The sequence below is a fragment of the Actinacidiphila sp. bgisy144 genome (assembly GCF_057708105.1).
Window position 1 is genome coordinate 57,433 of the sequence record NZ_JBYIRM010000023.1, and the last position, 57,089, is coordinate 114,521.

Consider the following 57,089-nt stretch of genomic DNA (forward strand, 5'->3'; position numbering starts at 1 on the left):
CGGCCCGGGGTGCTGCGGCGGCCGCCCTCGGGGGTTTCGTCGCCCCGGCCCGGCTGCCGGGCCGCGCGGACGGGCGGCGGCAGCCGGTCCGCGCCGTCGACCTGGCGGCGGACCGCGCCCGGGGGGCGCTCGTCGGCGCCGCCCGGGGCGGTGAAGCGGTCACGGGGCATGCGTCCCCTCCTCAGTGCGCGGGTACGGCCGGCCGCCGCCCCGAGCCGGGGCCGCGGGTCAGCGGCCGTGGCCGGCCGGGCCGGCCTCCTGCTGCCCGTCGGCGGCGGCGAGCGCCCGTACCGCCTCGGCGAACAGGTCACCACGCTGGTTGTAGTTGGTGAACATGTCCATCGACGCACAGGCCGGGGCGAGCAGGACCGTGTCGCCCGGCCGGGCGAGGTCGCGGGCCGTGCCGACGGCGGCGGACATCGCCCCAGTGTCGGTCCGTTCCAGCTCCACCACCGGGACCTGCGGGGCGTGTCGCGCCAGTGCTTCCCGGATCACCGCCCGGTCGGCGCCGAAGAGCACCACCGCGCGCAGCCGGTCCGCGGCGGCCGCGGCCAGTTCGTCGAACTCCGCGCCCTTCGCCAGCCCGCCGGCCAGCCAGACCACCGACGGGTAGGCCGCCAGGGAGGCGGCGGCCGCGTGCGTGTTGGTGGCCTTGGAGTCGTCGACGTAGGCGACACCGTCCAGGACGGCGACCTCGGCGATGCGGTGGGCGTCCGGCCGGAAGGCCCGCAGGCCCTCGCGCACGGCGGTGGGCGGGACGCCGAAGGCGCGGGCCAGCGCGGCGGCGGCCAGCGCGTTGGCGATGTTGTGCGGGGCCGGCGGCTGGACGTCCGCGACCTCGGCCAGCTCCTGTGCCCGGTGCTGCCGGTCCTCGACGAACGCGCGGTCCACGAGGATGCCGTCGACCACGCCGAACTGCGAGAGCCCGGGTGCGGCGAGGGTGAAGCCGATCGCCCGGCAGCCCTCCTCGACGTCGGCCTCGCGGACCAGCCGCTCGGTCTCGGGGTCCGCGGTGTTGTACACGCAGGCGACCTGGTTGCCGTGGAAGATCCGGCCCTTGTCCGCGGCGTACGCGGCCATCGAGCCGTGCCAGTCCAGGTGGTCGGGTGCGAGGTTGAGCACGGCCGCGGAGTGCGGCCGCAGGCTCGGCGCCCAGTGCAGCTGGTAGCTGGACAGCTCGACGGCCAGCACGTCGTAGGGCCCGTCCGCGGGCTCGCCGAGCACCACGTCGAAGAGCGAGACGCCGATGTTGCCGACGGCCGCGGTGCGCAGGCCCGCCGCGGTGAGGATCGCGGCGAGCATCCGGGTGGCGGTGGTCTTGCCGTTGGTGCCGGTGATCGCCAGCCAGGGCGCCGCGTCCGGTCCGCGCAGCCGCCAGGCGAGTTCGACGTCGCCCCACACCTGCACCCCGGCGGCCTCGGCGGCCGCGAAGAGCGGGCTGGACGGCTTCCACCCGGGGGTGGTGACGACCAGTTCGGTGCCGTCGGGGAGGGTCTCGGCGTCGCCGAGGCGTACGGCCGCGCCGAGCGCGGTCAGTTCGGCCGCCTCGGCGTGCTGCTTGTCGCCGGCCGGGCCGTTGACCACGGTGACGTGCGCGCCCAGGCGCAGCAGCGCCTTCGCGGCGGGCACCCCGGAGACGCCCAGCCCGGCGACGGTGACCGCGGCGCCCTTGAAGTCGGCCGGGTCGCCGAAGCGGGCCGGGCCGTTCCCCTCGGCCGGGTCGGCGCCGGGCTGGGGGCCCGTCATGACGCCGCCACCCAGGCCGCGTAGAACAGGCCGAGGCCGACGGCCATGCACATGCCCTGGATGATCCAGAAGCGGACCACGATCAGGACCTCGCTCCAGCCCTTGAGTTCGAAGTGGTGCTGGAGTGGCGCCATCCGGAAGACCCGCTTGCCGGTGAGCCGGAAGGAGCCGACCTGGATGACCACGGACATGGTGATCAGCACGAACAGGCCGCCGAGGATCGCCAGCAGCAGTTCGGTGCGCGAGCAGATCGCGAAGCCGGCCAGCGCGCCGCCCAGCGCGAGCGAGCCGGTGTCGCCCATGAAGATCTTCGCGGGCGAGGTGTTCCACCACAGGAAGCCGAAGCAGGCGCCCATCAGCGCGGCGGCCACCACGGCCAGGTCGAGCGGGTCGCGCACCTCGTAGCAGGCGCCGTTGGCGCTGACCGGGGCGCCGCACCACTGGCCGTACTGCCAGACGCCGATGACGGTGTAGGCGGCGAAGACCATCACGGACGCGCCGGTGGCCAGGCCGTCGAGGCCATCGGTGAGGTTCACGCCGTTGGACATCGCCAGGATCATGAACAGCGCCCAGATCACGAAGATCACCGGGCCGATCGACCAGCCGAAGTCCGTGGTGAAGGAGAGCTTCGTGGACGCCGGGGTCTGGCCGCGCGAGTCGTGGAAGTTCAGCGCCAGCACCGCGAAGGCGATGCCGACGATGAGCTGCCCGGCCATCTTCGCCTTGGCCCGCAGGCCCAGGCTGCGCTGCTTGACGATCTTGATGTAGTCGTCGAGGAAGCCGACCAGGCCCATGCCGACGGTCAGGAACAGCACCAGCACCCCGGACATGGTGGCCTTGTCACCGGTGGCGAGCTTGGTGATGACGTAGGCGAGCACCGTGGCGGAGATGAAGGCGATGCCGCCCATGGTGGGCGTACCGCGCTTGCTGTGGTGCGCCTTCGGGCCGTCGTCCCGGATCATCTGCCCGTAGCCCTTGCGGGCCAGCAGGCGGATCAGCAGCGGGGTGCCGAACAGCGACAGGAACAGTCCCAGAACACCGGAGACGAGGATCTGCTTCATCGGGTGGCACCCTCGCGGGCCGCGCCACCGGCGCCCTCGATCAGCGCGAGGGCGACGGACTCAAGCCCCACCGACCTCGATGCCTTCACCAGCACGACATCTCCCGGCCGCACCTGCGCGCGCACCAGGTCGACCGCCGCCTCCGCGTCGGACACGTGCACCGACTCCTCACCCCACGAACCCTCGTTGTAAGCGCCCATTTGCAGCCAACCGGCTTCGGTACCGCCGACGGCCACGAGCTTGCTGACGTTGAGTCGGACGGCCAGCCGCCCCACCGCGTCGTGCTCAGCGAGCGACTGCTCGCCGAGTTCGGCCATCGTCCCCAGCACCGCCCAGGTACGGCCCCCCCGGGCCCGTACGGAGCTGCCCATCGCCGCGAGTGTGCGCAGGGCTGCCCTCATGGATTCGGGGTTCGCGTTGTAGGCGTCGTTGATGACCGTCACGCCGTCGGGAAGCTCGGTGACCTCCATCCGCCAGTGCGAGAGCGAGCCGGCCGCGGAGAGCGCGGTGGCGATCTCCTCGACAGGCATGCCGAGTTCACGGGCGACGGCGGCCGCGGCGAGCGCGTTCGACACGTGATGCTCACCGTACAGGCGCAAGGTCACTTCGGCGCACCCGGAGGGTGTGCGCAGCGTGAAGTGGGGCTGTCCGCTGGCGTTGAGCGTCACGTTCTCGGCGCGTACGTCCGCTTCGGGGGCTTCGCCGAAGGTCACCACTTTCGCCGTGGTTCGGGTGCGCATGGCACTCACCAGCGGGTCGTCCGCGTTGAGCACGGCGACGCCGCCCTCGGCCGCGCTCGGCAGCGCCTCGACGAGTTCGCCCTTGGCCTGCGCGATCTGCTCGCGGCCGCCGAACTCGCCGATGTGCGCGCTGCCCACGTTGAGCACCAGCCCGATCCGGGGCGGGGTGAGCCCGGTCAGGTAGGCGATGTGGCCGATGCCGCGGGCGCCCATCTCCAGCACCAGGTGGCGGGTGCCCTCGTCGGCGCCGAGCGCGGTCAGCGGCAGCCCGATCTCGTTGTTGAACGAGCCGGGTGTCCACACGGTGGGCGCCAGGCGCTGGAGGAGCTGCGCGAGCAGGTCCTTGGTGCTGGTCTTGCCGGCCGAGCCGGTGAGCGCCACCACGGTCGCGCCCAGCCGCTCGATGACATGGCGGGCGAGGGCGCCCAGCGCGGCCTGGACGTCGTCGACCACGACGGCGGGCACGCCGACCGGGCGGGCCGCGAGGACCGCCACCGCGCCGTCGGCGACGGCCTTGGCGGCGAAGTCGTGCCCGTCGGAGCGCTCCCCGGCGAACGCGACGAACAGGGCGCCGGGGACCACCTCGCGGGAGTCCTTGACCACCGGGCCCGTGACGCGCACCGCACTGTCCGGTATGTCGTGCGTGCTCCCGCCGACCGCGCGTGCGACCTCGGCGAGGGTGAGAGGGATCACTGTTCTTGTCGGTCCTTATCGATCGCGGCGCGCAGCACCTCTCGGTCGTCGAAGGGGCGTACCTCTCCGGCGATGTCCTGGCCCTGCTCATGGCCCTTGCCGGCCACCAGCACGATGTCGCCGGGCCGCGCGAGCGCGACGGCGGCGGCCACCGCGGCGGCCCGGTCGGGTTCGACGATGACGTGTCCGCGCTGCGCGGCCGGCACCTGGGCAGCGCCGGCGAGCATCGCGGTGAGGATCTGGAGCGGGTCCTCCGAGCGCGGGTTGTCCGACGTGAGGACGGCGGTGTCGGCGAGCCGGGCGAGGGCCGCGCCCATCGGGCCGCGCTTGGTGGCGTCCCGGTCGCCGCCGCAGCCGAGCACGGCGTGGATACGGCCGTCGGTGGTGGTGCGCAGCGCGCGCAGCACCGACTCCACGGCGTCGGTCTTGTGGGCGTAGTCCACGACCGCCAGGTAGGGCTGCCCGGCGTCGACCCGCTCCAGCCGGCCCGGGACGCCGGGGACGGCGGCGATGCCGTCGGCGGCGGTCTGCGGGTCGACGCCGGCGGCGGCCAGCGCGGCCAGTGCGGCCAGGGTGTTGGCGACGTTGAACGGGCCGGGCAGCGGCGCCACGGCCCGCACCCGCTCGCCCTTGGGGCCGATCGCGGTGAAGCGGCTGTCCATCGGGCCGGCCTGTACGTCCTCGGCCCGCCAGTCGGCGTCGAGGCTGCCCTGCGCGGAGAACGTGACCAGCGGCACCGAGGCTTCGGCCACGAGCCGGCGGCCGTACTCGTCGTCGAGGTTGACCACGCCCAGCCGGCTGCGCTGCGGGGTGAACAGCCGCGCCTTGGCCTGGAAGTAGTCCTCCATGCCGGAGTGGAACTCCATGTGCTCCGGGCTGAGGTTGGTGAAGACCCCGACGTCGAAGACGGTGCCGTCGACCCGGCCGAGGACCAGGGCGTGGCTGGAGACCTCCATGACCGCCGCGTCCACGCCGCGTTCGCGCATCACCGCGAAGAGCGCCTGGAGGTCGGTGGCCTCGGGGGTGGTGCGCTCGCTCTTGATCCGCTCGTCGCCGATCCGGGTCTCGACGGTGCCGATCAGCCCGGTGCGGCCGGCGGCGTGGCCGGCCCGCAGCCCTCCTTCGACGAGGTAGGAGGTGGTGGTCTTGCCGGAGGTGCCGGTGATGCCGATCCGCAGCATGCCCTCGCCGGGCCGGCCGTAGACGACGGCGGCGAGCTCGCCCATCTGCGCGCGCGGGTCGGGCGCGGTGAGGACGGGCAGTCCGGTGGCGGCGGCGCGTTCGGCGCCGGCGGGGTCGGTCAGCACCGCCACCGCGCCGGCCCGGGCGGCCTGGTCGGCGAAGTCGGCGCCGTGCGCGCGGGCGCCGGGCAGGGCCGCGTACAGGTCGCCGGGGCGGACCGCGCGGGAGTCGTGCGTGATGCCGGTGACCTGCGGGCCGCCGTCGGCCGCGGGGCCGGCCGCCGGGTCCGCGGCTCCTGGCAGGCGGCGGGCGAGGTCGGCCAGCGGCGTGGGGCGCACGTGGGCCGGGCGCGGGGCGCCCGGCGGTCTGAGGGTGGGTTGATCAGCTGTGGGCACGGCCGCGAGATTACCGGGCGGGCCGGGGTCCGGGCCAAAACGGCGGCTGTCGCGGCCGGTGGCGGCGCCGGGCGCGGAGGGCGCGGGCGGGGTGGGTCGGCTGCCGATGGTGATCACCCGGCTTTCTTGTCGTGGGTGGCCGGCTCTGACGGGTTCCAGGTGACCGGCAGTTTCGGCGCGGGCGCGCCGGAGGGCGCCACGCCCAGGGACTTGAGCGCGAACTGCATGACCTGCTTGAAGACCGGGCCGCAGATGTCGCCGCCGAAGTAGCTGCCCTTCGTCGGGTTCTGGATCACGCAGGAGACCGTGACGCGCGGCTTGTCGGCCGGCGCGAAGCCGAAGAACGAGGAGGTGTAGCCCTTGTAGCGGCCGGTCGTCGGGTCCACCCGGTTGGCCGTACCGGTCTTGCCGGCCACCCGGTAGCCGTCGATACGGGCGTTGATGCCGGTGCCCTGTTCGCTGCCGACCACCGACTCCAGCATTTCGGAGACGGTCCTGGCGGTCTGCTGCGACACCACGCGGGTCTTCTTCGGGGCGGCGGCGGGCACGAACCGGCCGTCGGGTCCGGTGGTGCCGCGGATCAGGCTGGGCTCGACCCGGACCCCGCCGTTGGCGATGGTGGAGTAGACCGAGGTGGCCTGGAGGGCGTTGACCGACAAGCCCTGGCCGAAGGGGATCGTGTACTGCTGGGAGGCGTTCCAGTCCTGCGGCTTGGCGAGGATGCCGGGGGTCTCGCCGGGGAAGCCGGTGCCGGTGGGCTGCCCGATGCCGAACTTCCGCAGGTAAGAGTAGAGCACCTGGTTGGCCTGGGCCTGGGTCTTGCCGAGTTGGCCGGTGGCCTCGATGGTGCCGATGTTGCTGGACTTGGCGAGGACCCCGTTGAGGGTGAGGTACCAGGTGCCGTGGTCGACGTCGTCGTGGAAGAGCCGGTCGGCGCGCGGCAGGGTGCCGGGCACGGTGACGCGGGTGGTGGGGGTGGCGGTGCCGGTGTCGATGATCGCGGACATCGACATCAGCTTGCTGACGCTGCCGGGCTCGTAGGCGTCCTGCACGGCCGCGTTGCCGAGGGCGGCGGAGTCCGCGTGCGACAGGTCGTTGGGGTCGAAGCCGGGGGCGTCGGCCATCGCGAGCACCTGGCCGGTCTGCGGGTCCTGCACGATGACGTAGCCGCGGTCGGCCTTGGACTTCTGCACCTGCTGGGTGATGGCGCTCTGGGCGGCCCACTGGATGTCGCGGTCGAGGGTGAGCTGCACGTCGGTGCCGGGCACGGCGGGCTGCTCCTGGCTGCCGGCGGTGGGCACCTGGCGGCCGTCGGACTGGGCGTAGCGGATCTTGCCGTTCTTCCCGGCGAGTTCCTTGTCGAGCATCGACTCCAGGCCGCCGGCGCCCTGCCCCTGGCTGTTGACGAAGCCGACGACGCCCGCGGCCAGGTCGCCGGCCGGGTAGACCCGCTTGGAGTGCGGCACGTCGAAGATCCCGGCGAGCACGTCGGCGCCCTGTCCGGCGGCGGCCTTGGCGGCGAGGGTGGACTTCAGGTCCTGGATCTGGTTCCACGCCTGCGGCGACTGCTGCTGGGCGATGATCTGGTAGCGGGACTTGGGGGTGGCCAGCTGCTGGGCGATCTTCGTGGCGTCGCCGCCGACGATCGGCGCGAGCAGCTGCGCGGCCTGCTGCGGCGCGTCCTTCACCTTCGCCTGCGCGGGCGTGAACAGGTACGGGTCCGCGGTGATGTCGAAGGCGTCCACGGTGGTGGCCAGGTCCACGCCGGAGCGGTCGGTGATGGTGCCGCGGTCGGCGGTCACCTCGTGGGTGACCCAGCGGTTGACGGCGGCCTTGGCGGCGTAGGCGGACGCGTCGACGGCCTGCACCTGGAGCAGGCGCACCACGAACACGGACATCACCAGGGTGAGGACCACGCCGACCAGCCGCAGCCGGGGGCGGACCGCGCCCAGGCGCACCGCCCGGGGGCCGCCGGGCCGGTTGCGGCGCAGCGCGGCGGCCCGGCCGACGGGGCGTACGGGGTCGGCCCGCCAGGGGCCGGTGCGGCCCGCGCGGGCCGGGCGGGGGCCGCCGGTACCGCCGGAGCGGCCCGCGCCGCCGGTGCCGCCGGTGCCGCCCGGCCGGGGTACGCGGGGGGCGCGGGGGCGGCCGCCGTCCGCGGGGTCGGCGTCGGGCCGCGGCGCCGCAGGGCGGGCGGTGCGGCGCGGCTGCGGGCGGGCGCCGCGCGGGCGGTCTGCGTCGTCGCGGGGGGTCACGCGCTCACCTGCCGGGGGTCGGTGTCGTGGGGGTGCCCGCCGTACTCGTACCCGATGTACCCGAAGTACCCGAAGTACCGGTCGTACCGGTGGTGCCGGCCGTACTGGTGATGCCGGTGGTGCCCGCCGGGGTGGCGGTGCCGGACGGGGTGGCGGGCGGGGTCGTCGGCGGCGGGGTGGTGGTCGGCGGAGGCGCGGGCGGGGCGGTCGCCGGCGACGGCGTGCCCTGCACCTTGCCGTTCGGGTCGAGGAAGGCCGGGTCGCCGCCGGGCACCATGCCCAGCTCGCGGGCGCGCTTCTCCAGCGTCTCGGGCGCGGAGTAGCCGTCGACCTCCTGCTGGAGCTGCTGCTGCTGGTCGGTGTAGTGCGTCGTCTGATCCTGGAGCTTGTCCAGCTTGAACGAGTCCCGGTTCAGCGCCGCGTTGAGCATCAGCAGCGAGATGAGTCCCCCGGCGAGCAGTGTCACGACAAGAACGACGAACGGGGTACGCCGGGCGGTTGCGGACCTCCCGGCACCCAGCCGCGCGCCCAGCGCGCCGCCGCGCACCGCGCCGCGTACGGTGCCGCGGCCGCCGCGCCCCTCGCGTCCGGTGCCGTCGCTCATCGCACGTCCTCCCGGATGCGTTCGGCGCCGCGCAGCCGGGCGGGCGCGGCCCGCCGGTTCCCGGCGATCTCGTCCTCGCCGGGCAGTTCGGCGCCGCGGGTGAGCAGTTTCAGCCGCGGCTGGTACTGCTCGGGCACCACCGGCAGCCCGGGCGGCGCGGTCTGCGCGGCGCCGGCCGCGAGGACCTGCTTGACCAGCCGGTCCTCCAGCGACTGGTAGGACAGCACCGCGATCCGGCCGCCCACCGCGAGCGCGGCCACCGCCGCGGGCACCGCCCGCTCCAGCACCGCCAGCTCGCCGTTGACCTCGATCCGCAGCGCCTGGAAGGTGCGCTTGGCCGGATTGCCGCCGGTGCGCTTGGCGGCCTGCGGCAGCGCCTGCCGGATCAATTCGACCAGCCGCGCGCTGCCGGTGAACGGCTCCCGCTCCCGCTCGCGCACCACCGCGTCCACGATCTTGCGGGCGAACTTCTCCTCGCCGTAGGCGCGCAGGATGCGCACCAGCTCCCCGGGCGGATAGGTGTTCAGCACCTCGGCGGCGCTGATCCCGGTGGACTGGTCCATCCGCATGTCCAGCGGCGCGTCCTGGGCGTAGGCGAAGCCGCGGTCGGCCTCGTCGAGCTGCATCGAGGAGACCCCGAGGTCGAAGAGCACGCCCTGCACCCGCGGGACGCCCAGCCGCCGCAGCACCTCGGGCAGTTCGTCGTAGACCGCGTGCACCAAGGTGGCGCGCTCCCCGAACGGCTCCAGCCGCTCCCCGGCCAGCTTCAGGGCTACCGGGTCGCGGTCCACCGCGATCAGCCGGCACTCAGGGAAGGTGGTCAGCAGCGCCTCGCTGTGCCCGCCGAGTCCCAGCGTGGCGTCGACCACGACGGCACCGGGCCGGGCGAGCGCGGGGGCCAGCAGATCGAGGCAGCGCCGCAGCATCACCGGGATGTGCCGCGGGGACGGGTTGCTCATGTGGCCCTTATCGAACGGTAGGGACGGCGTAGCGCGGTGGGGTCGGGCACGGCGTCGGGCGGTCGTGGCGGTGGAACGGTCCCGCAGGTCGGGTCCGGGCATCCGACGATACGGGCGCCGGCTGCCAGACAAGCACGACGGACACGCTACGGCCGGCAACGGCTCGGTGGACGCGGAACCTGGTCCCCGCCCGCTCGGTGCGGCGGTCCCCTGGCACCGGGGAAGTGGTGCCAGCGGCAGCCGGGAGCGGGAGGAGGCCGGGCCGCGCGTCCGCACCGGGGTGGGACGAAGTGGTGCGCGCCGCGCCGGGGCGGGGACCGCGCTCACAGTAATCCGGGCGGAACCTCCTCGGACAGGGCCGAAAAGGTGTCTTCCTGGGCGGCCAGGTACCGCTCCCAGGCGTCCGCCGACCAGATCTCCACCCGGGTGTTCGCGCCGATCACGGCGCACTCGCGGACCAGGCCCGCGTAGTCCCGCAGCGGCTGCGGCACCGTCACCCGGCCCTGCTTGTCGGGCACTTCGTCATGGGCGCCGGCGAAGAGCACCCGCAGGTAGTCCCGGGTGGCCTTGGAGGTCAGCGGCGCCCCGGAGAACTGCTCGGTGGCGGCCCGGAAGCCCTCGACCGGCCACACGTACAGGCAGCGCTCCTGCCCGCGGGTCATCACCAGGCCGTCGGCGAGCTGCTCGCGGAACCGGGACGGCAGCACCAGCCGGTTCTTGTCGTCGAGCCGCGGGGTGTAGGTCCCGAGGAATCCCAGGAACACCGCACACCTCCCGACACCTCCGGCCAACGGCACCACTTCGCGCCACTTTACTCCACCATGCCCCACGGTCAACGGCGGCCGCGCCGGGGGCGCGCCCCCGTGTACGCCGGACGCGCCCGCCGTGCGCCCTCGTGTCCTGACCGGTGCGGAAGGTGCGCCCCCTGCGGTTCCGGCCGGCTCGGATACCGTCATAGACATGTCGACAGATGCCAGCGCCCCCGCGAATCCCCCCGCCCCCGGGACCGCCCCCGGCGCCGACTCCTCCGTCACCGACCGGCTGGTCGCCGCCAACCGGCGCTACGCCGCCGAGTTCACCGACCCGGGCATGGGTGCCGCCCCGGTCCTGAAGGTCGCGGTCGTCGCCTGCATGGACGCCCGGCTCGACCTGCACCAGGCGCTCGGCCTGGAGCTGGGCGACTGCCACACCATCCGCAACGCGGGCGGGGTCGTCACCGACGACACCATCCGCTCCCTCGCCGTCAGCCAGCGCGCCCTCGGCACCCGCTCCGTCGTCCTGATCCACCACACCAACTGCGGGATGCAGACCATCACCGAGGACTTCCGCACCGAGCTGGAGCACGAGGTCGGCCAGCGCCCCACCTGGGCGGTCGAGGCGTTCACCGACATCGACCAGGACGTGCGGCAGTCCATGGCCCGGGTCAGGACCTCCCCGTTCCTCGCCCGCACCGACGACGTGCGCGGCTTCGTCTTCGACGTCCACACCGGCCTGCTGCGGGAAATCACGAACAAGTAACGGCAGGCGAGTGACGCGGCCCTCCCCGTGAGGGAAGAATGCAGGATGCGGCACGTCCCGCCCGCGGCGGGCGTTGCGCAATCGGGGAGGGCCGCGGTCCAGGGACGACCGAGGCCCTGGGGCCCCAATGGAACAGGCCGAGGAGTACCGGGTGACGACCTTTGACGCTCGAGCGGAACTGAGCGATCTGACCACGACCGCGGAGCGGGTGCGCCGGAGCGTGGAGAACGTGATCGAGGGCAAGCCCGAGGTCGTACGCATCGCACTGACCGTCCTGCTGGCCGAGGGCCACCTGCTCATCGAGGACGTGCCGGGCGTCGGCAAGACCATGCTGTCCAAGGCACTGGCGCGGTCCATCGACTGCTCCGTGCGGCGCATCCAGTTCACGCCCGACCTGCTGCCCTCGGACATCACCGGGGTGAGCGTCTTCGACCAACAGCGGCGGGACTTCGAGTTCAAGCCCGGCGCGATCTTCGCGCAGATCGTGGTCGGCGACGAGATCAACCGCGCCTCGCCGAAGACCCAGTCGGCGCTGCTGGAGTCGATGGAGGAGCGCCAGGTCACCATCGACGGCACCACCTACGAACTGCCCAGCCCCTTCATGGTGATCGCCACCCAGAACCCGGTGGAGATGGAGGGCACCTACCCGCTGCCGGAGGCGCAGCGGGACCGCTTCACCGCCCGGGTCTCGATCGGCTACCCCAGTCCCGAGGCCGAGTTGAAGATGCTCGACGTGCACGGCGGGGTCTCCCCGCTGGACGACCTCCAGCCGGTCGCGGAGGCCCAGGACATCGTGAAGCTGATCGAGGCGGTGCGGCAGGTGCACGTCTCGGAACCGGTGCGCCGCTACGCGGTGGCGCTGGTGGGCGCCACCCGCAGCCACCCGGACCTGCGGCTGGGCGCCTCCCCGCGCGCCACCCTGCACCTGGTGCGGGCCGCCCGCGCCTCCGCGGCGCTGGACGGCCGCGAGTACGTCCTGCCCGACGATGTGCAGTCGCTGGCCGCCGCGGTCCTCGCGCACCGACTGCTGCCGACCGCGCAGGCGCAGCTGAACCGGCGCACGCCGGAGCAGGTGGTGGCGGAGATCGTGCAGCGCGTACCGGTGCCCGACCCGGCCGCGGGCGCGGGCGGGGGCGCCGGCTGGCCGCAGCGGCCGGCCGGGCGGCCCCAGGGCATGCCGGACGCGCGGGGCGTGTGATGGGCACACCCGCAGGGCCGCCCCCGCCGGGCGCCCGCCCGCCCGGCGGCCGTCCGCCCGCGCCGCCGCGCCCGCCGGGCGCGTACCCGGGCCCGTACCCGAGCCCGTACGGCGCCCCGCCCGCACCGCAGGCCCGGCAGCAGCCGCAGCCGGGGCCCCACGCCCAGCCGCCCGGGGCGGGGCCGTACGCCGGGCAGCCGGCGCCGCGGGCGCCGGGCGTTCCGCCGGTCGGCCCCACCTCCGCCGACGAGCGGCCCACCGGCGGCTTCCGCCGGGCGCTGGGCGGGCTGACCACCCGCGGCCGGTCGTTCGTGGCCGCCGGGGTGGCCGCGGCCGCCTGCTCGTACGTCCTGGGCCAGTCCGACCTGCTGCGGGTCGGGCTGCTGCTGGCCGTGCTGCCGCTGGTGTGCGTGGCGGTGCTCTACCGCACCCGCTACCGGGTCGCGGGCAGCCGCCGGCTGGCGCCGTCCCGGGTCCCGGCGATGTCCGAGGCCCGGGTGCACCTGCGGGTGGACAACGTCTCGCGGGTGCCCACCGGGCTGCTGATGCTCCAGGACCGGGTGCCCTACGTGCTCGGGCCGCGGCCGCGGTTCGTGCTGGACCGGGTGGAGCCGGGCGGCCACCGCGAGGTGTCCTACCGGGTCCGCTCCGACCTGCGCGGCCGCTACCCGCTGGGCCCGCTCCAGCTGCGGCTGACCGACCCGTTCGGCATGGTCGAGCTGACCCGGTCCTTCAGCGCCTTCGACACCCTGACCGTGGTGCCCCGGGTGGAGCCGCTGCCGCCGGTGCGGCTGGCCGGCGAGTCCTCCGGCTACGGCGAGAGCCGCACCCGGGCCCTGGCGCTGGCCGGCGACGACGACGTGATCCCGCGCGGCTACCGGCACGGCGACGACCTGCGCCGGGTGCACTGGCGGTCGACCGCGAAGTACGGCGAGCTGATGGTGCGCCGCGAGGAGCAGCCGAACCGGGCGCACTGCACGGTGCTGCTCGACACCCGCCGGGACGCCTACTTCGGCGCCGGACCCGACTCCGCCTTCGAGTGGGCGGTCTCCGGCGCCGCGTCGGTGGCCACCCACATGCTGGAGCGCGGCTTCGCGGTGCGGCTGCTCACCGACACCGGCAGCAGCGTGCCGGGCCCGGAGGGCACGTCCGGCTACGGCGCCGACTCCGGCGACATGGCCGGGCTGCTGCTGGACACCCTCGCGGTGGTCGACCACTCCGACGGCGACTCGCTGGCCGCGGCCTACGACGTGCTGCGGGCCGGCAGCGAGGGCCTGCTCGTGGGCTTCTTCGGCGACCTCTACCAGGAGCAGGCGGCCACCATCGCGCGGATGCGGCAACGGGCCGGCGGCGCGGTGGCGTTCGTGCTGGACAGCGACGACTGGCTGGCCCGCGAGCTGGGGACCCGGCCGGGCCCGGAGCTGTCCGCGGTGCAGCCGGGCGCCGGCGGCGAGCCGGACAGCACCGAGCGCGCGGTGCGGATGCTGCGCGAGGCGGGCTGGAGCGTGGTGGAGGTGCAGCCGGGCGCCTCGCTGCCGGAACTCTGGCAGCACGCGGACCGTTACCGGTCACGCGAGGAGACGACGCGGCAGGCGCGGGCCGGGCAGGCGCCGCGAGGAGCGGGGGCGGCGGGATGAGCGGACGCGCACGGCTCACGGTGTGCGCGGTGGTGGCCTCCATGCTGGCCGCAGCCGCGCTGCTGCCCCTGACCGACAACAGCACCTGGTACGGCAAGGCGCTGCTGCTGGTCCTGCTCCAGTCCGCGGTGGGCGCCGGGTGCCGCCGGGTGCCGCTGGCCCGACCCCTGACGGTGCTGGTGCAGGCCCTGGTGTCGCTGGTGGCGCTCACGGCGATGTTCGCCTCGCAGCAGGCCCTGGGCGGGCTGCTGCCGGGCCCGCAGGCGCTGCAACAGCTCGGCCAGGTGGTCCAGCAGGGCATCACCGACGTCTCGAACTACTCGATCCCCGCGCCGGTCAGCCCCGGTATCCGGCTGCTGCTGGTCGGCGGGGTGACGGTCGTGGCGCTGGTGGTCGACGCGATGGCGGTGACGTACACCAGCGCGGCCCCGGCCGGACTGCCGCTGCTGGCGCTGTACTCCGTCGCCGCCGGCCTGGACAGCGGCAGCGCCGCCTGGCTGTACTTCCTGCTGGCCGCGGCCGGCTACCTCCTGCTGCTGCTCGCCGAGGGCCGGGACCGGATGTCCCGCTGGGGCCGGGTGTTCAGCAGCGGGCCGCCCCCCGGCTCCTTCGGCGGCAGCAGCCCCTTCGCCCAGAGCGGGTCGACCCCGGTGCGCGGCGCCCGCCGGATCGGCGTGCTGGCGCTGGGCATCGCGCTGGTCGCGCCGGCCGCGCTGCCCTCGCTCGGCGGCGGACTGCTGGACACCTCGGGCCACGGCGGCGGCATCGGCCGCGGTGGCGGCTCGGTCAACCTGGTCGCCGCCCTCCAGGACAACCTGAACCAGCCGAGCAACAGCGAGGTGCTCACCTACTCCACCACCGCGAAGCCCGCCTCGGGCATGTACCTGCGGATCGCGGCGCTGGACAAGTTCGACGGCACGCAGTGGGTGCCGTCGAACCTGCCGACCGAGGCCCTGCCGGCCCAACTGCCGCGCCCGCAGGGCATGGCGGCCGACGTGAAGTACACCACCGCCACCACCCGGGTCCGGGTCGACGACAGCTATGTGCAGGACATGCTGCCGCTGCCGTTCCCCGCCACGAGCGTGCAGACCACCGGCGCGTGGAAGTACCAGCCCGAGGGCCGGATGCTCGTCGGCACGCACGGCCAGACCGCGGCCGGCCAGCACTACACCGTCACCAGCATGGAGGTCGACCCGACCGCGCAGCAGCTGGCCCAGGCCCCGAAGGCCACCGGCCGGATCGCCGAGCAGTACGAGCAGGTGCCCGACTCGCTGCCCGCGATCGTCAAGCAGACCGCGCTGCGCGAGACGAAGGGCGCCACCAACGACTACCAGCGGGCCGTCGACCTCCAGAACTACTTCACCTCCGGCCAGTTCGTGTACAACACGCAGGCCAAGGCGGGCACCGGGGTCGACGCGATCGCCCGGTTCCTCCAGACGAAGGAGGGCTTCTGCGTCCACTTCGCCTTCACCATGGCGGCGATGGCCCGCACCCTGCACATCCCGGCCCGGGTCGCGATCGGCTTCACCCCCGGCTCCCCCACCGCCGACGCCGACGGCCTGATGACGGTGGGCCTGAAGGACGCCCACGCCTGGCCGGAGCTGTACTTCGAGGGGATCGGCTGGACCCGGTTCGAGCCGACGCCCTACCGCGGCAGCGCGCCGGACTACACCCAGACCACCACGCCGTCGGGCACCTCCGGCGACCAGGACGTCGCGCCGCACACCTCGGCGCCCGCCACCACCGACACGCCCACCCCGACGCAGAGCTGCGAGCCGGGCACCGCGTCGGACAGCAGCACGTGCGCGCAGCAGGCGCTGCCGGCGAGCAGCGGCTCCGGGGGCGGCTTCGGCGGCGGCCGGGCGGCCCTGGTCGTGCTGGCCGCGCTGCTGGTGCTGCTGCTGCCCACCACGCCGCTGCTATGGCGCTCCCGGCTGCGCAGACGCCGGCTCGGCGGCGGCGGTGACCGGACCGAGGGGCTGGCGCTGGCCGCGTGGCGGGAAGTCGTCGACACCGGCTGGGACTACGGCATCCCGCCGGACGGCTCGGAGACACCCCGGCGGGCGATGGCCCGGCTGGTCCGGGACGGGCGCCTGACGGGTGAGCCGGCCGCGTCGGCCGCCCGGCTCGCCACGGCCGTGGAGCAGACCCTGTACGCCGCCGACCCCCGCCCGGCCACCGGGCTCGCCGGCGATGTCCACCGGGTCCACCAGGGCCTCAAGGCGGGCACGAACCGCCGCGGGCGGCTGCGGGCGGCGGTGCTGCCGCGGTCGGCGGCCCGGATCGGATGGGCGCTGGCCGCCCGCTGGACGGCGTCCACCGGGCGGGCCCGGGCGGCCGGGCAGCGGCTGGCGGCGCCGGTGCGGAACCTGGGCGGGCTGCTGCGCGGGAAGGCGGCGCGCGAGGCGCCGTGACGGCGGGTGGCGGGCCCCGCCGCGGTACGGGGCCCGCCACCGTACCGGGACCGTCGCGGTACGGGACCCGGACCGCGCGGAAGGGCGCGCCCCGGTCGGGGGCGCGCCCTTCGTACGACGAACGGTGTTACTGGCCCTGCTGGTCGCGGCGGCGCTGCCAGCGCTCCTCGATGCGGTCCATGACCTTGCCGCGGCGCTGCTGGCGACGGGCTCCGAAGCGGCGGCCGAAGTGTCCGGGGACCGCGGCGGGCCCGGCCTCAGGGGGCCGGTTGGCGCGGCGCCAGGCGGTGACCGCGAGGACGGCGCACGCCAGCATCACCAGGAACCCGACAACACCGAGCCAGGCCTGCTGCGCGACCATTCCGCCGATGAGCAGCGCGATCCCGCACACGAAGCCGAGCACGGCCAGGTAGACCCTGCGACGGGTGAACGCGCGCACTCCGTTTCCCTCGAGCGCCGACGCGAACTTGGGATCTTCGGCGTACAGCGCGCGCTCCATTTGCTCGAGCATGCGCTGCTCGTGCTCCGAGAGCGGCACGGAGACCTCCTACTCGTCGGTCGCGCGGGGCCGCGACCGGGTCCGACCCTTTCAGGATAGGCGGGAATCCGCTGCGTGAAACCCACCCCACTGCGCCAATCCGACGGGGCACTTCTTCCCCGTCGGACGCCACGTCATGCCAGCATACGGTCAGGAATGACGGCGCGGGCGGGGCTGTGACGGACTCGGCGGCCGGTCCGGCCGGGCCCGTGGCGGGCTCCGCCGCGGGCCCGCGGTGCGCCCGGGGCGAGCGCCGGGCGCACGGTGACCGCCCGGGGCGGGTCAGTCGCGCTCGGCGAGGACGTGGAGCTGGGTGGCGACCGAGTGGAACCCGGGGTCCTCGGCGGCGGCCAGCTCCAGCCGCAGCAGGGCCTCCAGGGCGCCCGGCTCGGTGTCGACCAGCACTCCGGGCACCAGGTCGGCGAAGACCCGCACACCGTGCACGGAGGCCGTGCGCAGGCCCGCCTCGCCGACCAGGCGGGTCAGGCCGTCGGCGGTGAAGCGGCGGGGCAGGGAGTCCGCGGCGCCGTATCGTCCGTCCGGGTCGAGCAGCGCCTGCTGGGCCTCGGCGAAGTGGCCGGCCAGCGCACGGGCGAGGACGGCGCCGCCGCGGCCGGCGGCGAGCAGGCTGAGCGAGCCGGCCGGGCGGAGGGCTGCCACCACGTTGCGCACGCCTTCCGCGGGGTCGTCGACGTACTCCAGCACGCCGTGGCACAGCACCATGTCGTACCCGCCGGGGCGGACCACGCCGAGCAGGCCGTGCACATCGCCCTGGACGGCGGTGACGCGGTCGGTCACCCCGGCCTCGGCGGCCCGGCGCTCCAGCGCGAACAGCGCGTCCGGGCTGGGGTCGACGACCGTGACCCGGTGGCCGAGGCGGGCGACGGGCACGGCGAAGTTGCCGGTGCCGCCGCCGATGTCCAGGACGTCGAGCACCGGGCGGTCCGCGGCCTTGGCCCGCCCCTCCAGGGCGCCCTGGAGCACCTCCCACACCACAGCGGTACGAAGGCTGGCACGGGGGCGGATCGGCTCCGGCCCTCCTGGACTGGACCCTGCACGGGACATGGCGGGCGGCTCTCCTCGCGGTGGTGCCGGCGATGCTGCCGGCGGTGGTGCTGGGGGGGTGGCGGCCACCATGGGCGCGGCCACGTCCCACTCTAGACCCGTACTTCGCGGGTCGTTGATGCGTACGGTGTGGCCGGCCTGGGGGTGTCCTGGGCCGGGCGCGGGCTCAGCGCGCGTAGGTGACGCCGCCGGAGGTGGCCTGTGCGGCGACTTCGAGGACGCCGCCGTCGGGCGTCACGTACAGGGCCCCGGCGGTGAAGTGCCGGCTGGAGTTCTCGGCGGGGAGGGCGGCGACGGGCGTGGCCCGGCCGGTGCGCGGCGCGACGCGGACCACCTGGGGGGCGGCGGGGGTGCCAGTGAGGGCGTAGACCGGGTCGTCCGCCTTCAACGGGGTGGCCAGCGCGATCGCCGGGAGGTGCCACAGCTTCGCGCCGGTGGCCACGTCGAAGCCGTCGATCTCGGGGCCCGCCGCCGTCTGGGCCGGGGTGACCAGCACCTTGCCGATGACGCGGGCGCTGTGGTCGGCGTCGGTGCCGTTGCCGGGGTCGAGTTCGGTGTCGCCCACGGCGAGCTTGCGGCTGCTCCCGGTCGGCTCGATCACCCGGACGCTGTCCTCGCCCGCCGTGTGCTCCCCGGCTATCAGCGGGGAGGCGCTGAAGACGTGCGCCACGTCGGTGTGCGCGTCCTGCTGCCTGCTCCACAGCCGCTTGCCGGTCGCGCCGTCGTAGGCGGCCAGGGTGAACGGCGCCTTGCGGTCGGCGCAGTAGTCGTCCACCAGCACCACCCCGGTGCCGCCCCACACGTAGGCGTTGCAGTAGTAGCCGCGCGGGCTGAAGCCCCACACCCGCCGCCCGGTGCGGATGTCGAGGCCGCCGAGGAAGTTCTCGCTGACGATGGTGGCGACGCCGCCCTGCACATAGGTGTCGGCGGCCGCCGCCGTGGGGTGCTTGGCGTCGGTCAGCGGCACCGTCCACAGCACCTTGCCGGTCCCGGCGTCGATGCCGGCCAGCGTGGTGCAGGTGCTGCCGTCCTTGCCGAAGGCGATGGTGCCCAGGCCGCCGGCGGTGAGGGTGGGCGACATCGCGCAGGGCCGCGTGCCGCCGTGCGCGATCTTCGGCGGCAGCGCCGCGCTCCAGGCCGGTGCGCCGTCGGCCAGCCGGTAGGCCCGCAGGCCGCCGTCGGTGCTGGCGCGGATCAGGAGCTTGCCAGTGACCCAACTGCCGACCAGCGCGTCGTCGGCATCCGGCGCAGGGTGCTGCCAGGCGGTGGCCAGGTGCCGGGACGCGGTGGGGGCGGCGTCCTCCCGGTGCAGCGCGACCGCCGTGCCGCCGCCGACCGCGGCGAGCAGCACGAGGGCGAGCACGACCCGCCGGGTGCGACGCCGGCCGGAGCGCGCCGCGGCCCGGTCCGCCGCCCGGGCGGCGGCCCTGCCGTCGGGCCGCGCCGGGCTCCCCTCCTCCGGCGCCATCTGCGTCGTCATCCCTGGTGCGTCCCTTTCCTTGGCGTGCGGTGAGCCCTCGACGGGCTTGCGGGCTCCTGGTCGGCCCCCGCCGGGCGCTCGGCGTTTCCGGGGCTCCGGAGCCCGTTCGACGGTGCTGCTCGCTCCCGCCCCCGGTCAGCCGCCGCCGAAGGGGTGGCCGAAGTCGTAGCGCGCGGACTCCAGGCGGAATGCGGCCCGGGAGCCGACCGAGGTGTCGATCCGCCAGTCCATCAACTGGGTGCTGCCCGGCCAGTCCTTGCGCTGGTCGTACCAGACCAGGCCGATCACGCCGGCCGCGGCCGCGCCCTGGAACAGGTCGCGCACCTGCGCCTCCTTGCGGGGGCTCTCGGCCACGCCGGTCTCGGTGATGAGCAGCGGCTTATCGGCGAAGGCGGCGATCTGCTTGATGGTCGGCGTGAAGAGGCTGGAGAACGCGGTGCCGTCGATCGGGCCGTAGTAGCCGATCAGCCCCACCCAGTCCACGTAGGCGTCACCCGGGTAGTACGGCTCCAGCTTGGCCGTCGTGCCGCTGTCGACGACGTGCGGGCTCCACACCCAGATGACGTTGCCGACCTTCTGCCGGCGGAAGACGTCGTGGACGTGCCGCCAGGCCGCCGTGAAGTCGGCGGCCGTCGCGTGGCCGGGGCCCCAGGAGTTCCACGGGCCGTTCATCTCGCCGGCGAAGGAGAGCACCAGCGGCCCGCGGTAGGAGGCGATCTGCCCGGCCAGCCGGCGCACGTACCCGTCGTCGCGGCCGGCGGCGATGTCGGCGAGCGAGGTGTCCGACGGCACCAGGGAGAGCATCGGCAACCGGCCGTGCTGCCACAGGAAGGCGTTGCCCTGGGCGTCGAAGTCGTCACCCCAGGAGGCGTAGTACTCGCGCACGTCCGGGGCGCGGCCGGCCTGCGCGGTGAAGGACTGCACGATCCCGTACTGCCAGGGCGACTTGTCGTCCACCACGCCGAGCAGTCGGCCCGCCGAGGCCGTCCGGCCGGCGGCGGTGCCCAGGGCGCCCAGCTCGTTCCGCAGCGCGGAGACGTCGTAGGGGCCCCCGGTCCCGGTGCTCGCCGCCGCCTTCGGGGAGTCGCTGCCGCCGCCCCCGCACGCCGCCGTCAGCAGCAGTACCGCCACGGCGAGGATGGCGGCGGCCGGGCGGCCGAGGCGGCGGATTCTGGCCATGGAGGTCCGATCGGGCAGGTGGAGACGGGTCGTTGGCAGGGCCGGCGACCGGGCGGGGGACGGGGCGACGGCACGTCAGGGTCGAGTCAGGGGTGATGCGGGGCCAGGCGAGCGCTTGGCTGCGCGACCAGGATCTTATGCTCCGAGAAGCCGATCACCATATTTTCATCACACTTTCGTCACAGGTGGCGGGTAAATCGGGGCAAGGGGGCCAACCGGTCGAGTGCTTGCCAGGTACGAACGCTACTTTTCGACTCCCGCAGCAGTGGTGGCACGATCAGGAAAGTCCGAGGCGTTCGGTGACCAGCAGCCTGTCCGAAGTCGTCGAACCCTCACCCGTGTTCGTCGACCGGTCGGGCCGTCGCGGCCGACGGCTGCGCGGTCTGGGCTGGGGGGTCGGCGTCGCCTTCGTCGGCCTCACCCTGGCGATGGTCTCCGGCCTGCTCGGCACCCAGGCTGACGCCCCGCCGTTGCACGTGCCGAGGACGGCGGACACCCTGCCGCCCGGCCAGTACGTCGACGCCCCCCAACCCGCCCCGCCGGGCAAGGCCGACCGCACCGGGGACACCCCCTCCGCCACCACCACCGCCGCGGGCGGCGCCTCCTCGTCCCTCTTCGGCTCGCCGTGACCGCCACCGCCCCGTAACCGCCCGAGGACTCGTCGAACATGTCGCGCCACCAACGCCCCAGCAGGTCGGTGCTGCGCCCGCGCAGACTCGCGGCGCCACCTCTGCGCTTCTTCCTGCCGGTCACGCTGCTGATCACCCTGCTGGCCCTGCTGGTCCTGCGCGGCATGGCGAACAACGAGGTCTTCCACGACGAGAAGGTGGCCGTCTCCGTCGACAAGACCACGGTGCCCAAGAGCGTGCTGGAAGGCGGCCCGGTCGTGGACGCCCGCGGCGCCAAGCAGGACCACCCCGTCAGCTACACCGTCCCGGACAAGACCGTGGTGCTGACCTTCGACGACGGGCCCTCCCCGCAGTGGACGCCGAAGATCCTCGACGTGCTCGCCAAGAAGCACGTCAAGGCGGACTTCTTCGTCACCGGCTCCATGACGACCCGCAACCCCGGGCTGATCCGGCGGATCGTCGCCGGGGGCCACGAGATCGGCGTGCACACCTACACGCACCCCGACCTCGCCCTGCACAACAACATGCGGCTGCACTGGGAGCTGGGCGAGACGCAGCTCGCCCTCGCCGGGGTGGCCGGCATCCACAGCAGCCTCTTCAGGCCGCCGTACTCCTCCACCGCCGACGCCCTCGACGACTGGTCCTGGCCGGTCACCAAGGCGGTGGGCGCGGACGGCTACCTGGTGACCTTCATCGACAAGGACACCGACGACTGGAAGCGCCCCGGCGTCGGCGCGATCGTGCAGGCCGCGATGCCGAAGCTGCCCGGCCAGGGCGAGATGATCCTCATGCACGACGCGGGCGGCAACCGCTCGCAGACGCTGGCCGCGCTGCCGCTGATCATCGACAAGCTCAGGGCGCAGGGCTACACCTTCAAGACCGTCGGCGAGGCGCTGGGCACCGGCTCGGCCAACACCAAGGTCCACGGCTCCACGCTGTGGGCCGGACGGTTCTTCGTGTGGTGCACCTCCTTCTCCGTGTGGGTGATGCCCTGGCTGGTGGCGCTGTTGGCGGTGGTCGGCGTGCTCGTCTTCACCCGGTTCGCGCTGATGTTCGTACTGTCGCTCCTGCACGTGCGCCGCACCAGGAAGCCCGGCTTCCGCTGCGGGCCGCCGGTCACCGAGCCGGTCAGCGTCATCGTGCCCGCCTACAACGAGCAGGAGTGCATCACCAACACCCTGCTCTCGTTGGCGGCGAGCGACCACCCGATCGAGGTGGTCGTCGTCGACGACGGCTCATCCGACGACACCGCGGCGATCGTGGAGGAGTTGGACCTGCCGATGGTCCGGCTGATCCGGCAGCCCAACAGCGGCAAGCCGGCCGCCCTCAACACCGGCGTGGCCGCGGCCTCGCACGACCTGATCGTGATGATGGACGGCGACACCGTCTTCGAGCCGGCGACCGTGCGCGAACTCGTGCAGCCCTTCGGCGACCCGCGGATCGGGGCGGTGGCCGGCAACGCGAAGGTCGGCAACCGCGACACCCTGATCGGCGCCTGGCAGCACATCGAGTACGTGATGGGCTTCAACCTCGACCGCCGCATGTACGACGTCCTCAACTGCATGCCCACCATCCCCGGTGCGGTCGGCGCCTTCCGCCGCGAGGCGCTGGTGCAGGCCGGCGGCATGAGCGACGACACGCTCGCCGAGGACACCGACGTCACGATGGCGCTCCACCGGGCCGGCTGGAGGATCGTCTACGCCGAGAACGCCCGCGCCTGGACCGAGGCCCCGGGCAGCATGAGCCAGCTGTGGTCCCAGCGCTACCGCTGGAGCTACGGCACGATGCAGGCGATGTGGAAGCACCGCCACGCCGTCCTGGAACGCGGCCCCGGCGGGCGCTTCGGGCGCGTCGGGCTGCCATTCGTGGCCCTCTTCATGGTCGTCACGCCGCTGCTCGCGCCGGCCATCGACATCTCCATGATCTACGGCTGCTTCTTCGTGGACCCGTACAAGAGCCTGAGTGCCTGGTTCGCGGTCCTGCTCCTGCAGGGCTTCTGCGCCTGGTGGTCCTTCCGGCTGGACCGCGAGAAAGCCTGGTACCTGATCACGCTGCCGGTGCAGCAGGTGGTCTACCGGGTGCTCATGTACATGGTCCTGCTGCAGTCCTGGATCACCGCCCTGACCGGCGGCCGGCTGCGCTGGCAGAAGCTGCGCCGCACCGGCGAGGTCGGCCTGGACGTCACCACGGGGGAGGCGGTGCGCACATGAGCACCGTGGAACGGGACAACGCGCTGGGCATGCCGGAGCAGCCCGGGCAGCGGGGCACCGCCGGCCGCGGCCGCCACGCGGGCGCGGCGGCGGAGGGCGCCGGGTACGGGTACGGGGGCGCTCCCCAGGGCGCGGAGTACGGGAGTTCGCCGGAAGGCGCCGGGTACGGCGGTGTCCCGGAGGGCGCCGGGTACTGGGGTGCGGCGGACCGGAGCGGGCACGCGGGCGGTGCGGACGGAGGCTTCGGCGGCCCGTACGCCCGCCCGGCCGCCGACCGCGGCTTCATGAGCGCGGCCGAGCGCGACACGCTGGTGACGGACGACACCGAGACCGTCCAACTGCGGACCATCACCGTGCCGGAGGCGTTCGTCCACCGGACCGACCCGCTCCGGACCGACCCGGAGCCGGCCGGCCCCGATGCCGGTCCGACCGCCGGTCCCGGGGCCGCGGACACCGCCCCGGTATCCCGTCCGCGCGGCGGGCGGGACCGCTACCTCGACCTGCTGCGCGCCCTCGCACTCGTCCGGGTCGTGGTGTACCACAACTTCGGCTGGACCTGGCTGCCGCTGGTCTTCCCCTCCATGGGCGTGATGTTCGCCCTGGCGGGCTCGTTGATGGCCCGCTCGCTCAAGCGCCCCGCCTGGAGCGTCATCCGCAGCCGCACCCGCCGCCTGCTGCCGCCGATGTGGATGTTCGGCGCCGTCGTGCTGACCGCCATGGTCCTGGACGGATGGGGGCCGCACACCGACGGGCACCCGCGCTGGTGGTGGGGCGAACTCGCCTTTTGGGTCCTGCCGTTGAGCACCCCGCCGTATGCCGACAGCGTGCACGGCTTCGCCGGCCACCTGCCGCACAGCTGGGCCGAGCAGGTCGTCGTCCCGCTGTGGTATCTGCGCGCGTACCTGTGGTACGTCCTGTTCTCGCCACTGATGCTGAAGGCTGTGCGGCGGCTGCCCTGGGTGACGCTGCTGGTGCCGCTCGCGGGCTCCGCGTTCCTCAACTCCGGCCTGGTGGACCAGTCCGGCCGGATCATGGAGACCGCCACCGACTTCACCACATTCGGCGCCTGCTGGCTGCTGGGCATGGCTCACCAGGAGGGCCTGCTGCGGAAGATCCCGCAGTACGTGGTGCCGTCGATCGCCCCGCTGGTGCTGGTGGCCGGCTTCTGGCTGCTCCAGCGGGCACCGGTCGACAACCCCCGCGTCGGCCCCGACCTGGAGGCGGTGCCACTGGCCCAGGCGGTCTGGTCGTTCGGCTGCGTGATGCTGCTGCTGCACCTCAGCCCGTCGTGGGAGCACTGGCCCAGACCGCTGGAACGCTTCAACGGCGTGATCACGCTGCTCAACTCCCGTGCGGTCTCGGTGTACCTGTGGCACTGCGTGGCCCTGGTGATGACCGAACCGATCATCGACCAGCTCTGGAACGACCCGTATGCGTACGCCCACCTGCGCTGGCTGCTCACCAGCCAGTGGCTCCCCCTGCTGGTCGCCATCCCCCTGATCGTGCTGGCCCTGCTGCTCTTCGGCTGGGTGGAGGACGCGGCCGCCAAACGCCGCCCCCGCCTCTTCCCCTATCCCCGCCGGGTCAAGGGCCGCCGCCGCGCCTGAGCAGGCCCTCGGCCGGCCGAGAGGGCCCGCCGGCGCCGTACAGGGCGGGACGCTGATGGCCGGAGCACTCACAGGAGGGCTTGCGTCGGTGAGGCCTTCAGGTTGTCCGAGGGCATGACACCGTAAGCGGCCCTGTACGAGGTGGCGAACCGCCCGGTGTGGAAGAAACCCCATCTGGTCGCGATCGCAGTGACGGTGGTCCCGTCGGCGGCGTCGGCAGCCAGAAGTTCGCGGTGCGCCCGTTCGAGCCTGATCCGCCGCATGTACTGGTGCGGGGTCTCGTCGAACGCGCGACGAAAACCCAGTTCGAGGGCGCGTACGGTAAGACCGAGGTGGCGTGCCAGCTCGCCGACGTTGAACACCGCGCTCTCCTCGTCCTCGATCAGTCGCACGGCTGACCGCACCGCCTTGCTGGGAGCTGCCCGGTAGGACGGCTTGGCGGGAGCGCTGAGGTCGTGCTCCAACCCGAGCAGCACAGCGCTCAGGGCGTGTTCGGACAGCTGCTGCAGCAGTCCGTGGGGAACGGCGGCCACGTCGTCGTACCGTCCGAAGGTCTCGGCGAGCAGTCTGGCGGCGCTGTGGACGACGTATCCCCGCTCCAGCGGCAGCACCTGGTGCACGAACCGCGGCGGCCGGCCGGTGGTCCGGTCGCCCGTCAGGGCTCGTGCCGCGCGGGCGAGCGAGGAGGTCGTCACGCGCAGCATGAGGGCGTCGCAGTCGGCGCTCCACTCGGTGACGGAGCGCCCGTCCGGCGCGATCACGACGACTGACTCGCCGGCCGGCGCGTCGGCGGCCTCGCCTCCTCGCCAGACGCGCATGCGCCCGGACAGCGGTATCGCGATCCCGAGGTGCCGGGAGTCGGTCGGCCGGTCGACGACTACGTCGGCGCCGTAGCTCATCCGCCCGATCCCGACGGAGCCGGTGTCGGCATAGAAGGCGCTGGCGGCGACATCCTCGTGGTCGCCGGGGCGGACACGCAGTCGGCCTGGGGCCATGAACCGGCGGGTCTCCACCTCCGCGACCGCGAGGTCGTGTGTCTCGTAGCGCTTGTAGGCGGCAAGCGAGCGCAGCACGGAGTCATCGGTGCGCGGCTGGTGGGTGACGTCGGCGAAGGCGGTCATGCGGCTCTCCGAATGTCGATGCGTGGTCCTCCACGAACCTGGCCGGAGCGGCGGGCGTGCGTCCCGCGTCGACCTGCCGTTCCCGCCCGGCTCCGTCACTGCGACCTGGGTCGTGGAGCGCTGCTCGACCTGCGGCTTGACCTCGATGAACGCGTCTCACAGCCCGTGCGGACTTCAGCCGTTGTCCGTCCGATATCGCCCCTTCCCCGGGCCGGCGGTGGACCGGTCCGGCCGGGCAGCGCTCGTCGGAGGTGCCTCTTGCGGCGATCGAGTCTAGGAGCGCTCGCGCCGGGGCGCCATCCACTGAGCGAAGCGGCGGGGTCCGGTAGGCGAAGCCGCCGCGCCGGCCGGCCCGCCCGGCGGCGGCTTCGCGCACCGGTGCCGGACCCTTCGCCTGGTGGCTCGTGGACGCGTTTGCCCGTGCCTAGAGTTCCCCGTCGTGTCACGCTCCCGGCCCGGCGTTCGACGGGCCGGGGGCCGTTTCCGAGCGAGAGGACCGGCCGATGACCGCCGAGCAGCGTGTTGTCACCCCGTCAGGCGCCGATGAGCGGCTTCTCCGACTGCTGAAAGAGGCCACGATAGAGGTCATTCCGCTGAAGGGCGCCCAGGAGCAGATCCTCGCGACGGCGCAGGACGCCACCGTCGCGGTCACCTGCTCCCCGAAGTTCGGACTGGCTCGGACGCTGGAGCACTGCGCGGTCGCGGCGCACTCGGGACGGCGGGTCGTCCCCCACCTCGCGGCCCGGATGGTGGCAGACCGCCCGGCGCTGCGGGACTTCGTGCGGCGCGTCGCGGACCTGGGCGTGACCGATCTCTACGTCGTCGGCGGCGACGCCACGGTTCCCGTCGGCCGGTACGCCGATGCCGCCGGACTACTGGACGACCTGACGTCGATGGAGCACCCGTTCACGCGGATCGGCATCGGCTGCTATCCCGAGGGCCATCCGGGCATCGACGACGACAGGCTGTGGGAGGCGCTGCTGCGCAAGCAGGGCGCTGCCACGTACCTGGTCAGTCAGATGTGCTTCGACGCCGCAGCGCTCGCCTCATGGCTGGCGCAGGCACGGGCGCGGGGGGTGACGCTGCCGGTGCGTGTCGGTATCGCCGGACCGTTGAAGCTCGCCAAGCTCACCGAGTTGTCGCTGCGTATCGGGGTCGGCCAGTCGCTGCGCTTCCTGGCCAAGCAGCACGGCCTGGTCGGCAACGTTCTCACGGGGCGGGCCTACGACCCCGCTCCCCTGGTGCGGGCGGTGCTCGCCACGGAGCCGGAGGGGGGCGGCGACATCGAGGGACTGCACGTCTTCACCTTCAACCAGGTGCCCGTCTTCCAGACCTGGCTCAACGCGTGCGGCGGAGCCGCGGCATGAGCGAGATCGTGCTCACGCTCTGCTGCCCGGACCGTCCGGGGATCGTTCAGGCGGTCTCGGCCTTCGTGACCGGTCACGGCCTCGACATCGTCGAGAGCCACCAGTTCGGCGACCGGGAGGCCGGCCGCTTCGCCATGCGCGTCGCCGCGACGGGCCTGGTGGAGGGGGTGCCCGACGTAGCAGCCCTGCGGGCGGAGTTCGAGCCCGTCGCTCGTGCTCTCGGCATGGACTGGCGCCTGGTCGACGCCCGGCACCGGCCCCGAGTGCTGATCATGGTCAGCAGGGTCGGGCACTGCCTCAACGACCTTCTCCACCGGGTGCGCACCGGCCAACTGCGCGCCGAACTGGTCGCGGTCGTGTCCAACCACCCCGACTGCCGGGATCTCGCGGAGTCGGCGGGCGTCCCCTTCGTGCATCTTCCGGTCGACGCCGGGTCCAAGGCCGGCGCCGAGGACAAGCTGCTGCGGCTCGTCGAGGAGGAGCGGGTGGAGCTGGTGGTTCTCGCCCGCTACATGCAGATCCTCTCCCCGGCGCTGTGCGACCGGCTCCAGGGCCGGGTGATCAACATCCACCACTCGCTGCTCCCCAGCTTCAAGGGCGCCCGGCCCTACCAGCAGGCATACGACCGAGGCGTCAAGCTGGTGGGCGCGACCGCCCACTACGCCACCTCGGACCTCGACGAGGGCCCGATCATCGCGCAGGAGGTGCAGCGGGTGGACCACGCGATGAGCGCGGCGGCGGTCGCTGAGCTCGGCCGCGACACCGAATGCCTCGCACTGGCGCGGGCGGTGCGCTACCACCTTGAGAACCGGGTGCTGGTCCAAGGCCGCAGGACAGTCGTCTTGACGTGACTCCCACCCCGCTTGCACGGGCGGCCCGGCGAGGGCTGCCGCGGTCCCGGTCCTCCGTCCTTCGTCCGGACGCCCGGACGCCCGGACAACATGCGAAACCGCATCGTCCGATACCCGCAAGCGGCATTCGCACGGGGCGTCCGGGGCGCAAGCATCGATATGAGCGGCAATTCCCCTTCCTTCGTACCTCATACGAAAGGTCCGGCCCATGACCGAACGCACTGACGGCCAGTCCCTCCAAGAACTGATCGACCGCCACCCCGACCTCGTCGGATATTTCTACAACGAGAGCCCCGGGCTCAACACCCGTTCACAGTCCGGCCGGTTCCCCGTTCCCGCCGAGTTCTCGAACTGGCGTGACGAGCAGCTCGCATGGCGCGAGTCCGCGGTGATTTTCAACCAGACCCATCATATGCCCGAGTTGTACGTGACCGGCCCTGACGCGCGCCGCCTGTTGAACTGGATCGGGGTGAACAGCTTCGGAAACCTCGCCCCGGGGGTGGCCAAGCAATTCGTCGGCTGCACCCCCGAGGGCTACCTGATCGGCGACTGCGTCCTCTATCCGCACGGTGACGACAGCTACGAGCTCGTCAGCAGCATGCCCCTGCTGAACTGGATCGAATACCAGGCCAGCACCGGCGACTGGAACGTCGACCTGACCAGGGACGGCAACACCGCGGAGAACGGGTCCGCGGGCCGGGTCCGGTTCCGGTACCAGCTCGACGGGCCGCACGCCAGGTCGATCTTCGAGAAGGCCGTCGGCGGGCCCATTCCCGACCCGGGACTCTTCCGTACCTTCACGGCCCGCATCGCGGGTGTCGAAGTACTCGTGCTCCGCCACGGAATGGCCGGGCGTCACAAGGCGTACGAGATCAGTGGCGCGTATGCCGACGAATCCGCCGTCCACGAGGCGTTGCTGCGGGCCGGCGCGGAGTTCGGCCTGGTACAGGGCGGCATGAAGGCGTACTACAGCGCCATCCAGGAATCGGGGTGGATCGCAGGCCCGGTGCCGGCCGTCTATACCGGCCAGGCTCTGCGCGAATACCGCGAATGGCTGCCCGCGGACGGATGGGAGGGGCGGTGGCAGTTGGCCGGCAGCTTCCGCAGCGACCTCATCGAGGACTACTACACGACCCCGTTCGAACTCGGCTACGGCAAGCTCGTCTCATTCGACCACGACTTCATCGGCAGGCAGGCGCTTGAGCGCATGTCCAGGAGCGAAGCACGCCGCCGGGTCACGCTCATCTGGAACCGCGACGACGTTCTGGCCGCCATGGGTTCCCTGCTGGAGGACGGGACACCGGCGAAGTTCATCGAGTTCCCGCTGGCTGACTACGCCACGCTGGGACAGCGCGACCAGGTGCTGGTCAACGGGGAGATGGTCGGGCTCTCGACCTTCTGCGGGTACTCGGCCAACGAGCGTCGCATGCTCTCCCTGGCCATGCTCGACCCCGCGCACGCCGAGCCGGGTACCGAGGTCGTCGTGCTGTGGGGTGAGGCCGACGGCGGTTCCCGCAAGCCCCGGGTGGAGCGGCACCGGCAGGTGCAGCTGCGGGCGACCGTCGCCCCGGCTCCCTTCGCCTACTCCCCGCAGTCCACCGGCAGCGCGGGCTCGTCGAGGCGATGACGTGGCCGCCCGAGTCATCGACGGCAATGCGATCGCCGGTCGGGTGCGAGAGGAACTGGCCGCACGCGTGCGCCGCCTGCGGGAACGCTCCGGCGTGGTGCCCGGGCTCGCGGTCCTGCTGGCCGGCGACGACCCCGCGTCGCACGTGTACGTCCGCAACAAGCAGCGGGCATGTGCACAGGTGGGCATCGCCTCGTTCCGGTACGACCTGCCGGCCACCGTCACCACGGCGGAGCTGGTGGACACGATCCACGCGCTCAACGGCCGCGATGACGTCCACGGCGTCCTCGTCCAGCTTCCGCTGCCCCCGCAGGTGGGGATGCGGCAGGTGCTGGAGAGCATCGAGGTCGCCAAGGACGTGGACGGCTTCCATCTCTACAACGTCGGCGGCCTTGTGGTGGGCGAGCCGGTCTTCCCACCCTGCACTCCGTACGGGGTGCTCGAACTGCTCGCCCACGAGGGCATCGGGATCGCGGGCCGGAACGTGGTCGTCGTCGGCGCCAGCAACATCGTGGGCAAGCCTCTCGGCCTGATGATGATGCACGGCGACGCCACCGTGTCGATCTGCCACGCCAAGACCCGCGACCTCGCGCAGTTCACCCGCCTGGCGGAGATCCTCGTCGTCGCCGCGGGTGTGCCCGGCCTCGTCACGGCGGAGATGGTGCAGACCGGCGCGGTCGTCATCGACGTCGGCATCAACCGGGTCCCCGGCAGCAGCCGCGTCGTCGGCGACGTCGATTTCGACGGGGTCCGGCAGAAGGCGTCGTACATCACGCCGGTTCCCGGTGGCGTCGGCCCCATGACGGTGACAATGCTGCTGAAGAACACCGTCACCTCCGCGGAACGGAGCTGCTTGCGGTCGGGGGCGCTCAAGGTGCCCCGGTGGGCGTGACCGGCGTACGACGTCGCGTGCGGGGCCTTCCGGCGGCGCTTTCGATGTCCCTGGAATACCTGCGCCGCCTGCAACGCCCCACTGGCCGCCGGGTCGGACACCCCCTCGCCGCCGCGTCCTGGTGCGCGGTGGCGAGGGGCACCGCGTCAGAGCCCGAACAGCCTCTCGGCGTTGAGATGGGTCATCTTCTCCCTCTCCTCCTCACCGACCGGCAGCTTCTCGATGAAGGCGCGTGTTCCGTCCAGCGCCAGATACGGGTAGTCGACGGACCAGATGATCCGGTCGGCGCCCACCACCTTGCGCACGAACTCGAAGTGCGGCAGGCCCCAGATGCCGCTGGGGGTGACCCAGACATGTCTCCGGTAGATCTCGGTGATGGTGTCCGGCAAGCCGGTCCGTTTCGGCGGGAGCGTATCGTCGAGGCGTTGCAGGGAGAACGGAACCATCTCCCCCCAGTGCCCGCTGATGACCTGGAGGTCCGGGTGCCGCTGGAACGCTCCGGAGAGAATCAGACGCAGGACGTGCACGCCGGCCTCGTTGTGCCACCCCCACGCGCCGAGCGAGAGCCACGAGCTGACGATGGGGGAGAAACCGCCGTAGTAGGCGTCCTGCACCCGCGGCAGCGGGTGGTAGGGGTGGACATAGAGGGGCACCCGCAGATCACTGAGTTTCTGGAGCACCGGCGCGTACCGCAGGTCGTCCAGGAACGTGTCCCCCGGGCGGCCCGCGATGAGTACCCCTTTCAGGCCCAGTTCGCCGACGCACCTTTCCAGTTCGGCGGTTGCCGCCCGCGGGTCCTGCCACGGCAGGACCGCGAATCCGCTCAGCCGGTCCGGGTATGCCTTGACCGCGCCGGCGAGCCGGTCGTTGGCAGCCCGTGTGAGGGCCACGGCCTGCTCGGCGGGAGCGAGTTGCGCCGGCGTGGTGCAGGAGATCACCTGCATCTGGATGCCGTGCTCGTCCATGGCCCTGATCCGGCCCTCGCCGAGATCCACGGCCAGCTCTTCGGCTTCCCGCACCGAGACGACCGTCGGACGCCCGCTGCCCCGCGGCCAGGGTGCCTCCGCGCCCCACTGGGCGCCCATGTAGGGCGCTTCCCGCAGCAGAGCGGGCGCGACGGCCTTCGCCATCTCCCGGTCGACCGTGTGTTCTTCGACACAGATGATCTTCATGCCCCTGATGGTCCCGCCGGTCGGCCTGTCCCGTCCAAGACCTTCCGCGGCCCTTGCCATACCCTCAAGGCATCGGTGCAGGACTGGGAGTGCGTGTGAGGGACCTGGACCTGCGCAAGGTGCGCTACTTCGTCGCCGTCGCCGACCACGGGTCCTTTGTCCGCGCCGCGGAGGCCCTGCACATCGCGCAACCAGTCCTCTCCCGCCAGATCCGTTCGCTGGAAAAGGACTTGGATGCCACGCTGTTCCACCGGGACGCCAAGGGGACGCGGCTCACCTCGGTCGGCGAGGCCCTGCTGGAGGAAGCACTCGGTCTGCTCGCGGCGGCGGAAGCCGCCCGGCGCCGCGTTCGCGACGTGGCCACCGGCCTGCGCAGATTCACGGTCGGGTTCACTCCCGGTGTGTCCATCGCCCCTGCCGTCCGCGCGTTCTCCGCCCGCCACGCCGACGTCTCCGTGGAGGTGCTCCGCATGGACTTCCTCCAGCGGGCCGAGTCCGTCAGGAGCGGCCAGGTCGACGTCGGTTACCTGCGTGTCCCTTTCCGCGCTCACGGCCTGTCGGTCGAGCCGCTGTTCTCCGAGCCGCGGGTGGTCGAACTTCCGGCCGACCACCGGCTCGCACAGCGCGAGACGGTCCACATCACCGAGGTGGCAGCCGAACGCCTGCTCCTCGACGACGTGCCCGAACGGCATGGCGGCATCCCGGTGCCCGCGGACGAACGCGTGGCACAGCCGGTGCCCGCCGCGCGGAGCATCGAGGAGTTGCTTGAGCATGTCGCCGCGGGACGCGGTGTCATCGTCGTACCGCTCTCGACGGCCCTGTACTTCGCTCGCCCCGACATCACCCATGTCCTCGTCGACGACATCCCCCCGTCCCGGGTCTGCCTTGCCTGGAGGAGTTCCCGGCGTGACGCACTGGTCGGGGAGTACGTCGACATCGGCCGCCGGACGGCGAGCCCCGCCGGGGCACCTGCGACGTGAGCTGCCCTTAGAGCGTGCCGCCAGCCGCGGGCCGGAGCAGCAGCATGCGCTCCACCAGGCGCAGGAACATCCCGGCCGAGCGCAGCAGGTCGTCCGCCTCCCGCGGGCCGGCCGCGCCGGCTATGCCCGCCTCGGCGCGCGCCCTGCGCTCGGCGCCGGCCGCGAACAGGGCGCTCCACTCGGCCAGTTCGGGCGCGACCTCGGGCAGCACCTCCCACGCGCTGCGGATGCGGGCGCGCTTGCGGGGATGGAGCTCGGGGCGGCCGCGGACGGCGAGCACCGCGGCGGCGGTGCGCAGCGCGGCCAGGTGCGCCGTCGCGTACCGCTCGTGGGGGGCGTCGAGCCGGGCGGCCTCCTCCAGTCCGAGATGGGCCTGGGTGAGCAGGTCGAGTGCGGCGGGCGACGCGGCGGCGCGGCGCAGCACGGGGTGGATGTCGGCGGGCGCTCCGGCGCGGGCGGGGGCGCCGGCGCCCTCGCGCCGCGCGGGCCCGGACGGTGTCAGTGGGCCTGACGGTACGGACGGCATGGGCTGCATCGCGGGTACGGCCATGGCGAGCCTCCTTCTCTCCGTAGCTGCCTGCTGCTTCCTCCTGCTTCCCGATCGGTTCCCATCATCGGCGCCACCACTGACAATCGGCTCTGACCTGCACGGACGTGCCGCGCTACGCGCGTATCCCGGGTCCGGTGGGCCCCGCCGGGTGGAAGAACCGCGGTCGCGGTGCGGGCAGAATCGGGGCCATGACCTCCTCCGCACGACGCCAGGCAACCCGGCAGAGGCTCTTCGAGGCCGCCGTCACCCTCATCGCCGAGCAGGGTTTCTCCGCCACCACGGTCGACGAGATCGCCGAGCGGGCCGGCGTCGCGAAGGGGACCGTCTACTACAACTTCGCCAGCAAGAACGTGCTGTTCGAGGAGTTGCTGCGGCACGGCGTCGGGCTGCTCACGGTGTCCCTGCGGCGCGCCGCCGGTGAGACGGCTTCGCGCGGCGGCACCCGGGTCGACGCGCTCAACGCGATGATCCGGTCCGGTCTGGCCTTCATCGTCCGCTACCCGTCCTTCACCCAGCTCTACGTCGCCGAGCTGTGGCGGACCAACCGAACCTGGCAGGACACCCTGATGACGGTGCGCCAGGAAGCGGTCGCCGTCGTCGAGCAGGTGCTCGGCGAGGCGGTGCAGCGCGGTGAGGTCAGCGACGAGATCGACGTGCCCCTGACCGCGTCCGCGCTCTTCGGCATGGTGCTCGTCGCCGCCCTGGACTGGCAGGCGTTCCAGCCCGAGCGGAGTCTCGACGACGTCCACGCGACGCTCTCGCAGCTGCTCCAGGGGCGGGTGGGCGGCGCCGCGGCGCACCGAACCACTCGGTGATCCGCGGGCCAACCCCCGTTGCGGGTCTGGGGGCGCGGGACCGTTTCCGCCGCCCCGTGTCGGCGGCCCCGGCCGCGCCCCTCCCGCGACCCCTACTCTTCCCGCTGCGCTCGGCCGGGCCATCCGTACAGGTACTCATCCCTCTACCTAGGTACCCCCACGTACCTGCCCCGCCCCGCCGCCCCGGGACCACCTGCCGGTGGGGGCTGGTCGCGCAGTTCCCCGCGCCCCTGGGTTGCTTCTGGCCTTCCGTCCTCCTCCCGCCTCTCGCCGTTGCAGTGTGCGTGGGTGGGTTGCGTGCGGCGCCGTCGTGGCTGGTCGCGCAGTTCCCCGCGCCCCTGGACCACCTCGGGGCTTCCGCACGGAGGAGCCGCAGTGACCCAGGGGCGCGGGGAACTGCGCGCGCAACCGGCCACCGGCGGGGGGCCGGGAACGGGCGCAACCGCAGCGGCGAGGCGGGGGAGGTGGACGGGAGGCCCGAGGGGTACCCAGGGGCGCGGGGAACGGCGCGGGCGGCCGTCCACCGGGGGGTGGTCCCGGGGCCGACGGGGCGGGGGCGCCCGGGGGGAGAAGCGGGCCCACGGAGTGGATACGCTCGCGGGATGGGACGGATTGCGGTGGTGGGCGCGGGGATGGCCGCGATGGCGGTGGCGGCGCGGCTGGGTGCGGCCGGGCACGAGGTCGTGGTGTACGAGCGCGGGGAGACGTACGGCGGCGCGGTGGGGGCGCTGCGGCGGGAGGGCTTCGCGTTCGACACGGGCCCGGGCGTGCTGGTGCTGCCCGCGGTGTACCGCGACCTGTTCGTGAAGACGGGCCGGGAGCCGCTGGAGGAGTGCGTCGAGCTGGTGCAGACCGACCCCGCGGCGCGGCACGTGTTCGCCGACGGCACGGACGTGGCGCTGCCGAACGCCTCCCGCTCGGGCGTGATCGAGGCGCTGGACGCGGCGTTCGGCGCGGGCAGCGGTGAGCGCTGGAGCGACGTGCTGGTCCGGGCCCGCGAGGTGTGGGAGGGCGTGCGGCGGCCGCTGCTGGAGGAGCCGGTCGCGGACCCGGGGCCGCTGGCGAAGGACCCGTACCCGGGGCGCAGGAGGGGCCTGTTGCGGCGGTCGCCGTCCCTGGCGGACGTGGCGGCACGGGAGTTGGGCGGCGACGGGCGGGCGGCGGCGCTGCTGGAGTGGTACGCCCTGGGGTACGGGCTGGACCCGCGGACGGCGCCGGCCGCGGCGGCGGTGCTGCCGTACCTGGAGCAGTCGTTCGGCGTCTGGTACGTCCGCGGCGGGCTGCGCGCGCTGGCGGACGCGCTGTACGCGCGGTGCCGCGCCCGCAGGGTGGAGTTCCGCTTCGGCCGCGAGGTGGCGGGCGTGGAGGTGCGCGGCGGAGTGGTGTGCGGGCTGCGCTTCGCGGACGGCGAGGTGGCCGACGCGGACGTGGTGGCCGCCTCGGTGCCGGTGCCGTACCTGCCGCAGGAGAGCCTGCCGCAGGCCGCGGCGCCGCTGACGGGGGCGCGGGGCGAGCCGGGGCGCTGCACGGTGCACGTGGCGCTGCGGGGCTCGCGTCCGGCCGGTACGGCGCACCGTACGGTCGTGCACGCCGCGGACCGGGGAGCGGCGCTGGAGTGGGTGTTCGGGCGGCGCCGGGCCGGGGCGCCGCCGGTGGACGCGCTGACGGTCGCGGTGCTGCGGCCCGACGACCCGGCACTGCGCCCGGACGACGGGCACGAGGCGGTCACCGTGACGGCGACGGTGCCGCGGCACAGCTCCGGCGGGGGCGCCGGAGTGGACTGGTCGGAAGGCGGGTTCGCGGACGCGTTCGCCGATCGGCTGCTCCAGGTCGCGGAGCGGGCCGTACCGGGCCTGCGGGAGCGGGAGTTGTGGCGGGAGGTCCGCACCCCGCTGGACGTGGAGCGGGCGACGGGCACGGCGGGCGGCAGCGTGCCGGTCCCCTCGCTGCCCGGCGCGGGCGGCACCCTGCTGCGCCCGCCGAACCGGACGCCGGTGAAGGGGCTGTACTTCCTGGGGGGTTGGGCGCACCCGGGCGGCGGGCTGCCGCACGCGGGCATGTCCGCCGCGATCGTGGCCGACCTGGTCGCCGGGGGCCCGGGCGGCAGCCGCTGACGTCCGCGGACCCGGGTGCAAGATCGTTAATCGCCCGGCCGCGGAATTCAACCCATCGGGCGGAAAAGGGCGTTGGCGGCTCACCGGGCCGACCGGGGCCGACCTAGCGTGAGCGCTGTACCGGTCATCGGTTGAGCGGAAGGTCTTACCCAGGATGCCGCAGCCCTTCGTCCTGCCCGCGTTCTACGTGCCGTACCCGGCGCGGTTGAACCCGCACCTCGAAAGTGCCCGGGAGCACTCGAAGGAGTGGGCCCGGCGGATGGCGATGATCGAGGGCTCGGGCGTCTGGGCGGAGTCGGACTTCGACGCGCACGACTACGCCCTGCTGTGCGCGTACACCCACCCGGACGCGCCGGGGCCGGAGTTGGACCTCGTCACGGACTGGTACGTGTGGGTGTTCTTCTTCGACGACCACTTCCTGGACATCTTCAAGCGCACCCCGGACATGGCGGGTGCGAAGGCGTACCTGGACCGGCTGCCCGCCTTCATGCCGGTGGACCTCGCGCAGGAGGTCCCGGAGCCGACGAACCAGGTGGAGGCGGGCCTGGCCGACCTGTGGCGGCGGACGGTGCCGCAGATGTCGGAGGGCTACCGGCGGCGGTTCCACGAGAGCACCCGGCACCTGCTGGAGGAGTCGCTGTGGGAGCTGTCGAACATCAGCGCCGGGCGGGTGGCGAACCCGATCGAGTACATCGAGATGCGCCGCAAGGTCGGCGGGGCGCCGTGGTCGGCGAACCTGATCGAGCACGCGGCGGGCGCCGAGGTGCCCGACGTGATCGCGGCCAGCCGCCCGATGCGGGTGCTGCGCGACTGCTTCGCGGACGCGGTGCACCTGCGCAACGACCTGTTCTCCTACCAGCGGGAGATCGAGGACGAGGGCGAACTGTCCAACGCCGTGCTGGTGCTGGAGCGCTTCCTCGACCTCGGCCCGCAGGAGGCCGCCGACGCGGTGAACGACCTGCTGACCTCGCGGCTGCACCAGTTCGAGCACACCGCGCTGACCGAAGTGGAGCCGCTCTTCGAGGAGTTCGGGCTCGACCCGGCGCAGCGGCTGGCGGTGTTCGGCTATGTGAAGGGGTTGCAGGACTGGCAGTCCGGCGGCCATGAGTGGCATCTGCGCTCCAGCCGCTACATGAACGGCGCGGACAGCGCGTCGCGGGCGGTGGGCGCGCTCAGCGGGCCGACCGGCCTGGGCACCTCGGCCGCGCAGATCGCCGCCTCGCTCGCCGGGACGCTGCCGCAGCGCGCCCGCGCCTACGGCCACGCGCCCTTCCGGCCGGTCGGCCGCCTGCGGCTGCCCGCGGTGCCGATGCCGTTCGCCACGACGCTCAGCCCGCACCTGGACGCCGCCCGGGCGCACAACGCGGCCTGGAGCCGCCGGATGGGCCTGCTGGACCCCGAGCCGGGCGGCCCGCTGCCGGAGGGCCTGTGGAACGCGGGGCAACTGGCCGACTACGACTTCGCGCTGTGCGCGGCGGGCATCCATCCGGCCGCGTCGCCCGAGCAGTTGGACCTGGTCACGGACTGGCTGACCTGGGGCACCTACGGCGACGACTACTACCCGGTGGTCTTCGGCCGCTCCGGCGACCTGGCGGCGGCCCGGATCACCACCGAGCGCTTCAAGCTGTTCATGCCGCTGGACGCGGGCGCGGTGCCGCCGCCGCTGACCGCGCTGGAGCGCTCGCTCGCCGACCTGTGGCGGCGCACCGCGGGCCCGATGGCCCCGGCCGAGCGGCGGAGCTTCCGCGCCTCGATCGACGACATGTGCGCGAGCTGGCTGTGGGAGCTGGCCAACCAGCGGCTGAACCGGGTGCCGGACCCGGTGGACTACATCGAGATGCGCCGCAAGACCTTCGGCTCGGACCTGACGATGAGCCTGACCCGGATCGGCCACGGCGACACGCTGCCGGACGAGGTCTACCGCTCCCGGCCGGTGCACGGCATGGAGGTCGCCGCCCAGGACTTCGCCTGCCTGCTCAACGACGTGTTCTCCTACCGTAAGGAGATCGAGTTCGAGGGCGACCTGCACAACGCGGTATTGGTGGTGCAGAACTTCCTGGACTGCGGCCCGCAGCAGGCGATGGACGTCGTCGGGGACCTGATGGCCGCCCGCATGGCGGAGTTCCAGCACATCACCGAGCACCAACTCCCGTCGCTCTTCACCGAGTTCGACCTCGACGAGCCGGGGCGCGAGATGCTGCTCCGCTATGTGCGGGAGCTGCGGGACTGGATGGCCGGCATCCTCACCTGGCACGAAGGGTGCGCCCGCTACACCGATGAGGCCCTGGTGCGCCACCATCCGCACGCCCCGGCCGCGGCGGCCGTGCGGCACCCGTGGAGCGCGTGGACGATCCCCTCGGGCCCGGGCCTGTCCGCGGCCCGGCTGGCGTCCCTGCTGGGCGGGCGCTGACCGCCGCCCGCCCGGCCGGTCAGTAGCGGTACGGGTCGTAGGGGTCGGCGTACTCCTGCTGCTGCGGCTGCGGCTGCTCGTACGGCGGCTGCTGCGGCTGCTGCGGGATGTACGCCTGCTGCTGGTCGTAGGGCTGGGGGGGATCGTAGGGCTGCGGGGCCTCGTAAGGCTGCGGGTCGTAGGGCTGCTGGCCGTAGCCCTGCGGCCCGTACTGCTGCTGGCCGCCGTAGCCGTAGTCGCCGTACGGCTCCGCCGCGGGCTGCTGCGGGGAGGACTGCGCGAACTGCCAGTCCCCGCCGCTGCCGTACCCGGCGCCGTAGCTGTCGCCGTCGGTGGCGCGGGAGTTGCCGAACACGTCCTGCTCGTCCGGGTCGTAGCCGTACGAGGCGGCGGCCGCCGCGGGCTGCTCCTGGTAGCCGCCGCCGTCCTGGCCGGCACCCTGCTGCGCGTCCTGCTGGGGGCCGTGTGGGGAGCCCTGCTCCCAGGACGGCTGCTGCTCGTAGCCGGTCCAGCTCTGGTAGCCCTGCGCGCCGTACCCCTCGTAACCGCCGCTGGTGTACGGGTCGGGCGTGTACGTCGACTGGCCGTCGAAGAGCGGGTACTCGCCGCTGTCGTCGGGCAGCGGAACCGGCTGGTAGACGGCCTGCTCGGCGCCGTAGCCGTCCTGGCCGTCGCCGGGCACCGGCGGGAAGTCGTGCACCGCGGTGGCGCCCATCCCCGCCAATTGCTCGGCGGAGACGTCCGGTTGGGCCCCGTCGGGGGTGTCCGGCTCGATCGGGCCGACCGCCAGCACCGGTTCGGCCGGGCGGGCCCCCGCCGACCTGCGGCGCCGGCTGGAGCTGGGGCGGCCGCCTATCGCCCAGCCGGCGGAGAAGCCGCGCTTGTAGGAGAGCGTGACCATGCTCTGCCCGGCGCCGAAGGCGACCGCGCCCAGCAGGATGAGCACGATGCTGCGGTCGGCGACCCCCACCACCAGGCCGAGGAAGCCGGCGAAGGCCAGCACCCGCCACCGCAGCCGGGCCTTGTACTGGAGCAGCACCTCGCCCAGCAGCCACAGCGCGACGATGCCGAACGCGATGTAGAGCACCGAGTAGCCCATGTGCCCACTTCCTCACCTAGGGGCGGTCGCCCGCGGTCACGCCGCCCGCTGGTGCAGCCCGAGGTTCTCGTAGATCTCCAGCGATGCGGTGGAGTGGTTAAGAGTAATGAAGTGGAGCCCCGGGATGTCCTCGTCCATGAGGCGCCGGCACATCCGCGTGGTGAACTCGATGCCGATCTTCCGCACCTCCGCCGGGTCGTCCTGCACCGCGAGGATGCGTTCGGCCAGCTCAGGAGGGAAGGGCGCGTTGCCGAGCTGCGAGAAGCGCTCGATCTGCCGGACGTTCGTGACGGGCATCACCTCGGGGATCACCGGCACCGTGCAGCCCGCGCTGTCCACCCGGTCGCGCAGCCGCAGGTACGCCTCGGGGTCGAAGAACATCTGGGTGATCGCGAAGTCCGCGCCCGCCCGGCACTTGTCGAGGAAGTGCCGGGTGTCCTCCACCGGGTCCGTCGAGCGCGGGTGCATCTCGGTGAACGCCGCGACGCCGACGCAGAAGTCCCCGGACTCCTTGACCAGCCGCACCAGCTCGGCCGCGTACGTCAGGCCCTGCGGGTGCGCCACCCACTCGCCCATCGGGTCGCCGGGCGGGTCGCCGCGCACCGCGAGGATGTTGCGGATGCCGGCGTCGGCGTACTGGCCGATGATGTTGCGCAGTTCGGCGACCGAGTGGTTCACCGCGGTCAGGTGGGCGCACGGGGTCAGCGTGGTGTCCGACACGATGCGGTCGGTGGCCCGTACGGTGCCCTCCCGCGAGGAGCCGCCGGCGCCGTAGGTGACCGACACGAACGTCGGACGGACAGCTTCGATCCGCCGGATCGCGTTCCACAGCGTGCGCTCGCCCTTCTCCGTACGCGGCGCGGCGAACTCGAAGGAGTAGGAGCGGTGGCCGGACGCGAGCAGCTCACGGATCGTGGTCGCGCGGTCCGTACGTGTGGATGAAGTCCCCAAGGCCATGTCAGCAGGCTAACGTGTGGCGGCCACCACACGTTAGTGCGTCCAGCCACTCCCGGGGGGCCGCTGCCGCGGAGAACGGTGCCGGACAGGGGCGCGGGGAACTGCGCGACCAGCCCTGTTCCGTGGTGCAGGTCGTCACCGGCCCGAAGGGGCTGTTGCTGTCGTGTCCGGACCACCGGCCGGAAGCTGGTTGCTCGCGCAGTTCCCCGCGCCCCTGTCGGGCACCGTGCAGCGGATCGTGCGGGTCAGGGCAGCCGCGGCTTCGTGGGGGGCGGGGGAACCGGTGATCGCGCGGACGACGACGATGCGGGGGGCGCCGGCGGCGAGGACGTCGGGGAGGGTGGTGGCGTCGATCCCGCCGATCGCGAACCAGGGCCGGGCCGGGCGGAGCGCGGCGGCGTGGCGGACGAGGTCGAGCCCGGGTGCGGGGCGCCCGGGCTTCGTGGGGGTCGGCCAGACCGGCCCGGTGCAGAAGTAGTCGACGCCGGGCTGGACGGCGGCGGCGTCGACCTCCGCGGCGGTGTGGCAGGAGCGGCCGATGAGGACGTCGGGGCCGAGGATCGCGCGGGCGGCGGGGACCGGCAGGTCGTCCTGGCCGAGGTGGAGGATGTCGGCGCGGGCGGCGTGGGCGATGTCGGCGCGGTCGTTGACGGCGAGGAGCTTGCCGTGGCGGCGGCAGGCGTCGCGGAGGATCTCCAGCGCGGCCAGTTCCTGGCGGGCCTCGATGCCCTTGTCGCGGAGCTGGATGATGTCCACCCCGCCGCGCAGTGCGGCGTCCGCGAACGCGGCGAGGTCGCCGCGGCCGGTGCGCGCGTCGGTGCACAGGTAGAGCCGGGCGGCGGCGAGGCGGTCGGACGCGGTCGGGGTGGGCATCGCGGGCTCCCGGGGTCGGTGCGCCCCGGTGCGGGCCGCCGCCGCGCGCGTCCGCGGGTGCGGTACGGGCGGCGGCCGGCGGCCCCGGCAGGGCGCGGGCTACACGGCGAGCGCCTGCGCGCGGCGCTTCACCTCGGTCCCGCGATTCTCGCGCAGCGCGTTGGCGGGGGTGCCGGGCAGGGTCGGGTCGGGCGTGAAGAGCCACTCCAGGGCCTCGTCGTCCGTGAACCCGTCGTCCTTCAGGAGGGTCAGGGTGCCGGGCAGGCCCTTCACGATCTTGCCGTCTCCGATGAAGTCGCTCGGCACCATCAGCACCTTGTTCTCCCCGCGCCGGACCGCGATGAGCTGCCCTTCCTTGATCAGCGGCCGGATACGGGTCACTTCGAGGCCGAGCCGCTCCGCGACCTCGGGCAGGGTGAGCCAGGAGGGGACGAGAGCGTCAATGTGCGCGTCAACCGACGAGTAAACAGTCACGGGACAAGCCTGCCACCTGCGGCTGACAATCGCCCCCACCGCTGAGCCGTCACGGTGTCCCCCGCGCTCCCGCGGCAGGCGTCAGTGCGGCACCGCGGCCTTGAGCGGCACCGCCGGGTCCGCGGCGAGCGCCGGGTCCGGCTCGGCACCCTGGGTGATCAGCTTGCGGCCCTGCGCCATGTCCCGGGGCCGCCCCACCGCGAGCACCGCCACCAGCACGCCGCGGCGCAGCCACAGCACCGACCAGGAGTCGCCGGACGGGTCGCCGCGGCGGACCATCGTGTCCTCGTCCCGGTGGAACCCGGCGTACTGCACGAACCGCCCGAACTGCTCGGACCAGAAGTACGGCACCGGGTCGTACGCCTCCTCGCCGCCGAGCAGGTTCGCGGCGGCGGTGCGCGGGCCCTGGACCGCGTTGTCCCAGTGGTGGACGAGCAGCCGCCGGTGGTAGCGGGCGGAGGGGAAGGACGCGCAGTCGCCGACCGCGTACACGTCGGGCGCGGTGGCCCGCAGCCGCTCGTCGGCGCGCACCGCGCCCTGGGGGTCCAGGGTGACCCCGGAGCCGGCCAGCCAGCCGGTGGCGGGGCGCGCGCCGATCCCGACCACCACGGCGCCGGCCGCCAGGCGGCTGCCGTCGGCGAGCACCACCCCGCCCGCCGCGGCCTCGGCCACGGTGGTGCCGGTCAGCAGGGTCACGCCGGCCTCGTCGTACCAGCCGGTCATGTGCGCGGTGACGGACGCGGGCAGCACACCGGACAGCGGGCGGTCGGCGGCTTCGACCACCGTCACCTCGCAGCCGGCCTTGCGGGCCGCGGTCGCGAACTCCGCGCCGATCCAGCCGGCGCCGACCACCACGACGTGCTCGCGCCGCTCCAGGACCGGGCGCAGCGCGGCGGCGTCGTCCAGGGTGCGCAGCGGGTGGACGCCGGGGCGGCCGGCGGTGCCGGGCAGCGCCACCGGGTAGGCGCCGGTGGCCAGGACGAGCGCGTCATAGGCCACCAGGCCCGCGTCGGTGACGAGTTGGCGTGCCGCGGCGCGCAGCGCCTGCGCGTGCACGCCCAGCCGCAGGTCCACCTCCAAGGCGGCGAAGTCGACGTCGAACCGCACGTCGGCCAGGGCGCCGCCCTCCGCGCCCAGCAGCACCGCCTTCGACAACGGGGGGCGGTCGTACGGCGGGTGGGGCTCGTCCCCCAGCAGGGTGATCCGGCCGCGCCAGCCCTGCTGCCGCAGCTCGACGGCCGTCTGCACGCCGGCCATGCCGGCCCCCACGATCACTGCGTGACGCTCGCTCACCGGGACACGTTAGCGCGTCGGGGCGGCGCCGGGGCGGGGGTCGGGGCGGCCCGTCCACCGCGGTGGACGCGGCGGCGCCCGCCGGCGGGCCCTCGGTTAAGCTGACCGGAAGCGAATTCGCGGGAGCCCGGACGCACCGGGCTGAGAGGGCGGCTGGCCGGCCGCCGACCGTACGAACCTGATCCGGGTCATGCCGGCGAAGGGAGCAGCCGAGACTCATGCGTACCCGAACAGCGGACGTCCTCGTCGTGGGGGGCGGCATCATCGGCCTGGTGACGGCGTGGCGCGCCGCCCAGCGCGGGCTGTCGACGGTGGTGGCCGACCCGTCCCCCGGCGGCGGCGCCGCCCATGTCGCGGCGGGGATGCTCGCCGCGGTCACGGAGTTGCAGTACGGCGAGCAGACGCTGCTCGACCTGAACCTGGCGTCGGCGGCGCGCTATCCGGACCTGGTCGCGGAGTTGGCCGACGCCACCGGTCTGGACACCGGCTACCGGCCGTGCGGCACCCTCGCGGTGGCGCTGGACGCGGACGACCGGGCGGACCTGCGCGACCTGCACGCCTTCCAGACCTCGCTGGGGCTGGCCGCGCAGTGGCTGACCGGGCGGGACTGCCGCCGGCTGGAGCCGCTGCTCGCCCCCGGGGTGCGCGGCGGGCTGCGGGTGGACGGCGACCACCAGGTCGATCCGCGGCGGCTGGCGGCGGCGCTGCTGCGGGCGGCGTGCTCGGCGGGCGTGGAGTTCGTACGGGCGAAGGCGGCGCGGGTGCTGTGCGCGGGCGACCGGGTCACCGGCGCCGAACTCGCCGACGGCACCCGGGCGGTGGCGGGGCGCACCGTGCTGGCCGCGGGCTGCGAGAGCGGCCGGCTGGCGGGGCTGCCGCCGGACGCGCTGCCGCCGGTGCGGCCGGTGAAGGGGCAGATCCTGCGGCTGCGGATGCCGGCCGGGCGGGCGCCGTTCCTGTCCCGCACGGTCCGTGCGGTGGTCCGCGGCAGCCATGTCTACCTGGTGCCGCGGGAGAACGGGGAACTGGTGCTCGGCGCGACCAGCGAGGAGTTCGGCTGGGACACCGCGGTGACCGCGGGCGGCGTCTACCAACTGCTGCGGGACGCGCACGACCTGGTGCCCGGCATCACCGAACTCCCCCTCACCGAGACCCTCGCGGGGCTGCGGCCCGGCTCGCCGGACAACGCGCCCCTGCTCGGGCCCTCCCACCTGGACGGCCTGCTGCTGGCCACCGGGCACCACCGCAACGGGGTGCTGCTCACGCCCGTCACCGGGGACGTCCTCGGCCATGTCCTGGACACCGGACGGCTGCCGCGGTACGCCGAGCCGTTCGCCGCCGGGCGGTTCGCGGCCGTACGTGAGGAGCAGACGGTATGACGATCAGCGTGCTCGTCAACGGGGAGCCGCGCGCTCTGGAGGAGCCGATCGCGCTCGGTGCGCTCGTCGCCCGGTACGGCGCGGCGACCACCGGGGTGGCCGCCGCGCTCAACGAGGCGGTGGTGCCGCGCTCGCGCTGGTCGGCGACCCGGCTCGCCGACGGCGACCGGGTGGAGATCCTCACCGCGGTCCAGGGGGGCTGAGCGTTGCACACGACACCGTCGGCGCAGGCCGCGCCGTCCGCGTCGCCTGACGGGGCTGATCCGCTGCGGATCGGCGACGCCGTGTTCGGGTCCCGGCTGATCATGGGCACCGGCGGGGCGCCGAGCCTCGACGTGCTGGAGCGGGCGCTCGTCGCCTCCGGTACGGAGCTGACGACCGTCGCGATGCGGCGGCTGGACCCCACCGCGAAAGGTTCCGTGCTGTCCGTGCTGAGCCGGTTGGGGGTTCGTGTCCTGCCGAACACGGCCGGCTGCTTCACCGCGGGCGAGGCCGTCCTCACCGCGCGGCTCGCCCGGGAGGCGCTCGGCACCGACTGGGTCAAGCTCGAAGTGATCGCCGACGAGCGGACGTTGCTGCCCGATCCGGTCGAACTCCTCGACGCTGCCGAGACGTTGGTGGACGACGGGTTCACGGTGCTGCCGTACACCAGCGACGACCCCGTGCTCGCCCGCAAGTTGGAGGATGTCGGGTGCGCGGCGGTCATGCCGCTCGGCTCGCCGATCGGCTCCGGGCTCGGGATTCGCAACCCGCACAACTTCCAGCTCATCGTCGAGCGGGCGTCCGTGCCCGTCATCCTCGACGCCGGGGCCGGCACCGCGTCCGACGCCGCGCTCGCCATGGAACTCGGGTGCGATGCCGTCATGCTCGCGTCCGCCGTCACCCGGGCGCAGCGGCCCGTGCTCATGGCCGCGGCCATGCGGGAGGCCGTTTCCGCCGGCCGGCTCGCCCACCGGGCCGGGCGTATCCCCCGCAGGTACGGTGCCCTCGCTTCGACCCCCTCGAACGGCGCCCTCTCCCTGGGGGCGCCGCCCCCAGCCCCCCGCGCATAGGGCGCCGCCCTCCCCCCGCGCCCCCGCGTCCTGCCCCCTCCCGTCCCCGTCCACCCCAGGCCCGCTCCGGCTGGTCGCGCAGTTCCCCGCGCCCCTGGGTACTGCCCCCTCCCGTCCCCGTCCACCTCACGGTGCACTCTGGCTGGCCGCGCAGTTCCCCGCGCCCCTGGTTTTGCTCGGCCCCTCCCGCGAAAGAAGCCAGCGCCCCACAGGGGCGCGGGGAACGGCGCGGCCAGCGCACCACACGGCGGCAGCCGGGGGCGGGACGGGACCGTCGCGGCGGGGGCCGTGGGGCCCGCAGGGCGGGAGGAGGGGGACGGAGACGGTTACAACCGCGTAGCGAATCCGCACGGGTGGGACACATTGCGCCGTGATCCCGCGGTTGGGTGCGAACCGCCTCGTAGAATCGGTGGCCGTGGACACCAGCGTGGAGGACCCGCTCGTCGGGCAGACGCTCGACGGGCGCTATCTGGTCGAGGAGCGCATCGCCGTCGGCGGGATGGCGACGGTCTACCGCGCCGTGGACACCCGGTTGGACCGGGAGCTCGCCCTGAAGGTGATGCACCCGCGCCTCGCGGACGACGCGGTGTTCGTGGAGCGCTTCATCCGCGAGGCGAAGGCGGTCGCGAAGCTCGCGCACCCGAACGTGGTGGGCGTCTTCGACCAGGGCACGGACGGCACGTACGTGTACCTGGCGATGGAGTACGTCGCGGGCTGCACGCTGCGGGACGTGCTGAGGGAGCGCGGGGCGCTCCAGGTCCACGCGGCGCTGGACATCATGGAACCGGTGCTCGCGGCGCTGGGCGCGGCGCACCGCGCGGGTCTGGTGCACCGGGACATGAAGCCGGAGAACGTGCTGATCGGCGACGACGGCCGGGTGAAGGTCGCCGACTTCGGCCTGGTGCGGGCGATCGACACGAAGACGAGCGCGTCGACGGGCGTGGTGCTGGGCACCGTGTCGTACCTGGCGCCGGAGCAGATCGGCCACGGCACCGTGGACCAGCGGGCCGACGTGTACGCGTGCGGCGTGGTGCTCTACGAGATGCTGACCGGCCGCAAGCCGTACGACGGCGACACCCCGATGAAGGTGATGTACCAGCACGTCAACGAGGACGTGCCGCCGCCTTCCGCGGTCGTGCCGACCGTACCGCCGCTGCTGGACGCGCTGGTGGCGCGGGCCTGCGCCCGCCCGCAGCAGCAGCGCCCGGCGGACGCGGTGGAACTGCTCGCCGAGACCCGTACGGCGCGGGCGGCGCTGACCGCGGAGGAGCTGGACGCGCGCCCGGCCGGACCGGCGGCACCCGAGCCCGCCGACCAGGTGCACGCCGACGAGGTGCCCACCGACGAGGTGCCGCCCGTACTGCCGCCCGGTTCCGAGGAGCCCACCAGCGTGGTGGCGCGGCCCGACGGCGCGGTCCCGGACCGCACCACCCGCCTGCTGCTGCCCACCCCGCCGCCGGACGACCCTCCCCCCGCCCCGGCACCCGGGTGGGCGCGCTCGCGCCGCGGCCCGCTCGCCGTGCTCGTCGCCCTGCTGGTCGTCCTCGGGGTCGGCGCGGGCGTCTGGTACATCAACGACGGCCAGTTCACGACGGTCCCCGGTGTGCTGTCGCTGCCGCAGGCGAAGGCCGAGCAGAAGATCGAGCAGGCCGGGCTGGACAGCAAGGTGAAGCAGGGCTTCTCGCTGACAGTGCCGCGCGGCAGCGTGATCGCCACCGACCCCTCCCCCGGCCGGCGCATCCGCGGCAACGGCACGGTGACCCTGACGGTCTCCAAGGGCCCCCAGCACGTCCGGGTGCCCGACGTCGCCGGGCGCGACCTGGCCACCGCCCGCAAGGAGATCAAGGCCGCGGGCCTGGTGCCGGGCACGGTCACCCAGGCATACAGCAACGACGTGCCGCGCGGCCGGGTCGTGTCCACCGACCCGCTGGGCACCACCCAGACCGACCCGGGCAAGCGCGTCTCGATCACCGTCTCGCGCGGCGCCCCCGTCGACATCCCCGACGTGGTCGGCGAGTCGGTCACCGACGCGCAGCAGGACCTGGAGGCGGCCGGGCTGAAGGTGGTGCTCGCGCCGGGCAAGGTCTTCTCCGACGTGGCCGACAAGGACAAGGTCGCGCTGGAGTCCCCGGGCGCCGGGGGCCAGGCCGCCGCGGGCGACTCGGTGACGATCACGGTCTCCAAGGGCCAGCAGCAGTTCCCGGTGCCGGACGTGACCGGGAAGAAGACGGGCGACGCGAAGAAGATCCTCACCGCCGCCGGCTTCGAGGTGCGGGTGATCAACCTCTTCTTCAGCGGTACCGTGTTCAGCCAGTCCCCCGACGGCGGCAGCCAGGCCCCCAAGGGCGCGACGATCACCCTCTGGGCGCGCTGACCGACTCTGGATGCGCTGACCGACCCTGGGTGCCCTGACCGACCCGAACGACGAGCTGTGAAGACCGGTGACGGACGAGTGAACGAGCAGACCGCGCCCGGGCGCCGCCGCAATCCGGTCGGCGCGCACGTGCCGGTGGCGGGCGGCCTGGCCACCAAGGGCCTGGGCTACGCCGAGCAATTGGGCGCGGAGGCGGTGCAGGTCTTCGTGGCCAACCCCCGGGGCTGGGCGACCGGCCCGGGTGATCCGGCGCAGGACGAGGAGTTCCGCGCCCGCTGCGCCGACGCGGACATCCCCGCGTACGTGCACGCGCCGTATCTGATCAACTTCGGCTCGCACACGCCGGAGACCGTCGACCGCTCGGTGGCGTCGCTGCGGCACTCGCTGCGCCGGGGGCGGCGGATCGGGGCGCTCGGGGTGGTGGTGCACACCGGTTCCGCGACCGGCGGCCGCCCCCGGGAGGCCGCGCTGGCGCAGGTACGGGAGCGGGTGCGGCCGCTGCTGGAGGAGCTGACGCACGACGACGACCCGTGGCTGCTGCTGGAGTCGACCGCCGGGCAGGGGTCCTCGCTGTGTTCGCTGGCGGAGGACCTGGGGCCGTATCTGGACGCGCTGGACCGGCATCCGCGGGTCGGGCTGTGCCTGGACACCTGCCATGTGTTCGCCGCCGGGCACGACATCGCGGCGCCCGGCGGGGTGGACCGGATGTTCGCGGAGATCGAGGGGGCCGCGGGGGCGGGGCGGCTGCGGCTGATCCATGCGAACGACTCGAAGGCGGGGTGCGGGGCGCACCTCGACCGCCACGAGAATATTGGTGCCGGGCGGATCGGGGTGGAGGCCTTCCGTGAGGTTCTGGCCCACCCGGCGACGGACGGGGTGCCCTTGGTCATCGAGACTCCGGGGGGAGTTGAAGGGCACGCTTCTGACGTGAAGTTGCTCCAGTCCCTTCGGGGGGAGTGACCCCTTACGGCCGCGTCTGCCCCTTCAGGCAGTGGCGATCCACTCGTACGTTCTGGCTGGTCGCGCCGTTCCCCGCGCCCCTTTAGGGCGCCCGGCGGGGTGAGCCGGGATCAGAGTTCGGGGCCGTCGCCCGGGGATTCCTGGAAGGAGTAGCGCTGTTCGTGCCAGGGGTCGGCGAGGTTGTGGTAGCCCCGTTCCTCCCAGAAACCGCGGCGGTCGGCCGTCATGTACTCGATGCCCCGCACCCACTTGGGGCCCTTCCAGGCGTAGAGGCGGGGCACGACGAGGCGGACGGGGAAGCCGTGTTCGGCGGTGAGGGGCTGGCCGCCCTGGTGGGTGGCGAAGATCGTGAGGTCGTCGAGGAACTCCTCGATCCGCAGGTTGGAGCTGAAGCCGTACTCGGCCCAGACCATGACGTGGGTGACGTCGGCCGCCGGGGGCGCGAGTTCGGCGACGGTGGCGGCGGAGACCCCGCCCCACTCCATGCCGGTCATCGAGAACTTGGTGACGCAGTGGAAGTCGGCGACCACGGTGGTGTACGGCAGCGCGGAGAACTCGTCGTGGTTCCACACCGGGCGGGCGCCGTGCACGGTGGCGCCGAAGACGCGGAAGTCCCAGCGCTCGGGGCGGAAGCGGGGCACGGGCCCGTAGTGCGTGACCGGCCAGCCCCGCTGGAGCCGCTGCCCCGGGGGGAGCCGCCCCTCCGGATGCGCTTGCCGACTCATACGTCCATGGTGACAGACCGGACACCGTGCTCGGGCCGCGGGCCGGGCGGCGCCGACACCGTAAGCGTGCACTTACTGGATCGAACGGTCACGCGGTGCAAGGATGCGCGGACATATCGGGCCCGAACGGGAAGGACGGCGTTGCCATGCAGGGCGACCCCGAGGTCATCGAGTTCCTCAACGAGCAGTTGACCGCCGAGCTGACCGCGATCAACCAGTACTTCCTGCACGCGAAAATGCAGGACAACTTCGGGTGGACGAAGCTCGCGAAGAACACCAGGGCCGAGTCGTTCGACGAGATGCGGCACGCGGAGATCATCACCGACCGCATCCTGCTGCTGGAGGGGCTGCCGAACTACCAGCGGCTGTTCCATGTGCGGGTGGGGCAGACCGTCACCGAGATGTTCCAGGCCGACCGGCTGGTGGAGGTCGAGGCGATCGACCGGCTGCGGCGCGGCATCGACCTGATGCGGTCGAAGTCCGACGTGACCTCGGCCCGGCTGTTCGAGGACATCCTCAAGGACGAGGAGCACCACATCGACTACCTGGACACGCAGCTCGGCCTGATCGAGAAGCTGGGCGAGCCGCTGTACATCGCGCAGCAGATCGAGCAGCCGGAGAGCTGATCCGCCCCTGAGGTGCGCGGCCGCGGGTCAGGCGACGCGCCGCAGCGGTCGGAGGGCGGGCGGCGCGGGGTCCGGCCGCGGGATCTCCGGCTGCGCGAGATCGGCCGGGGCCGGCCCGGCCGCAGCGGCCGGGGCGGCCAGCCCGTGGCGGGTGACGCAGCCGTCGCCGCGGCCCAGCACCGCCTGGATGCGCTTGACGCAGGACCCGCAGTCCGTGCCTGCCTTGCAGGCGGAGGCTATCTGGCGCGGGGTGCAGCGGCCCTCTTCGGCGTGCTGCTTCACCTGCTGCTCGGTGATGCCGAAGCACGAGCAGACGTACACGCGGTCACCACCGATCCAGGGCCAGAAGCTGAGGTAACCCTTACCTTACCCAGACGGTCGCGCGGAAGAAAAGCCGGGAGGGGCGCGTACCGGTGTGATACGCGCCCCTCCGCGGATACTTCTCGAAGCCGGCACCGACGGGCCGGGTGCCGGCGCCCGCTGCTACTGGCCCCGGTACATCTCGGCGACCAGGAACGCCAGGTCGAGCGACTGGCTGCGGTTGAGCCGCGGGTCGCACGCCGTCTCGTACCGCTGGTGCAGGTCGTCGACGAAGATCTCGTCGCCGCCGCCGACGCACTCGGTGACGTCGTCGCCGGTCAGCTCCACGTGGATGCCGCCGGGGTGGGTGCCGAGGCCGTGGTGGACCTCGAAGAAGCCCTTCACCTCGTCCAGGACGTCGTCGAAGCGGCGGGTCTTGTGGCCGGAGGCGGCCTCGAAGGTGTTGCCGTGCATGGGGTCGCTGACCCACACCACTTTCGCCCCGGACGCGGTGACCTTCTCCACCAGCGTCGGCAGCTTGTCGCGGACCTTGTCCGCGCCCATCCGCACCACGAAGGTGAGCCGGCCGGGCACCCGGTCCGGGTCGAGGCGGTCGATGTAGGCGAGCGCCTCCTCCGGGGTGGTCGACGGGCCGAGCTTCACCCCGATCGGGTTGCCGATCTGCGCGGCGAACTCGATGTGCGCGCCGTCGAGTTGCCGGGTGCGCTCGCCGATCCACAGCATGTGGCCGGAGACGTCGTAGAGCTTGCCGGTCCGCGAGTCGGTCCGGGTCAGCGCCGTCTCGTAGTCGAGCAGCAGCGCCTCGTGGGAGGCGTAGAACTCGACGGTGCGGAACTCGGCCGGGTCGGTGCCGCAGGCGGCCATGAAGGTCAGCGCGCGGTCGATCTCGCGGGCGAGGGCTTCGTACCGCTGCCCGGACGGCGAGGACTTCACGAAGTCCTGGTTCCAGGCGTGCACCTGGCGCAGGTCGGCGTAGCCGCCGGTGGTGAAGGCGCGCACCAGGTTCAGCGTGGCGGCGGAGGTGTGGTACATCCGCTTCAGCCGCTGCGGGTCGGGCACGCGGGCCTCGGCGGTGAACTCGAAGCCGTTCACCGAGTCGCCGCGGTAGGTCGGCAGCGTCACGCCGTCGCGGGTCTCGGTCGGCTTGGAGCGCGGCTTGCTGTACTGGCCGGCGATCCGGCCGACCTTCACCACCGGCACCGAAGCGGCGTAGGTGAGCACCGCTCCCATCTGGAGCAGCGTCTTGAGCTTGTTGCGGATCTGGTCCGCGCCCACGGCGTCGAACGCCTCGGCGCAGTCGCCGCCCTGGAGGAGGAACGCCTTGCCCTCGGCCACTTCGGCCATGCGGGCGCGCAGCTGGTCGCACTCGCCGGCGAAGACCAGCGGCGGATACGAGGCGAGCTCGGCGATCACGTCGCGCAGCGCCTCGGGGTCGGGCCATTCAGGCTGCTGCGCCGCGGGAAGAGACTGCCAGGTACGGGTCCCGGCATGGGTTTCGGCATTCACGGTCACGGGCCCCACCCTACGTGGTCGGGTCGGGCCCGGACCGCTGCGCTCAGTGGATGAGACGTTCCACCCCGTGTGCGGATCGTCGCCGCCCGGTTGCGGTAGGCTCGGGACCATGACCGCGATGATCACCCGCACCACCCAGCACTCCTGCTGGCGGACCGCTTCCACGGCGGCCCGTTAGACATCGCGCGCAGAACACGTCGCGAAGGCCGCCCGAGGGCGGCCTTCGGTGTTTCCGGGTCCGGCCGCCCTTCCCGTCCGTCGCCCGCCGAGAACGTCCAGGAACGTCCAGGAAGGAACGCCCGCCGTGCCCCACTCCGCCCCGCCCCCCAGCGCCGCCCGGCTCGTCCAGCGCCTGCTCGACCCCGCCTGCCCGCCCTTCGCCCTGCTGCACCGCCGCACCCCCGGCCGCCCGCAGGACGTGGTCGAGGTGCTGCTCGGCCCCGTCGAGCAGGTCGACACGCTCGCCGGCATCCCGCTGCCCTCCGGCTCCCCCGGCGCCCCGGTCACCGACGCGCTGGCCCTGGTGCCCTTCCGGCAGATCCGCGAGCGGGGCTTCGACGTCCATGACGACGGCACCCCGCTGGCCGTCCTGCGCCCGCAGGAGGTGTACGAACTCCCGCTCGCCGAGGTGCGGGACGCGCTGCGGGAGCTGCCGGGCGGGTCCGAAGTGCGGGTCGAGGGCGGCGCGTTCGACGTGGACGACGACGCGTACGCGCGGATCGTGCGGCAGGTGCTCGAGGAGGAGATCGGGCGCGGCGAGGGCGCCAACTTCGTGATCCGGCGCACCTTCCGCGGTGTCGTGCCGGACTTCGGGCCGGCGGCGGCGCTGGAGCTGTTCGGCCGGCTGCTGCGCGGCGAGCGGGGCGCGTACTGGACGTACACCGTGCACACCCCCGAGCGGACGCTGGTGGGCGCCAGCCCGGAGGTCCATGTGCGGATGTCCGGCCGGACCGTGGTGATGAACCCGATCAGCGGCACCTACCGCTACCCGGCGCAGGGGCCGTCGGCGGACGGGCTGCTGGAGTTCCTGCACGACCCGAAGGAGGTGGAGGAGCTGACCATGGTCGTGGACGAGGAGCTGAAGATGATGTGCACGGTCGGCGACCGGGGCGGCGTCGTGGTCGGGCCGCGGCTGAAGGAGATGGCGCACCTCGCGCACACCGAGTACGAACTGCGCGGCCGCTCCAGCATGGACGTGCGGGAGGTGCTGCGGGAGACGATGTTCGCCGCGACCGTCACCGGCTCGCCGGTGCAGAACGCCTGCCGGGTGATCGAGCGGTACGAGCCCCGCGGCCGCGACGGCGCCGGGCGCGGCTACTACGCGGGCGCGCTGGCGCTGCTCGGGCGGGACGCGGGCGGCGCCCAGACGCTGGACTCGCCGATCCTGATCCGCACCGCCGACATCTCGCCCGCCGGTGAGCTGAAGGTGCCGGTCGGCGCGACCCTGGTGCGGCACTCCGACCCGTACGCGGAGGTGGCCGAGACGCACGCGAAGGCCGCCGGGGTGCTCACCGCGCTGGGGGTGCTCCCGCCGCGGCCGCCGGCCGCCCCCGCGCCGGGCTCCGACCCGGGTACGGCCGCGCCGCGGCTGGCCGACGACATCCGGGTGCGGGCCGCGCTGGACGCCCGCCGCTCCCGGCTCGCCCCGTTCTGGCTGCGGATGCGGACGCCGGCCCCGGCGCGGGACGGCGCGGCCGGGCCGGTGCTGGTGGTGGACGCCGAGGACACCTTCACCGCGATGCTCGCGCATGTGCTGCGCGCCGCCGGCCGCACGGTGGCCGTACGGCGCTACGACGAGCCCGGGCTGCGGGAGGCGGCGCTGTCGCACGCCGGGCCGGTGGTGCTGGGCCCGGGCCCGGGCGACCCGGCGGAGACCGCCGACCCGAAGATGGGCTTCCTGCGGGCGCTCACCGCGGACCTGGTGCGCGACCACGCGCATGGGCTGCTCGGGGTGTGCCTGGGCCATGAGCTGGTCGCGGCCGAACTCGGCCTGGACCTGGTCCGCAAGGACCGCCCGGCGCAGGGCGCGCAGGAGGTGGTCGACTTCTTCGGCACCCGGACCACGGTGGGCTTCTACAACACCTTCACGGCCCGCTGCGACGCCGACGCCGCCGAGGAACTGGCCATGCACGGCATCGAGGTGAGCCGGGACCCGGCGAGCGGCGACATCCACGCGCTGCGCGGGCCGGGCTTCGCCGGGGTCCAGTTCCACCCGGAGTCGGTGCTCTCGCTGGACGGCGCCGCGCTGGTGGCCGGGCTGCTCGACCACGTGGGCGCGACCTCGCGGGCGGTCCGCCCGCCGGTGTAGCGGCACCGGGCCGCGGGGCCGTCCGGCCGCATCCGGCCGGGCGGGCCCGCGCGGCCAGACGGCCCCGCGCGGTCAGACGGCCAGCGGCTCGGGGTGCCCGGCCTGCTGCGGGGCGCGGCCGAGGAGGTCGCCGACGAGGTGGGCGACGGCGTCGAGCAGGCCCTCCTCGGACGTGGTGCCGTCGAGCACCAGGTCGGCCCGGTCCCGGGCGGGGGCGACGTACTCCGCGTGCCGTTCCCGCCCGCTGAGCAGGTAGTTGCGCAGCGACAGGCCCGGGTCCTGGCCGAACACCTCGATCTTGCGCAGGATCTTGCGGGCCAGCCGGATGTCGTCGGGGGTGTCCACGTACACCCGCCAGGTGGCCCGCTCGGCGACCGCCCGCAGGGTGAGCGCGAACAGGCCCTCCACGACCACGAGCCGGTACCGGCCGCAGCCGGCCGCCGCGTCGACCGCCTCGGCGACGGCGTCCTCGTCGATGGAGCCGGGATGGTTCCAGTCCAGCGTCTCCGCGCCGGTCGCGCTCAGCGTCCGCACCCCGCGCTGCGGGTCGTGCGCGGGCACGTAGAAGTCGTCGAGGTGGACGAGACCGACGGTCTCGGGATGATGCCGCGCCAGCGCCTCGGCAAGGGTGGACTTGCCGGAAGCGGTGCCGCCTGCGACCGCGAGTACGGGCACCGCGTGCCCTCCCACAACACCCGTCATACCGGGCGCTCCTCAAGATGCTCAGAAAGGTGGGGACAGAAGACCAGAAAGGGGGTGTTCGAAGCGGCCGGACATGCCGGGTGGAGGGATCGTAGGGCCGGTGGGCGGCCTACGGCAAGCGCTCTTGGCGCGCCGCGGCACGCGTCGGCGCCGGGCCGGTTCCGGCCGGTCCGCCGGGCGTCCGCACGGCCCCCGGCTCAGCGGTTCCCGCCGGTGTCCCCGCTGCCGTCGCCGTCGCCGTCCTCGTCGTCGAGACCGCGGGCGATCGCGTAGCGCACCAGCTCGACCCGGTTGTGCAGTTGGAGCTTGCCGAGGGTGTTCTGCACGTGGTTCTGCACGGTGCGGTGCGAGATGACCAGCCGCTGGGCGATCTGCTTGTAGCTCAGGCCCTTGGCGACCAGCCGCAGCACCTCCGTCTCCCGCTCGGTCAGCCGCGGCGCGGCCGGCTCGTCGGGCTGCGCCGGGGGCGGCTCGGTGGCGAGCCGGCGGTACTCCCCCAGCACCAGCCCGGCCAGCCCCGGGGTGAAGACCGGGTCGCCGGCCGAGGTGCGGCGCACCGCGTCCACCAGTTCGTCCCGCCCGGCGGACTTCAGCAGGTATCCGGTCGCACCGGACTTGACCGCCTCCAGCACGTCGGTGTGCTCGCCGCTGGCCGACAGCACCAGCACCCGCAGCGCTCCGTCGTGCGCGATGGCCTCCTTGCACACCTGCACCCCGGACGCGCCGGGCAGGTTGAGGTCGAGCACCAGCACCTGCGGGCGGGCCGCGCGGGCCCGACGGATCGCCTCGGGCCCGTCGCCCGCGGTGGCGACCACCTCGAAGCCCGCCTCGGCGAGGTCGCGGGCGACCGCGTCCCGCCACATCGGGTGGTCGTCGACGACCATCACCGTCACGGGCCGGTCCGGTCCGGTGTGCTCGGCGGTGCCGAGGGTCATGGTGTGCTTCCTCCCCCTCCGGTCCGGCCGGTGTCTGCGGCGCCGGCCGGTTCGTTGCGTACGCCCGAGGCTACCGGGCCGCCGGGCGCGGCTGCCGTCCGCCGCGGTGCCTTCGGCAGGCGCAGTTCCACCTCCGTGCCCTGGCCGGGTACGGAGACGAGTTCGGCGCCGCCGCCCAGGTCGCGCAGCCGGCCGCGGATGGACTGGGCCACGCCCAGCCGGCCCTCGCGCGCCGCCGCGGCGAGCCGCCCCTCCGGGATGCCGGGGCCGTCGTCCCGCACGGTCACCAGCACCGCGTCCGGCTCGTCCTCCAGCAGTATCCAGGCGTGCGCCTGCTCGCCCGCGTGGCGGCGCACGTTGTCCAGGGCCGCGCCGACCGCCGCCGCCAACTCGGCCGCGGCGCCCGGGTCCAGCGGCACCGGGGTGCCCGGCGCGGAGACGGTGACGCGGCCGGAGGCGTACCGGGACAGCAGCGGGCGCAGGTCCGCGG

Annotated in this window: 48 protein-coding genes and 1 riboswitch (1 of these 49 running past the window's edge); of the genes, 22 read left to right on the forward strand and 26 right to left on the reverse strand. The window is 73.6% G+C overall.

Features of this window, described 5'->3' with window-relative positions:
• Positions 1-228: 228 nt before the first annotated feature.
• The 8 genes from murD to mraZ form a co-directional block, all read right to left on the reverse strand.
• On the reverse strand, positions 229-1,746 hold the full coding sequence (gene murD / locus AC3EVP_RS24745; protein WP_435133147.1) for a UDP-N-acetylmuramoyl-L-alanine--D-glutamate ligase: 1,518 nt from the start codon (positions 1,744-1,746) through the stop codon (positions 229-231).
• Positions 1,743-2,807 carry a phospho-N-acetylmuramoyl-pentapeptide-transferase gene (gene mraY, locus AC3EVP_RS24750; protein ID WP_335973818.1) on the reverse strand — a complete coding sequence of 355 codons (1,065 nt, stop codon included), beginning with the start codon at positions 2,805-2,807 and terminating at the stop codon, positions 1,743-1,745. Before mraY ends, murD begins: the two co-directional genes overlap by 4 nt.
• Positions 2,804-4,240, reverse strand: a complete 1,437-nt coding sequence (locus AC3EVP_RS24755; RefSeq protein ID WP_335973822.1) for a UDP-N-acetylmuramoyl-tripeptide--D-alanyl-D-alanine ligase — start codon at positions 4,238-4,240, stop codon at positions 2,804-2,806. The genes mraY and AC3EVP_RS24755 overlap by 4 nt, the downstream gene beginning before the upstream one ends.
• On the reverse strand, positions 4,237-5,817 hold the full coding sequence (locus AC3EVP_RS24760; RefSeq protein WP_435133151.1) for a UDP-N-acetylmuramoyl-L-alanyl-D-glutamate--2,6-diaminopimelate ligase: 1,581 nt from the start codon (positions 5,815-5,817) through the stop codon (positions 4,237-4,239). Before AC3EVP_RS24760 ends, AC3EVP_RS24755 begins: the two co-directional genes overlap by 4 nt.
• Positions 5,818-5,930: 113 nt before the next feature.
• Complete coding sequence (locus AC3EVP_RS24765; RefSeq protein ID WP_435133153.1) at positions 5,931-8,072, reverse strand: peptidoglycan D,D-transpeptidase FtsI family protein; 2,142 nt, start codon at positions 8,070-8,072, stop codon at positions 5,931-5,933.
• Positions 8,073-8,076: 4 nt separating this feature from the next.
• Positions 8,077-8,676: a cell division protein FtsL gene (gene ftsL / locus AC3EVP_RS24770; RefSeq protein WP_435133156.1), complete on the reverse strand. Its 600-nt coding sequence runs from the start codon at positions 8,674-8,676 to the stop codon at positions 8,077-8,079.
• Entirely contained in the window at positions 8,673-9,635 is a 963-nt protein-coding gene (rsmH, locus tag AC3EVP_RS24775; protein WP_335973838.1) for a 16S rRNA (cytosine(1402)-N(4))-methyltransferase RsmH, read from the reverse strand. Before rsmH ends, ftsL begins: the two co-directional genes overlap by 4 nt.
• A gap of 323 nt (positions 9,636-9,958) precedes the next feature.
• On the reverse strand, positions 9,959-10,399 hold the full coding sequence (gene mraZ / locus AC3EVP_RS24780; protein WP_335973841.1) for a division/cell wall cluster transcriptional repressor MraZ: 441 nt from the start codon (positions 10,397-10,399) through the stop codon (positions 9,959-9,961).
• 196 nt (positions 10,400-10,595) lie between these two features.
• Here mraZ and AC3EVP_RS24785 point away from each other — a divergent pair, with 196 nt between their 5' ends.
• The 4 genes from AC3EVP_RS24785 (at position 10,596) to AC3EVP_RS24800 (ending at position 16,402) form a co-directional block, all read left to right on the forward strand.
• Positions 10,596-11,153, forward strand: a complete 558-nt coding sequence (locus AC3EVP_RS24785) for a beta-class carbonic anhydrase (RefSeq protein WP_335973845.1) — start codon at positions 10,596-10,598, stop codon at positions 11,151-11,153.
• A gap of 151 nt (positions 11,154-11,304) precedes the next feature.
• A complete protein-coding gene (locus AC3EVP_RS24790) occupies positions 11,305-12,351 on the forward strand; it encodes an AAA family ATPase (RefSeq protein WP_335973847.1) in 1,047 nt (348 codons plus the stop codon).
• Entirely contained in the window at positions 12,351-13,988 is a 1,638-nt protein-coding gene (locus tag AC3EVP_RS24795; RefSeq protein WP_435133160.1) for a DUF58 domain-containing protein, read from the forward strand. Before AC3EVP_RS24790 ends, AC3EVP_RS24795 begins: the two co-directional genes overlap by 1 nt.
• Positions 13,985-16,402, forward strand: coding sequence for a transglutaminase TgpA family protein (locus tag AC3EVP_RS24800; protein WP_435133163.1), 2,418 nt, complete (start codon positions 13,985-13,987; stop codon positions 16,400-16,402). The genes AC3EVP_RS24795 and AC3EVP_RS24800 overlap by 4 nt, the downstream gene beginning before the upstream one ends.
• Positions 16,403-16,529: 127 nt before the next feature.
• On the opposite strand, the gene AC3EVP_RS24805 is transcribed toward AC3EVP_RS24800, so the two are convergent.
• The 4 genes from AC3EVP_RS24805 to AC3EVP_RS24820 all read right to left on the reverse strand — a co-directional run bounded on the left by AC3EVP_RS24805 (position 16,530) and on the right by AC3EVP_RS24820 (position 20,664).
• The gene (locus tag AC3EVP_RS24805) at positions 16,530-16,940 is read right to left on the reverse strand and encodes a DUF3040 domain-containing protein (protein ID WP_335973853.1); all 411 of its coding nucleotides are present in this window, start codon (positions 16,938-16,940) and stop codon (positions 16,530-16,532) included.
• A 282-nt stretch (positions 16,941-17,222) separates the two neighbouring features.
• Positions 17,223-18,005, reverse strand: a complete 783-nt coding sequence (locus AC3EVP_RS24810) for a methyltransferase (protein WP_435133166.1) — start codon at positions 18,003-18,005, stop codon at positions 17,223-17,225.
• 166 nt (positions 18,006-18,171) lie between these two features.
• The gene (locus AC3EVP_RS24815) at positions 18,172-19,485 is read right to left on the reverse strand and encodes an outer membrane protein assembly factor BamB family protein (protein ID WP_435133169.1); all 1,314 of its coding nucleotides are present in this window, start codon (positions 19,483-19,485) and stop codon (positions 18,172-18,174) included.
• Between the two features lie 135 nt (positions 19,486-19,620).
• Entirely contained in the window at positions 19,621-20,664 is a 1,044-nt protein-coding gene (locus AC3EVP_RS24820; protein ID WP_435133171.1) for a glycoside hydrolase family 26 protein, read from the reverse strand.
• A 299-nt stretch (positions 20,665-20,963) separates the two neighbouring features.
• Here AC3EVP_RS24820 and AC3EVP_RS24825 point away from each other — a divergent pair, with 299 nt between their 5' ends.
• Genes AC3EVP_RS24825 through AC3EVP_RS24835 form a run of 3 tightly spaced genes read left to right on the forward strand, consistent with a single transcriptional unit; the run spans position 20,964 to position 25,110 of the window.
• On the forward strand, positions 20,964-21,293 hold the full coding sequence (locus AC3EVP_RS24825) for a hypothetical protein (protein WP_335973866.1): 330 nt from the start codon (positions 20,964-20,966) through the stop codon (positions 21,291-21,293).
• A 38-nt stretch (positions 21,294-21,331) separates the two neighbouring features.
• A complete protein-coding gene (locus AC3EVP_RS24830) occupies positions 21,332-23,503 on the forward strand; it encodes a bifunctional polysaccharide deacetylase/glycosyltransferase family 2 protein (RefSeq protein WP_435133173.1) in 2,172 nt (723 codons plus the stop codon).
• Positions 23,500-25,110 (forward strand): acyltransferase family protein, encoded by a 1,611-nt coding sequence (locus AC3EVP_RS24835; RefSeq protein WP_435133175.1) that lies wholly within the window; start codon positions 23,500-23,502, stop codon positions 25,108-25,110. Before AC3EVP_RS24830 ends, AC3EVP_RS24835 begins: the two co-directional genes overlap by 4 nt.
• Positions 25,111-25,178: 68 nt before the next feature.
• Here AC3EVP_RS24835 and AC3EVP_RS24840 read toward each other — a convergent pair whose 3' ends face one another.
• Positions 25,179-26,231 (reverse strand): AraC family transcriptional regulator, encoded by a 1,053-nt coding sequence (locus tag AC3EVP_RS24840; RefSeq protein WP_435133177.1) that lies wholly within the window; start codon positions 26,229-26,231, stop codon positions 25,179-25,181.
• Positions 26,232-26,734: 503 nt separating this feature from the next.
• Here AC3EVP_RS24840 and AC3EVP_RS24845 point away from each other — a divergent pair.
• From AC3EVP_RS24845 to folD, 4 genes are all read left to right on the forward strand, one after another.
• Positions 26,735-27,598: a methylenetetrahydrofolate reductase gene (locus AC3EVP_RS24845; protein ID WP_435133179.1), complete on the forward strand. Its 864-nt coding sequence runs from the start codon at positions 26,735-26,737 to the stop codon at positions 27,596-27,598.
• Positions 27,595-28,449: a formyltetrahydrofolate deformylase gene (gene purU, locus AC3EVP_RS24850; RefSeq protein ID WP_435133182.1), complete on the forward strand. Its 855-nt coding sequence runs from the start codon at positions 27,595-27,597 to the stop codon at positions 28,447-28,449. Before AC3EVP_RS24845 ends, purU begins: the two co-directional genes overlap by 4 nt.
• A 208-nt stretch (positions 28,450-28,657) precedes the next feature.
• Positions 28,658-30,076 (forward strand): aminomethyl transferase family protein, encoded by a 1,419-nt coding sequence (locus AC3EVP_RS24855; protein ID WP_435133185.1) that lies wholly within the window; start codon positions 28,658-28,660, stop codon positions 30,074-30,076.
• A 1-nt stretch (position 30,077) separates the two neighbouring features.
• On the forward strand, positions 30,078-30,968 hold the full coding sequence (gene folD / locus AC3EVP_RS24860) for a bifunctional methylenetetrahydrofolate dehydrogenase/methenyltetrahydrofolate cyclohydrolase FolD (RefSeq protein ID WP_435133188.1): 891 nt from the start codon (positions 30,078-30,080) through the stop codon (positions 30,966-30,968).
• A gap of 146 nt (positions 30,969-31,114) precedes the next feature.
• Here the strand turns inward: folD and AC3EVP_RS24865 are convergent, their stop codons facing one another.
• Positions 31,115-32,140, reverse strand: a complete 1,026-nt coding sequence (locus AC3EVP_RS24865; protein WP_435133190.1) for an amidohydrolase family protein — start codon at positions 32,138-32,140, stop codon at positions 31,115-31,117.
• Between the two features lie 95 nt (positions 32,141-32,235).
• On the opposite strand from AC3EVP_RS24865, the gene AC3EVP_RS24870 reads away from it, so the two are divergent.
• Complete coding sequence (locus AC3EVP_RS24870; protein ID WP_335973882.1) at positions 32,236-33,120, forward strand: LysR family transcriptional regulator; 885 nt, start codon at positions 32,236-32,238, stop codon at positions 33,118-33,120.
• A gap of 7 nt (positions 33,121-33,127) precedes the next feature.
• Here the strand turns inward: AC3EVP_RS24870 and AC3EVP_RS24875 are convergent, their stop codons facing one another.
• The gene (locus AC3EVP_RS24875; RefSeq protein ID WP_435133287.1) at positions 33,128-33,646 is read right to left on the reverse strand and encodes an SAV_6107 family HEPN domain-containing protein; all 519 of its coding nucleotides are present in this window, start codon (positions 33,644-33,646) and stop codon (positions 33,128-33,130) included.
• Positions 33,647-33,858: 212 nt separating this feature from the next.
• On the opposite strand from AC3EVP_RS24875, the gene AC3EVP_RS24880 reads away from it, so the two are divergent.
• The 3 genes from AC3EVP_RS24880 (at position 33,859) to AC3EVP_RS24890 (ending at position 39,009) form a co-directional block, all read left to right on the forward strand.
• Positions 33,859-34,485 (forward strand): TetR/AcrR family transcriptional regulator, encoded by a 627-nt coding sequence (locus AC3EVP_RS24880; protein ID WP_335973887.1) that lies wholly within the window; start codon positions 33,859-33,861, stop codon positions 34,483-34,485.
• 602 nt (positions 34,486-35,087) lie between these two features.
• A complete protein-coding gene (locus tag AC3EVP_RS24885; protein ID WP_435133194.1) occupies positions 35,088-36,599 on the forward strand; it encodes a phytoene desaturase family protein in 1,512 nt (503 codons plus the stop codon).
• 154 nt (positions 36,600-36,753) lie between these two features.
• Complete coding sequence (locus tag AC3EVP_RS24890; RefSeq protein WP_435133196.1) at positions 36,754-39,009, forward strand: terpene synthase family protein; 2,256 nt, start codon at positions 36,754-36,756, stop codon at positions 39,007-39,009.
• Positions 39,010-39,028: 19 nt separating this feature from the next.
• On the opposite strand, the gene AC3EVP_RS24895 is transcribed toward AC3EVP_RS24890, so the two are convergent.
• The 5 genes from AC3EVP_RS24895 to AC3EVP_RS24915 form a co-directional block, all read right to left on the reverse strand.
• Entirely contained in the window at positions 39,029-40,108 is a 1,080-nt protein-coding gene (locus AC3EVP_RS24895; RefSeq protein ID WP_435133199.1) for a hypothetical protein, read from the reverse strand.
• A gap of 36 nt (positions 40,109-40,144) precedes the next feature.
• Complete coding sequence (gene metF, locus AC3EVP_RS24900; protein ID WP_435133201.1) at positions 40,145-41,065, reverse strand: methylenetetrahydrofolate reductase [NAD(P)H]; 921 nt, start codon at positions 41,063-41,065, stop codon at positions 40,145-40,147.
• 135 nt (positions 41,066-41,200) lie between these two features.
• On the reverse strand, positions 41,201-41,938 hold the full coding sequence (thiE, locus tag AC3EVP_RS24905) for a thiamine phosphate synthase (protein WP_435133204.1): 738 nt from the start codon (positions 41,936-41,938) through the stop codon (positions 41,201-41,203).
• A 99-nt stretch (positions 41,939-42,037) separates the two neighbouring features.
• Positions 42,038-42,412: an Rv2175c family DNA-binding protein gene (locus AC3EVP_RS24910; RefSeq protein ID WP_435133207.1), complete on the reverse strand. Its 375-nt coding sequence runs from the start codon at positions 42,410-42,412 to the stop codon at positions 42,038-42,040.
• An 81-nt stretch (positions 42,413-42,493) separates the two neighbouring features.
• A complete protein-coding gene (locus tag AC3EVP_RS24915) occupies positions 42,494-43,705 on the reverse strand; it encodes an NAD(P)/FAD-dependent oxidoreductase (protein WP_335973912.1) in 1,212 nt (403 codons plus the stop codon).
• A gap of 109 nt (positions 43,706-43,814) precedes the next feature.
• Positions 43,815-43,927, forward strand: a riboswitch (TPP riboswitch).
• Here AC3EVP_RS24915 and thiO point away from each other — a divergent pair.
• From thiO to AC3EVP_RS24940, 5 genes are all read left to right on the forward strand, one after another.
• Positions 43,924-45,084, forward strand: coding sequence for a glycine oxidase ThiO (thiO, locus tag AC3EVP_RS24920; RefSeq protein WP_435133210.1), 1,161 nt, complete (start codon positions 43,924-43,926; stop codon positions 45,082-45,084). Its footprint overlaps the riboswitch before it by 4 nt.
• On the forward strand, positions 45,081-45,287 hold the full coding sequence (gene thiS, locus AC3EVP_RS24925; protein ID WP_435133213.1) for a sulfur carrier protein ThiS: 207 nt from the start codon (positions 45,081-45,083) through the stop codon (positions 45,285-45,287). Before thiO ends, thiS begins: the two co-directional genes overlap by 4 nt.
• Before the next feature lie 3 nt (positions 45,288-45,290).
• Positions 45,291-46,136 (forward strand): thiazole synthase, encoded by an 846-nt coding sequence (locus AC3EVP_RS24930; protein WP_335973924.1) that lies wholly within the window; start codon positions 45,291-45,293, stop codon positions 46,134-46,136.
• Positions 46,137-46,551: 415 nt separating this feature from the next.
• Complete coding sequence (gene pknB / locus AC3EVP_RS24935; protein ID WP_435133217.1) at positions 46,552-48,510, forward strand: Stk1 family PASTA domain-containing Ser/Thr kinase; 1,959 nt, start codon at positions 46,552-46,554, stop codon at positions 48,508-48,510.
• 78 nt (positions 48,511-48,588) lie between these two features.
• Complete coding sequence (locus tag AC3EVP_RS24940; RefSeq protein ID WP_435133219.1) at positions 48,589-49,470, forward strand: deoxyribonuclease IV; 882 nt, start codon at positions 48,589-48,591, stop codon at positions 49,468-49,470.
• A gap of 110 nt (positions 49,471-49,580) precedes the next feature.
• Here AC3EVP_RS24940 and AC3EVP_RS24945 read toward each other — a convergent pair whose 3' ends face one another.
• On the reverse strand, positions 49,581-50,195 hold the full coding sequence (locus AC3EVP_RS24945) for a sulfite oxidase-like oxidoreductase (RefSeq protein ID WP_435133222.1): 615 nt from the start codon (positions 50,193-50,195) through the stop codon (positions 49,581-49,583).
• Positions 50,196-50,341: 146 nt separating this feature from the next.
• Here AC3EVP_RS24945 and bfr point away from each other — a divergent pair, with 146 nt between their 5' ends.
• Complete coding sequence (gene bfr / locus AC3EVP_RS24950; protein WP_335973936.1) at positions 50,342-50,821, forward strand: bacterioferritin; 480 nt, start codon at positions 50,342-50,344, stop codon at positions 50,819-50,821.
• Between the two features lie 27 nt (positions 50,822-50,848).
• Here the strand turns inward: bfr and AC3EVP_RS24955 are convergent, their stop codons facing one another.
• On the reverse strand, positions 50,849-51,142 hold the full coding sequence (locus AC3EVP_RS24955) for a (2Fe-2S)-binding protein (protein WP_335973943.1): 294 nt from the start codon (positions 51,140-51,142) through the stop codon (positions 50,849-50,851).
• A gap of 162 nt (positions 51,143-51,304) precedes the next feature.
• Positions 51,305-52,654 (reverse strand): class II 3-deoxy-7-phosphoheptulonate synthase, encoded by a 1,350-nt coding sequence (locus tag AC3EVP_RS24960; protein WP_335973944.1) that lies wholly within the window; start codon positions 52,652-52,654, stop codon positions 51,305-51,307.
• A 304-nt stretch (positions 52,655-52,958) separates the two neighbouring features.
• Between AC3EVP_RS24960 and AC3EVP_RS24965 the strand changes: the two genes are divergently transcribed.
• Positions 52,959-54,962 (forward strand): anthranilate synthase family protein, encoded by a 2,004-nt coding sequence (locus tag AC3EVP_RS24965; RefSeq protein WP_435133226.1) that lies wholly within the window; start codon positions 52,959-52,961, stop codon positions 54,960-54,962.
• Between the two features lie 72 nt (positions 54,963-55,034).
• On the opposite strand, the gene AC3EVP_RS24970 is transcribed toward AC3EVP_RS24965, so the two are convergent.
• The 3 genes from AC3EVP_RS24970 to macS all read right to left on the reverse strand — a co-directional run.
• Entirely contained in the window at positions 55,035-55,664 is a 630-nt protein-coding gene (locus tag AC3EVP_RS24970) for a uridine kinase family protein (RefSeq protein WP_435133229.1), read from the reverse strand.
• A gap of 197 nt (positions 55,665-55,861) precedes the next feature.
• Positions 55,862-56,599 carry a response regulator gene (locus AC3EVP_RS24975; RefSeq protein WP_435133231.1) on the reverse strand — a complete coding sequence of 246 codons (738 nt, stop codon included), beginning with the start codon at positions 56,597-56,599 and terminating at the stop codon, positions 55,862-55,864.
• A protein-coding gene (gene macS, locus AC3EVP_RS24980) for a MacS family sensor histidine kinase (RefSeq protein ID WP_435133290.1) crosses the window boundary here: on the reverse strand, positions 56,596-57,089 show its 3' end. The gene runs 748 nt beyond the window's last position; 494 of the gene's 1,242 nt are visible here — the last part of the coding sequence; the start codon falls outside the window, past its right edge — the gene reads right to left on this strand; it ends in the stop codon at positions 56,596-56,598. The genes AC3EVP_RS24975 and macS overlap by 4 nt, the downstream gene beginning before the upstream one ends.

What these genes read in the sequence shown, in the direction of transcription:
- murD (WP_435133147.1), bottom strand. Translation starts at nt 1,746, where the DNA reads ATGACGGGCCCCCAGCCCGGCGCCGACCCGGCCGAGGGGAACGGCCCG.
- mraY (WP_335973818.1), bottom strand. Translation starts at nt 2,807, where the DNA reads ATGAAGCAGATCCTCGTCTCCGGTGTTCTGGGACTGTTCCTGTCGCTG.
- ftsL (WP_435133156.1), bottom strand. Translation starts at nt 8,676, where the DNA reads ATGAGCGACGGCACCGGACGCGAGGGGCGCGGCGGCCGCGGCACCGTA.
- rsmH (WP_335973838.1), bottom strand. Translation starts at nt 9,635, where the DNA reads ATGAGCAACCCGTCCCCGCGGCACATCCCGGTGATGCTGCGGCGCTGC.
- AC3EVP_RS24785 (WP_335973845.1), top strand. Translation starts at nt 10,596, where the DNA reads ATGTCGACAGATGCCAGCGCCCCCGCGAATCCCCCCGCCCCCGGGACC.
- AC3EVP_RS24795 (WP_435133160.1), top strand. Translation starts at nt 12,351, where the DNA reads ATGGGCACACCCGCAGGGCCGCCCCCGCCGGGCGCCCGCCCGCCCGGC.
- AC3EVP_RS24800 (WP_435133163.1), top strand. Translation starts at nt 13,985, where the DNA reads ATGAGCGGACGCGCACGGCTCACGGTGTGCGCGGTGGTGGCCTCCATG.
- AC3EVP_RS24810 (WP_435133166.1), bottom strand. Translation starts at nt 18,005, where the DNA reads ATGTCCCGTGCAGGGTCCAGTCCAGGAGGGCCGGAGCCGATCCGCCCC.
- AC3EVP_RS24815 (WP_435133169.1), bottom strand. Translation starts at nt 19,485, where the DNA reads ATGACGACGCAGATGGCGCCGGAGGAGGGGAGCCCGGCGCGGCCCGAC.
- AC3EVP_RS24820 (WP_435133171.1), bottom strand. Translation starts at nt 20,664, where the DNA reads ATGGCCAGAATCCGCCGCCTCGGCCGCCCGGCCGCCGCCATCCTCGCC.
- AC3EVP_RS24830 (WP_435133173.1), top strand. Translation starts at nt 21,332, where the DNA reads ATGTCGCGCCACCAACGCCCCAGCAGGTCGGTGCTGCGCCCGCGCAGA.
- AC3EVP_RS24835 (WP_435133175.1), top strand. Translation starts at nt 23,500, where the DNA reads ATGAGCACCGTGGAACGGGACAACGCGCTGGGCATGCCGGAGCAGCCC.
- AC3EVP_RS24840 (WP_435133177.1), bottom strand. Translation starts at nt 26,231, where the DNA reads ATGACCGCCTTCGCCGACGTCACCCACCAGCCGCGCACCGATGACTCC.
- AC3EVP_RS24845 (WP_435133179.1), top strand. Translation starts at nt 26,735, where the DNA reads ATGACCGCCGAGCAGCGTGTTGTCACCCCGTCAGGCGCCGATGAGCGG.
- purU (WP_435133182.1), top strand. Translation starts at nt 27,595, where the DNA reads ATGAGCGAGATCGTGCTCACGCTCTGCTGCCCGGACCGTCCGGGGATC.
- AC3EVP_RS24855 (WP_435133185.1), top strand. Translation starts at nt 28,658, where the DNA reads ATGACCGAACGCACTGACGGCCAGTCCCTCCAAGAACTGATCGACCGC.
- AC3EVP_RS24865 (WP_435133190.1), bottom strand. Translation starts at nt 32,140, where the DNA reads ATGAAGATCATCTGTGTCGAAGAACACACGGTCGACCGGGAGATGGCG.
- AC3EVP_RS24875 (WP_435133287.1), bottom strand. Translation starts at nt 33,646, where the DNA reads ATGCCGTCCGTACCGTCAGGCCCACTGACACCGTCCGGGCCCGCGCGG.
- AC3EVP_RS24880 (WP_335973887.1), top strand. Translation starts at nt 33,859, where the DNA reads ATGACCTCCTCCGCACGACGCCAGGCAACCCGGCAGAGGCTCTTCGAG.
- AC3EVP_RS24885 (WP_435133194.1), top strand. Translation starts at nt 35,088, where the DNA reads ATGGGACGGATTGCGGTGGTGGGCGCGGGGATGGCCGCGATGGCGGTG.
- AC3EVP_RS24890 (WP_435133196.1), top strand. Translation starts at nt 36,754, where the DNA reads ATGCCGCAGCCCTTCGTCCTGCCCGCGTTCTACGTGCCGTACCCGGCG.
- AC3EVP_RS24895 (WP_435133199.1), bottom strand. Translation starts at nt 40,108, where the DNA reads ATGGGCTACTCGGTGCTCTACATCGCGTTCGGCATCGTCGCGCTGTGG.
- metF (WP_435133201.1), bottom strand. Translation starts at nt 41,065, where the DNA reads ATGGCCTTGGGGACTTCATCCACACGTACGGACCGCGCGACCACGATC.
- thiE (WP_435133204.1), bottom strand. Translation starts at nt 41,938, where the DNA reads ATGCCCACCCCGACCGCGTCCGACCGCCTCGCCGCCGCCCGGCTCTAC.
- thiO (WP_435133210.1), top strand. Translation starts at nt 43,924, where the DNA reads ATGCGTACCCGAACAGCGGACGTCCTCGTCGTGGGGGGCGGCATCATC.
- thiS (WP_435133213.1), top strand. Translation starts at nt 45,081, where the DNA reads ATGACGATCAGCGTGCTCGTCAACGGGGAGCCGCGCGCTCTGGAGGAG.
- AC3EVP_RS24945 (WP_435133222.1), bottom strand. Translation starts at nt 50,195, where the DNA reads ATGAGTCGGCAAGCGCATCCGGAGGGGCGGCTCCCCCCGGGGCAGCGG.
- bfr (WP_335973936.1), top strand. Translation starts at nt 50,342, where the DNA reads ATGCAGGGCGACCCCGAGGTCATCGAGTTCCTCAACGAGCAGTTGACC.
- AC3EVP_RS24970 (WP_435133229.1), bottom strand. Translation starts at nt 55,664, where the DNA reads ATGACGGGTGTTGTGGGAGGGCACGCGGTGCCCGTACTCGCGGTCGCA.
- AC3EVP_RS24975 (WP_435133231.1), bottom strand. Translation starts at nt 56,599, where the DNA reads ATGACCCTCGGCACCGCCGAGCACACCGGACCGGACCGGCCCGTGACG.